Origin of the sequence: Bacillus sp. FSL K6-1560 (assembly GCF_038592935.1) — a bacterium.
Lineage (GTDB): Bacteria > Bacillota > Bacilli > Bacillales > Bacillaceae > Bacillus > Bacillus subtilis.
This window is the reverse complement of record NZ_CP151946.1, coordinates 2,102,524-2,160,194: the sequence shown is the minus strand read 5'-3', so window position 1 is coordinate 2,160,194 and position 57,671 is coordinate 2,102,524. Positions and strand designations below refer to the sequence as shown.

58 protein-coding genes, 1 other RNA gene and 8 pseudogenes (2 of these 67 only partly in view) are annotated in these 57,671 nt (G+C 39.8%); 29 read left to right on the top strand and 38 right to left on the bottom strand.

Going from position 1 to position 57,671, the window contains the following annotated elements; genetic code table 11:
* The 3 genes and pseudogenes from NYE22_RS12090 to NYE22_RS12080 form a co-directional block, all read left to right on the top strand.
* A protein-coding gene (locus NYE22_RS12090) for a DUF2975 domain-containing protein (protein ID WP_160244965.1) crosses the window boundary here: on the top strand, window positions 1-382 show its 3' portion. 101 nt of this gene lie to the left of the window's left edge; 382 of the gene's 483 nt are visible here — the last part of the coding sequence; the start codon falls outside the window, past its left edge; the stop codon is at window positions 380-382.
* A gap of 9 nt (window positions 383-391) precedes the next feature.
* Window positions 392-645: pseudogene (locus NYE22_RS12085) on the top strand (helix-turn-helix transcriptional regulator).
* 105 nt (window positions 646-750) lie between these two features.
* Complete coding sequence (locus NYE22_RS12080) at window positions 751-1,545, top strand: DUF817 domain-containing protein (RefSeq protein WP_077671333.1); 795 nt, start codon at window positions 751-753, stop codon at window positions 1,543-1,545.
* A gap of 117 nt (window positions 1,546-1,662) precedes the next feature.
* Here the strand turns inward: NYE22_RS12080 and NYE22_RS12075 are convergent, their stop codons facing one another.
* Window positions 1,663-2,535, bottom strand: coding sequence for a LysR family transcriptional regulator (locus NYE22_RS12075; protein ID WP_021481419.1), 873 nt, complete (start codon window positions 2,533-2,535; stop codon window positions 1,663-1,665).
* A 101-nt stretch (window positions 2,536-2,636) separates the two neighbouring features.
* Here NYE22_RS12075 and NYE22_RS12070 point away from each other — a divergent pair, with 101 nt between their 5' ends.
* Window positions 2,637-3,515 (top strand): DMT family transporter, encoded by an 879-nt coding sequence (locus tag NYE22_RS12070; protein WP_342412758.1) that lies wholly within the window; start codon window positions 2,637-2,639, stop codon window positions 3,513-3,515.
* Window positions 3,516-3,688: 173 nt separating this feature from the next.
* Here NYE22_RS12070 and NYE22_RS12065 read toward each other — a convergent pair whose 3' ends face one another.
* Together NYE22_RS12065 and NYE22_RS12060 are read right to left on the bottom strand one after the other, a co-directional pair.
* Window positions 3,689-4,120, bottom strand: a complete 432-nt coding sequence (locus NYE22_RS12065; RefSeq protein ID WP_041849918.1) for a hypothetical protein — start codon at window positions 4,118-4,120, stop codon at window positions 3,689-3,691.
* A gap of 263 nt (window positions 4,121-4,383) precedes the next feature.
* A complete protein-coding gene (locus NYE22_RS12060; RefSeq protein WP_038829972.1) occupies window positions 4,384-5,016 on the bottom strand; it encodes a type 1 glutamine amidotransferase family protein in 633 nt (210 codons plus the stop codon).
* A 223-nt stretch (window positions 5,017-5,239) separates the two neighbouring features.
* On the opposite strand from NYE22_RS12060, the gene bla reads away from it, so the two are divergent.
* Window positions 5,240-6,160, top strand: coding sequence for a class A beta-lactamase (bla, locus tag NYE22_RS12055; RefSeq protein WP_032725891.1), 921 nt, complete (start codon window positions 5,240-5,242; stop codon window positions 6,158-6,160).
* Between the two features lie 487 nt (window positions 6,161-6,647).
* Here the strand turns inward: bla and NYE22_RS12050 are convergent, their stop codons facing one another.
* On the bottom strand, window positions 6,648-7,001 hold the full coding sequence (locus NYE22_RS12050) for a DUF3221 domain-containing protein (RefSeq protein WP_072174148.1): 354 nt from the start codon (window positions 6,999-7,001) through the stop codon (window positions 6,648-6,650).
* 163 nt (window positions 7,002-7,164) lie between these two features.
* On the opposite strand from NYE22_RS12050, the gene NYE22_RS12045 reads away from it, so the two are divergent.
* Together NYE22_RS12045 and NYE22_RS12040 are read left to right on the top strand one after the other, a co-directional pair.
* Window positions 7,165-7,398, top strand: coding sequence for a hypothetical protein (locus NYE22_RS12045; RefSeq protein WP_250620944.1), 234 nt, complete (start codon window positions 7,165-7,167; stop codon window positions 7,396-7,398).
* Between the two features lie 394 nt (window positions 7,399-7,792).
* A complete protein-coding gene (locus NYE22_RS12040; RefSeq protein ID WP_072174146.1) occupies window positions 7,793-8,056 on the top strand; it encodes a hypothetical protein in 264 nt (87 codons plus the stop codon).
* Between the two features lie 298 nt (window positions 8,057-8,354).
* Here NYE22_RS12040 and ppsA read toward each other — a convergent pair whose 3' ends face one another.
* The 3 genes from ppsA to NYE22_RS12025 form a co-directional block, all read right to left on the bottom strand.
* The gene (gene ppsA / locus NYE22_RS12035; protein ID WP_161986057.1) at window positions 8,355-10,955 is read right to left on the bottom strand and encodes a phosphoenolpyruvate synthase; all 2,601 of its coding nucleotides are present in this window, start codon (window positions 10,953-10,955) and stop codon (window positions 8,355-8,357) included.
* Between the two features lie 670 nt (window positions 10,956-11,625).
* Window positions 11,626-12,267 (bottom strand): endo-1,4-beta-xylanase XynA, encoded by a 642-nt coding sequence (gene xynA, locus NYE22_RS12030; protein ID WP_015251938.1) that lies wholly within the window; start codon window positions 12,265-12,267, stop codon window positions 11,626-11,628.
* A gap of 626 nt (window positions 12,268-12,893) precedes the next feature.
* Window positions 12,894-13,133, bottom strand: coding sequence for a TM2 domain-containing protein (locus NYE22_RS12025; protein ID WP_014477028.1), 240 nt, complete (start codon window positions 13,131-13,133; stop codon window positions 12,894-12,896).
* Between the two features lie 170 nt (window positions 13,134-13,303).
* Between NYE22_RS12025 and NYE22_RS12020 the strand changes: the two genes are divergently transcribed.
* On the top strand, window positions 13,304-13,642 hold the full coding sequence (locus NYE22_RS12020; RefSeq protein ID WP_015251936.1) for a helix-turn-helix transcriptional regulator: 339 nt from the start codon (window positions 13,304-13,306) through the stop codon (window positions 13,640-13,642).
* Between the two features lie 34 nt (window positions 13,643-13,676).
* Here NYE22_RS12020 and NYE22_RS12015 read toward each other — a convergent pair whose 3' ends face one another.
* The 4 genes and pseudogenes from NYE22_RS12015 to NYE22_RS12000 all read right to left on the bottom strand — a co-directional run bounded on the left by NYE22_RS12015 (window position 13,677) and on the right by NYE22_RS12000 (window position 16,558).
* On the bottom strand, window positions 13,677-14,309 hold the full coding sequence (locus NYE22_RS12015; protein ID WP_161986058.1) for a hypothetical protein: 633 nt from the start codon (window positions 14,307-14,309) through the stop codon (window positions 13,677-13,679).
* 49 nt (window positions 14,310-14,358) lie between these two features.
* Entirely contained in the window at window positions 14,359-14,523 is a 165-nt protein-coding gene (locus NYE22_RS12010; RefSeq protein ID WP_021481433.1) for a hypothetical protein, read from the bottom strand.
* 906 nt (window positions 14,524-15,429) lie between these two features.
* Window positions 15,430-15,656 (bottom strand): annotated as a pseudogene (locus NYE22_RS12005) (helix-turn-helix transcriptional regulator).
* Window positions 15,657-15,856: 200 nt separating this feature from the next.
* On the bottom strand, window positions 15,857-16,558 hold the full coding sequence (locus NYE22_RS12000) for a hypothetical protein (protein WP_038829963.1): 702 nt from the start codon (window positions 16,556-16,558) through the stop codon (window positions 15,857-15,859).
* A gap of 645 nt (window positions 16,559-17,203) precedes the next feature.
* Between NYE22_RS12000 and NYE22_RS11995 the strand changes: the two genes are divergently transcribed.
* From NYE22_RS11995 to NYE22_RS11970, 6 genes and pseudogenes are all read left to right on the top strand, one after another.
* Window positions 17,204-17,569: a hypothetical protein gene (locus NYE22_RS11995; protein ID WP_161986059.1), complete on the top strand. Its 366-nt coding sequence runs from the start codon at window positions 17,204-17,206 to the stop codon at window positions 17,567-17,569.
* Between the two features lie 180 nt (window positions 17,570-17,749).
* Window positions 17,750-18,025, top strand: a pseudogene (locus NYE22_RS11990) (SOS response-associated peptidase family protein); the annotation flags it as partial.
* A gap of 274 nt (window positions 18,026-18,299) precedes the next feature.
* Window positions 18,300-18,473 (top strand): hypothetical protein, encoded by a 174-nt coding sequence (locus tag NYE22_RS11985; RefSeq protein ID WP_154213112.1) that lies wholly within the window; start codon window positions 18,300-18,302, stop codon window positions 18,471-18,473.
* A 782-nt stretch (window positions 18,474-19,255) separates the two neighbouring features.
* Window positions 19,256-19,402: pseudogene (locus NYE22_RS11980) on the top strand (phage holin); the annotation flags it as partial.
* Window positions 19,403-19,534: 132 nt separating this feature from the next.
* A complete protein-coding gene (locus tag NYE22_RS11975; protein ID WP_021481447.1) occupies window positions 19,535-20,665 on the top strand; it encodes a tetratricopeptide repeat protein in 1,131 nt (376 codons plus the stop codon).
* Entirely contained in the window at window positions 20,655-20,798 is a 144-nt protein-coding gene (locus NYE22_RS11970) for a hypothetical protein (protein WP_153801665.1), read from the top strand. The genes NYE22_RS11975 and NYE22_RS11970 overlap by 11 nt, the downstream gene beginning before the upstream one ends.
* A 153-nt stretch (window positions 20,799-20,951) precedes the next feature.
* Here the strand turns inward: NYE22_RS11970 and NYE22_RS11965 are convergent, their stop codons facing one another.
* The 4 genes and pseudogenes from NYE22_RS11965 to NYE22_RS11950 all read right to left on the bottom strand — a co-directional run bounded on the left by NYE22_RS11965 (window position 20,952) and on the right by NYE22_RS11950 (window position 22,559).
* Complete coding sequence (locus NYE22_RS11965) at window positions 20,952-21,152, bottom strand: hypothetical protein (protein ID WP_021481449.1); 201 nt, start codon at window positions 21,150-21,152, stop codon at window positions 20,952-20,954.
* A 221-nt stretch (window positions 21,153-21,373) separates the two neighbouring features.
* Window positions 21,374-21,748: pseudogene (locus NYE22_RS11960) on the bottom strand (UV damage repair protein UvrX); the annotation flags it as partial.
* Window positions 21,746-21,901, bottom strand: a pseudogene (locus NYE22_RS11955) (T7SS effector LXG polymorphic toxin); the annotation flags it as partial. The pseudogenes NYE22_RS11955 and NYE22_RS11960, both read right to left, overlap by 3 nt.
* A gap of 100 nt (window positions 21,902-22,001) precedes the next feature.
* Window positions 22,002-22,559, bottom strand: coding sequence for an SMI1/KNR4 family protein (locus tag NYE22_RS11950; protein WP_161986060.1), 558 nt, complete (start codon window positions 22,557-22,559; stop codon window positions 22,002-22,004).
* A 127-nt stretch (window positions 22,560-22,686) separates the two neighbouring features.
* On the opposite strand from NYE22_RS11950, the gene NYE22_RS11945 reads away from it, so the two are divergent.
* Window positions 22,687-24,123, top strand: coding sequence for a flavin monoamine oxidase family protein (locus tag NYE22_RS11945; RefSeq protein ID WP_161986061.1), 1,437 nt, complete (start codon window positions 22,687-22,689; stop codon window positions 24,121-24,123).
* A gap of 248 nt (window positions 24,124-24,371) precedes the next feature.
* Here NYE22_RS11945 and csaA read toward each other — a convergent pair whose 3' ends face one another.
* The 7 genes and pseudogenes from csaA to NYE22_RS11910 all read right to left on the bottom strand — a co-directional run bounded on the left by csaA (window position 24,372) and on the right by NYE22_RS11910 (window position 29,161).
* Complete coding sequence (gene csaA / locus NYE22_RS11940) at window positions 24,372-24,704, bottom strand: chaperone CsaA (RefSeq protein ID WP_286316310.1); 333 nt, start codon at window positions 24,702-24,704, stop codon at window positions 24,372-24,374.
* A gap of 64 nt (window positions 24,705-24,768) precedes the next feature.
* Window positions 24,769-25,494 carry a helix-turn-helix domain-containing protein gene (locus NYE22_RS11935; RefSeq protein ID WP_080474439.1) on the bottom strand — a complete coding sequence of 242 codons (726 nt, stop codon included), beginning with the start codon at window positions 25,492-25,494 and terminating at the stop codon, window positions 24,769-24,771.
* 14 nt (window positions 25,495-25,508) lie between these two features.
* The gene (locus NYE22_RS11930; protein ID WP_319620038.1) at window positions 25,509-26,252 is read right to left on the bottom strand and encodes a GNAT family N-acetyltransferase; all 744 of its coding nucleotides are present in this window, start codon (window positions 26,250-26,252) and stop codon (window positions 25,509-25,511) included.
* Window positions 26,253-26,329: 77 nt separating this feature from the next.
* Window positions 26,330-26,905 (bottom strand): TetR/AcrR family transcriptional regulator, encoded by a 576-nt coding sequence (locus NYE22_RS11925; RefSeq protein WP_029318048.1) that lies wholly within the window; start codon window positions 26,903-26,905, stop codon window positions 26,330-26,332.
* A gap of 5 nt (window positions 26,906-26,910) precedes the next feature.
* Window positions 26,911-27,611 (bottom strand): annotated as a pseudogene (locus tag NYE22_RS11920) (MBL fold metallo-hydrolase).
* Window positions 27,612-27,686: 75 nt separating this feature from the next.
* Window positions 27,687-28,169 (bottom strand): GyrI-like domain-containing protein, encoded by a 483-nt coding sequence (locus tag NYE22_RS11915; protein WP_014480008.1) that lies wholly within the window; start codon window positions 28,167-28,169, stop codon window positions 27,687-27,689.
* A gap of 53 nt (window positions 28,170-28,222) precedes the next feature.
* A complete protein-coding gene (locus NYE22_RS11910; RefSeq protein WP_085187620.1) occupies window positions 28,223-29,161 on the bottom strand; it encodes a YafY family protein in 939 nt (312 codons plus the stop codon).
* A gap of 205 nt (window positions 29,162-29,366) precedes the next feature.
* Between NYE22_RS11910 and csk22 the strand changes: the two genes are divergently transcribed.
* Entirely contained in the window at window positions 29,367-29,912 is a 546-nt protein-coding gene (gene csk22, locus NYE22_RS11905; RefSeq protein WP_095843767.1) for a mother cell-specific sporulation protein Csk22, read from the top strand.
* Window positions 29,913-29,938: 26 nt separating this feature from the next.
* Here the strand turns inward: csk22 and czrA are convergent, their stop codons facing one another.
* Complete coding sequence (gene czrA, locus NYE22_RS11900) at window positions 29,939-30,262, bottom strand: Zn(II)-responsive metalloregulatory transcriptional repressor CzrA (protein WP_076458013.1); 324 nt, start codon at window positions 30,260-30,262, stop codon at window positions 29,939-29,941.
* 194 nt (window positions 30,263-30,456) lie between these two features.
* Between czrA and NYE22_RS11895 the strand changes: the two genes are divergently transcribed.
* A complete protein-coding gene (locus tag NYE22_RS11895; protein ID WP_014480011.1) occupies window positions 30,457-31,134 on the top strand; it encodes a lysozyme family protein in 678 nt (225 codons plus the stop codon).
* Window positions 31,135-31,223: 89 nt separating this feature from the next.
* On the opposite strand, the gene NYE22_RS11890 is transcribed toward NYE22_RS11895, so the two are convergent.
* Window positions 31,224-31,760: a DUF420 domain-containing protein gene (locus tag NYE22_RS11890; protein WP_003231280.1), complete on the bottom strand. Its 537-nt coding sequence runs from the start codon at window positions 31,758-31,760 to the stop codon at window positions 31,224-31,226.
* Window positions 31,761-31,896: 136 nt separating this feature from the next.
* A pseudogene (locus NYE22_RS11885) lies at window positions 31,897-32,681 on the bottom strand (VLRF1 family aeRF1-type release factor).
* 170 nt (window positions 32,682-32,851) lie between these two features.
* On the opposite strand from NYE22_RS11885, the gene NYE22_RS11880 reads away from it, so the two are divergent.
* The 5 genes from NYE22_RS11880 (at window position 32,852) to desR (ending at window position 37,461) form a co-directional block, all read left to right on the top strand.
* Entirely contained in the window at window positions 32,852-33,349 is a 498-nt protein-coding gene (locus NYE22_RS11880; RefSeq protein WP_014477061.1) for an N-acetyltransferase, read from the top strand.
* 63 nt (window positions 33,350-33,412) lie between these two features.
* A complete protein-coding gene (locus tag NYE22_RS11875; protein ID WP_014477062.1) occupies window positions 33,413-34,390 on the top strand; it encodes an LD-carboxypeptidase in 978 nt (325 codons plus the stop codon).
* 162 nt (window positions 34,391-34,552) lie between these two features.
* Entirely contained in the window at window positions 34,553-35,611 is a 1,059-nt protein-coding gene (gene desE, locus NYE22_RS11870) for a fatty acid desaturase DesE (RefSeq protein ID WP_004399588.1), read from the top strand.
* Between the two features lie 119 nt (window positions 35,612-35,730).
* Window positions 35,731-36,843, top strand: a complete 1,113-nt coding sequence (gene desK / locus NYE22_RS11865) for a two-component sensor histidine kinase DesK (protein WP_014480016.1) — start codon at window positions 35,731-35,733, stop codon at window positions 36,841-36,843.
* 18 nt (window positions 36,844-36,861) lie between these two features.
* The gene (gene desR, locus NYE22_RS11860) at window positions 36,862-37,461 is read left to right on the top strand and encodes a two-component system response regulator DesR (RefSeq protein ID WP_004399356.1); all 600 of its coding nucleotides are present in this window, start codon (window positions 36,862-36,864) and stop codon (window positions 37,459-37,461) included.
* A 607-nt stretch (window positions 37,462-38,068) separates the two neighbouring features.
* On the opposite strand, the gene NYE22_RS11855 is transcribed toward desR, so the two are convergent.
* The 6 genes from NYE22_RS11855 to NYE22_RS11830 all read right to left on the bottom strand — a co-directional run bounded on the left by NYE22_RS11855 (window position 38,069) and on the right by NYE22_RS11830 (window position 43,196).
* On the bottom strand, window positions 38,069-38,932 hold the full coding sequence (locus NYE22_RS11855; RefSeq protein ID WP_014480017.1) for a 3D domain-containing protein: 864 nt from the start codon (window positions 38,930-38,932) through the stop codon (window positions 38,069-38,071).
* A gap of 247 nt (window positions 38,933-39,179) precedes the next feature.
* On the bottom strand, window positions 39,180-40,955 hold the full coding sequence (gene recQ / locus NYE22_RS11850) for a DNA helicase RecQ (protein WP_015714092.1): 1,776 nt from the start codon (window positions 40,953-40,955) through the stop codon (window positions 39,180-39,182).
* 141 nt (window positions 40,956-41,096) lie between these two features.
* Window positions 41,097-41,283: non-coding RNA, 6S RNA (gene ssrS / locus NYE22_RS11845), on the bottom strand.
* A 236-nt stretch (window positions 41,284-41,519) separates the two neighbouring features.
* Window positions 41,520-42,146, bottom strand: a complete 627-nt coding sequence (gene azoJ / locus NYE22_RS11840) for an FMN-dependent NADH-azoreductase AzoJ (RefSeq protein ID WP_003231260.1) — start codon at window positions 42,144-42,146, stop codon at window positions 41,520-41,522.
* 151 nt (window positions 42,147-42,297) lie between these two features.
* Entirely contained in the window at window positions 42,298-42,789 is a 492-nt protein-coding gene (locus NYE22_RS11835) for a TraR/DksA family transcriptional regulator (protein ID WP_014477068.1), read from the bottom strand.
* A gap of 74 nt (window positions 42,790-42,863) precedes the next feature.
* Window positions 42,864-43,196 carry a hypothetical protein gene (locus tag NYE22_RS11830; RefSeq protein ID WP_014480020.1) on the bottom strand — a complete coding sequence of 111 codons (333 nt, stop codon included), beginning with the start codon at window positions 43,194-43,196 and terminating at the stop codon, window positions 42,864-42,866.
* A gap of 77 nt (window positions 43,197-43,273) precedes the next feature.
* Here NYE22_RS11830 and NYE22_RS11825 point away from each other — a divergent pair, with 77 nt between their 5' ends.
* Window positions 43,274-43,501, top strand: coding sequence for a hypothetical protein (locus NYE22_RS11825; protein ID WP_014480021.1), 228 nt, complete (start codon window positions 43,274-43,276; stop codon window positions 43,499-43,501).
* On the opposite strand, the gene yocM is transcribed toward NYE22_RS11825, so the two are convergent.
* Entirely contained in the window at window positions 43,488-43,964 is a 477-nt protein-coding gene (gene yocM / locus NYE22_RS11820; protein ID WP_342412724.1) for a salt stress-responsive protein YocM, read from the bottom strand. The genes NYE22_RS11825 and yocM overlap by 14 nt on opposite strands.
* Window positions 43,965-44,030: 66 nt before the next feature.
* Between yocM and NYE22_RS11815 the strand changes: the two genes are divergently transcribed.
* Window positions 44,031-44,294 carry a hypothetical protein gene (locus NYE22_RS11815; protein ID WP_004399338.1) on the top strand — a complete coding sequence of 88 codons (264 nt, stop codon included), beginning with the start codon at window positions 44,031-44,033 and terminating at the stop codon, window positions 44,292-44,294.
* A 4-nt stretch (window positions 44,295-44,298) separates the two neighbouring features.
* Entirely contained in the window at window positions 44,299-44,532 is a 234-nt protein-coding gene (locus NYE22_RS11810) for a hypothetical protein (RefSeq protein WP_003231251.1), read from the top strand.
* 93 nt (window positions 44,533-44,625) lie between these two features.
* Here NYE22_RS11810 and NYE22_RS11805 read toward each other — a convergent pair whose 3' ends face one another.
* Together NYE22_RS11805 and NYE22_RS11800 are read right to left on the bottom strand one after the other, a co-directional pair.
* Window positions 44,626-44,970, bottom strand: coding sequence for a PH domain-containing protein (locus NYE22_RS11805; RefSeq protein WP_003220141.1), 345 nt, complete (start codon window positions 44,968-44,970; stop codon window positions 44,626-44,628).
* A 355-nt stretch (window positions 44,971-45,325) separates the two neighbouring features.
* Window positions 45,326-45,529, bottom strand: coding sequence for a DUF6501 family protein (locus NYE22_RS11800; protein WP_003231245.1), 204 nt, complete (start codon window positions 45,527-45,529; stop codon window positions 45,326-45,328).
* Window positions 45,530-45,758: 229 nt separating this feature from the next.
* On the opposite strand from NYE22_RS11800, the gene dhaS reads away from it, so the two are divergent.
* The 3 genes from dhaS (at window position 45,759) to NYE22_RS11785 (ending at window position 50,080) form a co-directional block, all read left to right on the top strand.
* Window positions 45,759-47,246 (top strand): aldehyde dehydrogenase DhaS, encoded by a 1,488-nt coding sequence (gene dhaS / locus NYE22_RS11795; RefSeq protein ID WP_342412722.1) that lies wholly within the window; start codon window positions 45,759-45,761, stop codon window positions 47,244-47,246.
* Window positions 47,247-47,346: 100 nt separating this feature from the next.
* The gene (sqhC, locus tag NYE22_RS11790) at window positions 47,347-49,245 is read left to right on the top strand and encodes a sporulenol synthase (protein WP_342412720.1); all 1,899 of its coding nucleotides are present in this window, start codon (window positions 47,347-47,349) and stop codon (window positions 49,243-49,245) included.
* Complete coding sequence (locus NYE22_RS11785; RefSeq protein ID WP_049141171.1) at window positions 49,235-50,080, top strand: superoxide dismutase; 846 nt, start codon at window positions 49,235-49,237, stop codon at window positions 50,078-50,080. The genes sqhC and NYE22_RS11785 overlap by 11 nt, the downstream gene beginning before the upstream one ends.
* Before the next feature lie 32 nt (window positions 50,081-50,112).
* On the opposite strand, the gene NYE22_RS11780 is transcribed toward NYE22_RS11785, so the two are convergent.
* Entirely contained in the window at window positions 50,113-51,450 is a 1,338-nt protein-coding gene (locus NYE22_RS11780; RefSeq protein ID WP_014477075.1) for a sodium-dependent transporter, read from the bottom strand.
* Between the two features lie 218 nt (window positions 51,451-51,668).
* On the opposite strand from NYE22_RS11780, the gene NYE22_RS11775 reads away from it, so the two are divergent.
* Window positions 51,669-52,634 carry a bile acid:sodium symporter family protein gene (locus NYE22_RS11775; protein WP_004399225.1) on the top strand — a complete coding sequence of 322 codons (966 nt, stop codon included), beginning with the start codon at window positions 51,669-51,671 and terminating at the stop codon, window positions 52,632-52,634.
* A 49-nt stretch (window positions 52,635-52,683) separates the two neighbouring features.
* Here NYE22_RS11775 and odhB read toward each other — a convergent pair whose 3' ends face one another.
* The 3 genes from odhB to NYE22_RS11760 form a co-directional block, all read right to left on the bottom strand.
* Entirely contained in the window at window positions 52,684-53,937 is a 1,254-nt protein-coding gene (gene odhB, locus NYE22_RS11770) for a 2-oxoglutarate dehydrogenase complex dihydrolipoyllysine-residue succinyltransferase (protein WP_029318039.1), read from the bottom strand.
* Window positions 53,938-53,952: 15 nt separating this feature from the next.
* Window positions 53,953-56,787 (bottom strand): 2-oxoglutarate dehydrogenase E1 component, encoded by a 2,835-nt coding sequence (sucA, locus tag NYE22_RS11765; RefSeq protein ID WP_173614144.1) that lies wholly within the window; start codon window positions 56,785-56,787, stop codon window positions 53,953-53,955.
* 228 nt (window positions 56,788-57,015) lie between these two features.
* Window positions 57,016-57,671, bottom strand: partial view of a nitric oxide reductase activation protein NorD gene (locus tag NYE22_RS11760; protein ID WP_128473988.1) — the 3' portion only. Its footprint extends 1,261 nt past the window's final position; the window shows 656 of its 1,917 coding nt (coding positions 1,262-1,917); the start codon falls outside the window, past its right edge; the stop codon is at window positions 57,016-57,018.

Here is a 57,671-nt window from a genome sequence, read left to right as displayed (position 1 = left end):
TTCAGCGGATTTATTTCCAAATATCGCTTATATAAAATATCTCGTTTTCATCTATTTGTATGTAACGGCGATACCTTTTTACTTTGCTCTTTATCAAGCGTTCAAACTTTTAAGCTATATTGACAAAAACAAAGCTTTCTCGGGTTTGTCTGTAAGAGCTTTGAAGAATATAAAATACTGCGCAGTCACTATCAGTATCTTTTACGCAGCAGGCATGCCTGTCTTTTATCTGATGGCCGAGATAGACGACGCCCCGGGTATCATTGTGATCGGATTGATTATTATTTTTGCTTCAATGGTGATTGCGGTCTTTGCTGCTGTTCTTCAAAAACTGTTAAAAGAAGCGATAGATATAAAATCAGAAAATGACTTAACGGTCTGAGGTGATGACATGGCGATTATTATCAACATTGATGTGATGCTTGCTAAGAGGAAAATGAGCGTAACAGAGCTTTCAGAGAGAGTTGGCATCACCATGGCTAATCTTTCGATATTGAAAAACGGAAAAGCAAAGGCTATTCGATTATCAACTTTAGAAGCGATTTGCAAGGCTTTAGAATGTCAGCCCGGGGATATATTGGAATACCGAAGTGATGAAGCCACACAGGATTCGCAAAAAAATATGTAAGATCAACAGAAAAATAAAGTGATTGGCGGTGAGCTTATGGACATAAACTTATATCCATCTAGCTGCTATACTAAGCGTCCCTTCCATACACGAAGAACACAACTATGGAGGAGGCATATATCATGAGAGCAATAAAACAAATCGTTCATTTTGGCTGGGAACAAGCCCTTTCATGTTTGTTTCCTGCCGTTATTTTTGCCTCTTTGGCTATTACGCAAATCATCCCACTGCCCTTCTTGCCGCGATATGACTGGCTGCTCATTATCTGCGTTCTCATGCAATTGTGGATGGTGCGTTCCGGTCTTGAAACACGGGATGAATTAAAAGTGATCACATTATTCCATCTTATTGGGCTTGCTCTGGAACTTTTTAAAGTCCATATGGGCTCCTGGTCTTATCCAGAAGAAGGATACTCCAAAATATTTGGAGTACCTTTGTATAGCGGCTTTATGTACGCAAGTGTAGCCAGTTATTTGTGCCAGGCATGGAGAAGGCTTAAGGTTGAACTGGTTAAGTGGCCGTCTTTTTTTGCAGTTGTTCCGCTTGCCGCAGCGATTTATTTGAATTTTTTCACCCACCATTTTTCTATAGACATTCGATGGTGGTTATCAGGGCTTGTCATCATTGTCTTTTGGCAAACATGGGTTACATACGAGGTGAATGGAGCTCGTTACCGTATGCCGCTCGCACTTTCTTTTGTACTCATCGGATTTTTTATATGGATAGCGGAAAATATCGCTACGTTTTTTGGAGCTTGGAAATATCCAAACCAAATCGATACATGGAGTCTCGTACACCTTGGAAAGGTAAGTTCATGGCTCTTGCTAGTGATTGTTAGCTTTCTTATAGTAGCATCATTAAAACAAGTTAAGGAGCAGAGTCCCACAAAGGCAGAGATGGATGAATCTTTTTCTTAGCATACAAGGTCACAAATAGAGTGAAAAGCAACGTTCAAATGGTTGCTTTTTTCTTTTATGTAACTCTGCCGGTGAGTATTCATCTTCTTCAAATTTCATCGCAACACGATAACTGATTCAGATTACAACTGCTTTCAACACTTTGACAAACTCATGCGCCGCCGGCGTTATCTCTTCAAATGAATGTACGATGACGCCAATATCGCGTGTGACCCTAGGAAAGATGTCCTTTTTAATCAATTGATGCGGGACGGATGAAAGTGTAAAGTTTGAAATGATGCCGATACCCAAGTTATTTTTGACCATATTAATCAAGGTTTCGGCATTTTGCACAGTTAAGTTTTCCTTTAATTCGATGTTGTATTGCGAAAATGCGTTTGACATCGCGATTTCATGACCGCCTTTACAAAAAATGAGGTCATCTTGATATGTTTCAAGGTCGACATGCTTTTCAAGTTTTAATTCGTCACGCTGCGGCGGGATGACGGCCACCATATAGTCGTTACACAATAGCTGATTTTCAAACGGTTCAAATGGAGATGCTGCGATCCCGATATCAACCGTCCGATCTTCAACCCATCCTTTTATTTGGTCAGAGGTTCCTTCGATCAATTCTATGCGGATCAGCGGGTAGTTTGATCTGAATGCCGCAATCGCCTGTGGCATGATATTTGTTGAAACTGCAGGAAATGAACCAATTTTCACCTTCCCGTTTAACAGCTTGTTTTCCCGGTTGGCTACTTGATATATTTTGCTTTCAATTCCCTTCATTTGCCTCGCCAGCAGCAATATTTCTTTTCCGATGTCAGTCAGCATTAAACCATGATGTTTATCCCTGATCAATAATTTGAGCTGCAGTGAGCTCTCCAGGTTTTTTATCGCTTTACTTACCGCCGGCTGAGAGATGAACAATTCTTTTGCCGCTTCTGTAATATTTAATTTCTCCCCGACTTTTACAAATATGTGAAGATGGTTCATGTTCATAACCATTTGGTTATACCCCCAATAATAAAAATGTATTTCAGTTATACATAAATGTAACATATGATAGAAGGGCAGCACGATATTTAAACAAGAAAGGCGGCTTCATTATGGTAAAAGTTATGCTGGGAATCATATCTGTCACACTTATTTGGGGTTATACTTGGGTTGCGATGAAAGTAGGAATTCATGACATCCCCCCGCTTTTATTTTCGGGTTTGCGCCTGTTCATCGGAGCAGTTCCTTTATTTCTCATTCTCTTCATCCAAAGAAAAAAGCTTTCAATTAAAAAAGAACATCTCAAAAGCTATATCATCATGAGCCTGTTGATGGGGCTGGGCTATATGGGGATCTTGACATATGGAATGCAGTTTGTCGATTCAGGGAAAACCTCTGTTTTGGTATATACGATGCCTATATTTGTTACGGTGATCAGCCATTTTTCATTAAACGAGAAAATGAATGTGAATAAAACGATGGGACTGGTCTGCGGCCTCTTCGGACTGTTATTTATATTTGGAAAGGAAATGCTCAATATCGATCAAAGTGCTTTATTTGGGGAGCTGTGCGTACTTGCGGCAGCGCTTAGCTGGGGAATCGCGAATGTGTTCAGCAAGCTACAATTCAAGCATATCGATATTATTCACATGAATGCCTGGCACCTTATGATGGGAGCCGTCATGTTATTGGTGTTTTCCTTTATATTTGAGCCGGTCCCTTCAGCCGAGTGGACATATCAGGCGGTGTGGTCATTGCTGTTTAATGGCTTGCTTTCCACCGGCTTTACCTTTGTCGTATGGTTTTGGGTGCTCAATCAAATCCAAGCGTCAAAAGCATCCATGGCATTAATGTTTGTTCCCGTATTGGCCCTATTCTTTGGATGGCTGCAATTGCACGAACAGATCACTATCAACATTATCCTCGGCGCACTGCTGATATGCTGCGGGATTTTTATGAATACATTTACATTTTCACGACGGAAAGTGTGAATGATATACATTTCCCCTGTCATTTGGGCTTCATGTGACAGGTGACGACTATTACGAGAAAGTCTTCTAGAATCCTGACGACAGCCTATAAAACAATGGAAAAAGCTAATGTCTGCATGTGAGACATTAGCTTGGCTGGCGTTTAGGCTGGTGAGAATCCAGATTCTTTTTTATTACCATTCTGGCTGATCAAACTGAAAACCGTATAGACCTTTTACTTTAACATCTCCGCAATCTGGATCTTTTGTCAAAATCAAATAATGAGTCTTATAAGGCATCGTCTCAACTCGATCAGTTGCACTAAAATCAAAATGATCCCCCGAGAAGTTTTTTTCACTAACGGTTATTTCATATCCTGACAAAGTCATTCGCATGATTCTTGCGTTAATTGTACATCCTTCAGTATCGAAAATGGTGAATCTGTACCCAAAGTGAGATGTCCAATGGTTTGAATTTAGGTTATCAGACTTCATAAACCATTTTTCATTCTCTGTCATTGTAAAACTCACTTTCTCCTCATCTTTCACGATAACGGCCGAAGCTTCCCCTACATGGATAGTCAAAGCCAAAAGAAATGTAAAAGCTAACATCAACATCTTTTTCAAAAGAGTTCCTCCCGATATCTTTTACTTCAATATATTGGAAGGGTCTTTTCTGATCAAGACAGTCTTCTCCAAATGAATCTTTAGCACCATGAAATGAGCCTTAATAAGAACAGTTTTAACCCAAATCAAACTCTATTCGAAATAAGGCTTACCAATCTATATTCTTTTTAAAAGTTTCTGCATTTCTTTATTTAGCTCCTAGACACATATAAAAAATGCTCCTATAAGTTCAGGAGCACTACAAAAAACTGCTAAAGTGTTTTCTATCGATTTATTGTATTCATTAGCTCAAAGAAATATTCAGGCTTTTGAGTCTTATTTAGCTTATACCATGAACGCAATGTATCTGGTGCAAATACATCTAATTTTTTCAATACTTCTACCGCAAATTCCAGAGGAGCAATTCCTGATGCAGTAACCAAATTTTTATCAGATACTGCTGGTTCCTTTTCATATAGTGTTTCTCCTTTGTAATTAGGGCAGACCATTTTCATATACTCTAGGTCATTGCTTGTGTGCTTTCTCGAATCTAAGTATCCTTCATTCGCGAGGCCCAAGGTTGCCCCACAAATTGCAGCAATAGTCGTGCCGAGCTTTAAAGCGTCGCCAACTTTTTTCAAGATCGGCTGATGAATATCTTCTCCCCAAGTGTTTCCTCCGGGTAAAATGATAAGATCTTGACTCCCAAGAGTACATTCGTCAAGAGAAATATCTGGTTTTATGCTTAATCCTCCCAACGTAGTTATCATTTCTTTATTAACCCCTACTGTAACTACTTTTAAAGATGCTGCATCTTGTTTAAAGTATCTCCCTGAGTTTAGTTCCGCAATTAAATATCCATATTCCCAGTCTGACATTGTGTGAAATACGTAGAGATAAACTTTTCTCGTTTGCATCCAATAACACTCCAATCACAATTGATAAAGCTTTCTAATAGATGACTTTGCTGACAGCCATTGTCAGCTTTTGTTGATTCTATTCTTATGCCCTTGTTCTCCCAACTTATAAAAATATAAGATAAATTGATTCTATGTTTACTAGCGCAAAGGGGTTTGTTACACTAACTGTCATGGGAAACATTTCAAAGGTAATACAAAATCATTTGAATGAGGAGGCCTGATGAAGTTGAAAAATAAAGCGTCAATAAAATTCGGAATATGTGTTGGGCTTTTATGTTTAAGCATTACTGGTTTCACACCTTTTTTCAACTCAACACATGCCGAAGCAAAATCCATAGAAGACACAAACATGGCAAGCTGTATAACGAATAAAAAATTTGTTCAACTTGAGAAAAAATTTGATGCCAGGCTTGGTGTTTATGCAATTGATACAGGTTCAAACAAGACAATCGCCTATCGGCCGAATGAACGATTTGCTTACGCATCAACCTATAAAGTTCTAGCCGCAGCTGCTGTCCTGAAGAAAAACTCAATTGAAAAACTTAATGAAGTCATCCACTACAGCAAGGACGATCTTGTTACATATTCTCCAATCACAGAGAAACACCTAGATACAGGCATGAGCCTAAAAGAAATCTCGGAAGCGGCTATCCGTTACAGCGATAATACCGCTGGGAACATCTTGTTGCAACAGCTTGGCGGCCCTAAAGGTTTTGAAAAGTCACTGAAACAGATTGGGGATCATGTAACGAAAGCTAAACGATTCGAGACGGATCTAAACTCTGCGATTCCTGGTGATATTCGTGACACCAGCACCGCAAAAGCACTGGCAACCGATCTTAAAGCCTTCACTTTAGATAACACTCTCACGACTGACAAACGCACGATCTTAACCGATTGGATGCGAGGCAATGCTACTGGTGACGAACTGATTCGGGCAGGCGCTCCAATAGGATGGGAAGTCGGCGATAAATCCGGAGCCGGAAGTTACGGGACACGAAACGACATTGCTATCGTTTGGCCGCCAAACAGAGCTCCTATTGTTGTGGCAATTCTGTCAAACCGCTTTACGAAAGATGCTAATTATGATAATGCTCTTATCGCTGAGGCTGCAAAAGTCGTCCTTAACGATCTCAAATAAATGTTTAGCCTTTTACCACAAAAGAAAAGACATTACTTTTTTAACTCCTACCGTTCATTTTTTGATGAACGGTTCTTTCATAAGACCTCTAGAATCATATATTTAAACACCACAAAATTAAACGTTATTATAATTAACGGCAAGTTTTCATTTTATGGAACAAGTAAAGTTTGACCTGACAAGAATTAAGATTAAGCACCCTAAAATCCATATTCTTTCCTTCCAAGAATATACTCCTTAGTGCAAGCCGTTATATAGAAGTGAACATACAATGCAGACAACTCCCTTAAGTCTCTTATTCTGTGACCAATTTGTAATACTCATGGATATCCGGACTCACTTCCAATATTTCGTCTCGAAGACACTAACATATCAAACCACTTGAATTAACATAACTGAACTTGATATTGGTCACTGGCAGTTTCAATGCAATAGAACAACATTTGTTGTCTCAGAGGTTATCTATATGAGAATTCAACAATTTTTTTTATAATAATTCATATTTTTGTATCGTTGCACTTGGTGGATTTGATTCTTTTAGTGTATGGAACCACACTTTTATTTTTTCACCTCTTTTGAGATCATCTGTGTTATCAATCTCACTTAATCCTACAATTACTATGTTATTTTTAAACTTGTTCATAAGTTGCCCTTCAGAAAGATCGTAATCTTCTTTTACTGGAGCTATTGTATCGGTAATGAGAATTGCCCTTTCATTGTCTTTAAGCACGACATAGCCTACTAGGCTCTGCATCTTTGTTTCGTCACCGTTTTGTTCATTTTTATTGCAGCCTGCAAGAAAAATAATGAGCACTATCAAGCTTACTCCAATTTTCGGCAACCTTTCTCCCTCCCGTCATGTTTAACAATCTCACTCCATAACTACATATCAATAAACTGTAGTGTAAACCTATCCAGAAACTTCTTCATTTTCTCATATTGAATCTTTTACAAGCTGTTAATACACAGACTAAATCGGGTAAAAATTCGTAGAGGTGATTTCATTGAATGATGATCATAAAGTAACTCATTACTCTTCATTTATTTTTTCAACAATCATGGTATTGGTGGTCGCCCTCTTTCCACAATACACTTCTTGGTTTGTAACAGTTTTCTTCTTGGGTTTTGCACTTATCTATACATTCCAAAAACATAAAACAAGTTCTTCAAAAGCAATATCTTATATTTCGTATTTTTTATTCATTGTTTCATTGATTTACACTTTAGTTAATATGTAATAGTAATCCTCCCTTTTTGGGAGGATTTTTTGTTTAAGCTTATTTCTAGGCTGCTTTTGGGCTACCTCTATCTATAATGATAAAACTATCTGAACCAATTTTTTCTTCCGATCTTTGTCTTCGTAAATAGCAACATTGTGGCGTGTCATTAATGTAATACCTCCCATTTTAAACTCTTTTTGATCTTTAAAATAAACAACAGGGACATTCACCAAACGGATCTACTTCTTTTTGTTCTTTCTCAAATGTTCGTATGTGGTTGCCTTCGAACCATACCCTTACTCTTATTCCGCTAAAATCGAGATTTTTACTTTTTATGATCTATTATTCACTTTCAAAATAACTTCCAATTACAACATAATATATGTATAAATTGTAAATGGAGTTGATGTAATTGAAGATTAGGAAAATCTTATTGAGTTCTGCTTTATCCTTTGGCATGCTCATATCCGCGGTTCCCGCATTGGCTGCTGGCACTTCGTCTGAGGTTGCAGTAAAAAGTGATGAATATGATTATGACACTATATACCGCATTAGTCCTCTGCCAATGGACTTCCAGCCAACAATAGAATACAACGGTTATACTTATACGCTTACACGTCATTATTTTGATTACTCAATCGGGTTTTACACGGCTATTTATACAAAAGTTGTTTAAATTTATAAAGGAGCATTTTAGCTCCTTTTTCTCTTGTTTTAAGCACAAATACAAGTTTAAATGCTGGTAATAAACAATTCACTTTAAAGAAGCGCCGCCCGCAAAATGCGGCTTTTGCACACTACGCCAATTTTATATAGAAAAGCCAGACCTCCTCCAAGAGGTTCCAGCTTTTCTTAATGTGCTATCGATCTTCGTTAGTTCAACGGGAACTTTATCATTCGGTACAATTGCAGCCTCCCAACTTCTAGTTAGGGCTGGTGGGGAATATCTGATGGCTCTCTACACACATCAGACATTATAAGATTTCAATGTAGCCTTCTGTACCATGAACGCGAATTCGTTGCCCATCTTTTATCAGCTTGGCAGCATTTTCAACGCCAACAACTGCAGGTAAGCCATATTCACGGGCTATAACAGCTCCATGGGTCATCAGCCCCCCAACTTCGGTGACTAGGCCTTTTATGGATACAAACAATGGTGTCCAGCTTGGATCGGTAAAGGAGGTAACTAATATATCTCCATCTTCTAAATCAGCATCTTCCATGTTTAAAATGACACGCGCTCGCCCCTCTATCACTCCGGAGGAAACAGGTAGACCTACAATCGCTCCGGCTGGGAGATTTTCTCGTTTATACTCACCTGTAACGATTTCACCATCAGACGTGATAACACGTGGTGGAGATAGTTTTTCATATAATTTGTACTCGTCTTTTCGTGTACTGATGATTTGATAATCCAGTTTATGTGTGTGTACGACTTCGTGAAGTTCTTCAAAAGTGAGATAGTATATATCTTCTTTTTCTTGAATAACGCCCGCTTCTACGAGTCGTTCGGCTTCTTCCAGTAAAGCCTGCTTATAAACGAAGTATCGATTAATCATGCCGTATTTTGGATATTCCCTAAACCCGCTGAAATTTCGGATGATATCTATCATTCGTTTTGTTTCTTTGGCTTTTTGTTCACCATCCGGTAATTGCTTTAATCGATCTAATAACTCTTGCTCTTTCTTCAAAGCTTCCTGTCGCCCTTGCTCAAATTTCCGATGGCTGGCATTTGGCTCACTGTTATTGATATTATTAAGAATCATTGGGATAAGTGTAGTTGGTTTTTCACTCCATCGAGTTCTTGTAATATCAATTTCTCCGGTACATCGCATTCCGTATTTGCTGAGATAATCATAGATCGCGTCTCGGGTTTTGCTTCCGCCATCAAACTTAGCCAGTTCATCCAAAAAGTTATCATCTTTTACATGTTGTAAGTAATCAATTACCTCTGGATAAGGACGAATCACATCTGCGACGTCTAATAGCGCAAGACCCATTTCGGAAGTAATATTATGGGGTACAGATTGAGAAAGCGTATCTGCTGCGTTTTTTTCACCTAACCACTCGTTCATTTTTTCGTTAATCCATAATGAAGCATTCATAGCAGTTCGAATCACAACCGAACTTTCTGGGTTAAATAAAATCTTCTTTAATTCCTGGATATCTTCCAGAATAAAACGAAATAAATCTGATCCTGATTTCATTTGGATGTTTTGTTTTAACTCTTCTATCGATGTTTGACTGCTCTCAATCAAATCAGACACGATTGTCGGATCGTTTTCAACTTGAGCCGGCATATCTGCATTGCCTCTGCTGGGATTTGGTGCTGTTTTATCATTTGGTATCGACTTTATGAAATCTCGTCGCTTTATTATGGTCATAAGTGCGTCTTTTAAGAGCTGATCGTGCTGCCCCATGCCTTTTAAGAAAACTTCTCTGCTGTCAGGGGATGCCAGATGATGTGTGACATCAACAAATAGCCTTCCACCGGCTTTACGCATGGGTGCAGCAGTCGTCAACAGAAAAAAAGACAATCCCAGTGGTTTTATGGGATCCGTCATCATTTGTTGATGACCAACAGAAATATAGACGTGATTTTCTTGGTCACTCGCTTCAGGGATGGGGAATAAAGTAGTGATTGGACGACTCTGTACAATATAAAAAGTATCGCGGGCCAAACACCATTCGATATCTTGCGGCTGGCCGAAATGAGCTTCGATCTCTCTTCCAATGCGTGCCAGCTGTAAAATTTGTTCATCAGTCAGTGTTTGAGCCTTTTGCTGATCAGAATCGATCTGCTGTGTTTCTGTTCCGCCTTCTTTTCGTCCGTAGATAGCCAATTTTTTAGTTGCTATTCTCTTATCGATGAATTGCCCATCCTGTACTTTATAACAATCGGCAGATACCAAGCCGGAAACCAGTGCTTCACCAAGTCCAAAACCGGCATCGATGGATAACACCTTTCGGCTTGAGGTAATCGGATCAGCGGTAAATAAAATCCCCGAAGCCTGAGGGAAAACCATCCTTTGAACGATAACGGATAAATAGACTTGGCTGTGGTCAAATCCATTTTGCATACGGTAAATAACCGCGCGATCCGTAAATAGGGACGCCCAGCATTTACTGATATGCTGCAAGATTGCATCGACGCCGATAATATTTAAATAGGTGTCTTGTTGACCGGCAAAAGAAGCATGAGGTAAATCTTCAGCAGTCGCACTAGAACGCACGGCATAGGCATGTTCCTCGCCAAACTGGGAGAGATATTGAGCCACTGCTTTCACAACATCGGAAGGGATGTCTACTTCCATAATGATTTGCCGAATCTTTCTGCTGATGTTACCAACTTGATCTCGGTCCTCAACTTTTAGCATCGCCAATTGATCCAACAACACTTGTAACGTTTCGTTTTGTTCGATGGCTTTTTGATATCCTACTGTTGTGACACAAAATCCTTCTGGTACTTGTATACCTTGAATTTTTGATAATTCCCCTAAATGTAACCCTTTTCCTCCAACGAGCGAAAGCTGTGTTTTTTCAATTTCATGTAAACCGAGAACCAAAGAACTCATTCTACATCTCCCCTTCAAAAAAAATATTGACAAGAGCTTCCTAGCAGGATATAATAAAATTATAAGATGGATATCTATAACCTTTTAACTAGAAAGCGCACGTAGTGTGATTATATCATCGTGTCTGTTTTTGTGCAATATAAAAAGAACCTGGTGAAATTGCCCAGGTTCTTTTCTTAATTTCCATAGCTAGTCGCATTAAAAAACTTGGTTTGAGCTGATTCAATCCTCTAATAAGGAAATCCTAAAGTTGGGTTCTTTTTGAACTTACTTGCTTTGTTCGTAGAGTCCCCATTCATAAATTAGACTTTTTGTTCTTAACAGTCCCACCTTTAACTAGTGTAAAGTTATGAAGATTTGGTTAACTACTAGATATTTTTATTTTGAATAAGGCTTATGTTTGATAAAGAAGAGTTATGTAAAGGTGTCTGTTGTGAGCAAGCGCTGACTACAAAAAATTGTAGCATTCTCATTTAAATACCATTCTATTAACCTATAGGAAAAGTTATAAAACCAGATGGAGAATACCCTACCTCCAGCAATTGCAAGGCCGTTCACCTAGTAGAAAACAACCTTTAACCATTACTAACGATTTTAATAATCATTGATTATAAAACTTCTCAAGGAACGATCAGCAGCCCGTTAGCTACCCCTAATTAAAGATGATCTGTTACCACACTGTTACGTTAGAACTTCCACTACTTTGATATCCTTCTGTCGCCATGACTTGGTAAGCCCAATTACTGCCCAGATTCATTCCATGGCTCTTCCATGCGTTCACATGATTGCTGAAAGTGATTGTAGCGTTGCTTCCAGTTGGTCTCTTCGTCTGACGAACACTCCAGTACTGCGTAAAAGTAGTGCGATCGCCATCAATGGAAGGTGCGTTATAACGTGTAGTTGTATATATGTCATATGTACCCCCATCACTTTTTACAGTACCTTTATACGTTCCAGTAGGTCTATAAGTACCCCATGAATCCACTACATAATATTCTATGAGAGGTGATCTCGTCCAACCATATAAAGTTAAATATCCATTGCCATTCGGTGCCCAAACTCCGGCATTATAGTTTATCGTCCTAAATGGCGAACCTGTAGTCCAACCTTTACCAACAACAAAATTTCCGGTATTAGACCAATTAACACTGTAGTTCCCGCCAGACCCATTGACAGCGTTTACTATACCGCCCCCATCAGTCCAATTTTGCCAGTAGTCTGTGCTAGCTGCAGAGGCGGTTGCCGAAAACAAGCTAATACTCATTAAAGCTGCCGATAATCCAACTAAGAAATTCTTTTTAAACTTAAACATATGTTACCTCCTATAATATTTTTTCCGACTTTGAGGCAGCACTCGTATACATTTAAAACATTTTTAATTACTAACGCCAAAGCTTTTGATCGTCCCCTTCAGTATAATATAATACCACGAATTCATGAGCAAATATTAAAAGTATTTGTAATTTAATTACAAATACCTAGAAACACATTATAAGTGGTCTTCTTCCACCATATCCTGATCCTTTTTTCGCAGGATCACAATTCTTGTTTCTAATTCAGATGGAGTAATATCTGTAATGAATTCCCATGCGAACCATTTCGTATAAAGGTGATATACATTAGAGATTGTGAAATTATTGTAGCTGCAGCTTGTCTAATGAAGGGAAGCAAATTTATGAAGAACTGAAGAAGAAAACAATTAAGGTTATACTAAGAAAGAACTGCTCAATTAGAATTATTGACCAAAAATTTGAGGATGATAGCTTAGATTAGTTTTACAAAGAAGTTGCAGGATTGTTATTTGAAAGGACTCTGAAAAAGAAAAATAAGAATTGACAATCGGGGTAACTGTGGAATGTAACCGAGCCTCCAAATCAAAATAAATTTCTTTAACTTTCTTTTTTTATTTAAAGAGGGACTGTATATCCCTCTTTAAAATTAAGCTTTAGATTGCTGCTGGAAGTAATAAAAATTGTACTTTTGATCAAACGCTTCTTCGCTTCCACAAAGAAAAATAATGAATTCAATAAATGCGATAATAGACGGGATACCAGTCCAGCAAAACAAAATATATAGAATACCTTGTCCTACTCTTCCCAAATAAAACTTATGTATTCCCAGACCCCCGAAGAAAAATGCTAATAATGCCGCTACAATTTTGTTCTTCTTGCTTACCATGACTTCCTCCTAGTTCATTGCTACCATTTTTAAAGTAATGCTTTCACATTATAATGCATTTTCCACCAGAAATCGTGAAAATTTTGAAATTTTTTTGAGATTTTTTATTTTATTGAGAAATGAAAGCTCATATAATTGAACTAGATGGTATTGGGAGGCGTTTATTCAAAATGTATGGCCAAAGATTACGTCAATTACGAAAGGCACACAAATTAACAATGGAACAGTTAGCTGAGAAAATTGGAATTGCAAAATCAAGTTACGGCGGGTATGAAGCTGAAAGCAAAAAACCACCATTGGACAAGTTGGTTATTTTAGCTAGACTATATGATGTTTCAGTTGATTACATACTTGGATTAACAGATGATCCTGATCCTAAAGTGGAAAGAAAAAATCTAAAAGAGTTTTTAGAAAAACCAGATATTCACTGGGATGGATATAAACTTACCCCTGAGATATTAGATCCTATACGGAAAATTTTGAAGTTGGTTACTGCAAACAACAATTAAAAAGAGCCCGCATAAGGGCTTTTGCATAAAACAATTATTTTATTTCTTTCTTGTAGTATTGCTCATATTTTGTAAACTTATCTTTTAAATCTTCAGACATATTAATACCTTCTTCAGTTAATCTTTTAACGATATCATTTGAGTTAACTGGGTTTGGAGGCATTTCAGTCTTCCATCCATCCCACTCCGGTTTAAGTTCATCAAGTCCAAAGCTATGCTTCTGTTTTAGTAAAGCGTTAAATTCCTCAAATAAATTTATTGCATTTAATCTGCTGATCTTTTTTGCAACATATGCAAGACTGCCATCATCAATCTCTAATTCATCTTTTATTTTTAAGATCTGTTGCTTATACTCATCTTTACGTTCGGGACTTAATCCTAACATTGTATTGCTATAAAAAAGAGTTTGTAAGGACACTTCTAATAATGGTTTAGCTACTTGCTTTAAGTTATTCAACGTTGCATAAGCCTCACTAACGACATTTTCAACTTTCCTAAGCTCTGCTTCAAAACCCGCACCTTTGAAAGAAGAAAACTTTTCAAGGTTAATGAAAGCACTTGCAACAGCACCTGTTAAAGCTGCTATGCCCATTTCAGTTGGTTTTCCCATAAACCCAAAAATAAGTGTGGGAACCATAATTAAAATGAGTGAAAAACAAGTTTTCATAAAATGCTCTACCTCCTAACTGCCCATTTAAATAAAAGGATTCTTTTATTTAAAAAGCCTTAAATACTGAGTTAAAGAAAAACAACAAAATAATGATGGCTAGTACAATAACAATCTCAAAAGTGTGTGAACTACCATCTTGTTTTTCTCGTTCCGTTCTCTCCCTTATTTGCTCCCTATATTTTCTTTGTATTTCATTCTTTTTCTTGTCCATCTTACTCGACCCCTTTCAAAGTAAAGCCAAGCAATTCTGAATTATTTTTATTCCTTTCTTTTGACTCTTAATTTAATCCATTCTTCATCATCAGAATATGGTTTTTTGGTTGTTCTATACCATCCGTTCTCCGTCCCCTGGCTTATCAAACTGTATAAGAGCTATGTAGTATCTCCTGAGTCTGTACCAAAGAGTTATAGAGCCACCAAAGTGATCCCGATAGTGATATTCGGCAATTTCTTCAGCGCCAAATTCTTGACCTATTTGACCTCATTCTTTAAGCACATTCTAAACCCCACTCATAATAAAATGATTATTTTATTACTATTATACTACAATTTTCCATGGTCACACTAAACAAAAAGCAGTCTATTCAGATCTACTCCTTAGTGTTTTCATCTTTTAACTTTTTGTTTAGTTTGAAACCAATTAAGACATTGAAAATAGCTGATGGAAGATATAAAACTCCTGCACCTATTATTCCTAATGCAGTACTTGAACTCACTATAAATGTCTGCATTTCTGTGTTTCTTGACTTCAAGCTAAGTAATACTAGAAGGCCAGCTAAAACTCCCATAAGCCGTGCAATACCTGGAATAAAAAAATCTGTTAGGACTCCAAATAATTGCCCTATAATTGATAATGTAATCCCCAAAAAGCTGGACAATAAGACTAAATTTTTAACGGCGTTTCACCCCTTTTCAAAGCCGCTTCCATTGACTTCTTATATACCGTGTGAACCTTAACCTTGTTTCAGGTGAAATGATCTCGTATTTTAGGATTTCTTTCTCTTTTTTAGTTAGGCCCAAAAACATTTCCTTTCCCCTAACTGTATAAAGTACGATTTTATGTAGATCTAGAAAACTTGTAATTATTTCCTAACCTTACAACTTTAGTATACCATTTTCATCCTGAGTGATCGATATGGTTATGATTTTTTGGAAAATCAATAACTTATGCAGCTCGATGTTTAGATATGTACAGACTTTATCTAACAGCTCTCTTGGATACCGCTCCATTTCATCTCTGTATAACTTTCTGACAGTCGGATACTCATGATCAATATCTCTGGATAGCTGCCTAATACTGATCTTCCTTTCGTCTAATATGTGCTTTAAATTTGATTTAATCAGTGTTCTCGCCTCAATTTTGATCACTTAAAATGATCATTAAATTTGTATTAATGGCCAAGGCTTTCAATCAGCCTTAACCCTAAAGAAGCTTAAAATAGATATCATCGGGCTCGTCATGGTCAATCCCATATTTGCCTTTAATTTTTACGTCCCCACAACCGGGATTCTTTTCGACTCATAACGAGCTTCACTAGCTGCGCTCAATGTTTTTCGTAATAATAGGATTTGAACCAATGATAATTTCTACCCTTATTTTCACACCATTCAATAAATCCCTTTGATTGTTTTTCTGTAAACAACACCCAATCATTCAACAGATCTTGATAATAGTTAAGTGCTTCATTATTGTTATTTCTTGTTTGTTGACATTCTACCTTGTTGTTTAGCTGCAGCGACTTAATAATAAGTGCTGTATCTTCTTTAATATCGCCAAGATACAAATCTTCGGATATATGATGAAATGAATACCAAAGGGCGTTCAAATTAATATCGATTAGCGTTAATAAGGATAATTGTTCATTGCTGCCACCAAGTCTAAGCGCATTGTGTAAGTAATCGACACGTTTTTCGGTATTTAAAAACACGCCATACCACCTATATGGCCTTGGATCTTCCGGATTATTCTTCATCCATCCCTCAAGTAAAGGCTTTAAAAGTTCCTCTTCCAAAGGATGAACGAGTACATGGTGAATATCATCTGATGTTTCAAATAAAGCAAATAGCCAACAAGCAAACTTCTGTTGGGCATTATTATCCCACGTTTTTGCTTCATCAATAAAGGAAGATAATGCTTTAAAGGATTCCTTACGTAACCCTTTTTCTTTGAGGGAGCAGAACTTTTGAAGTAATGGATATTCATCCAATCTGTCACTTTTCAAGATATTAGTTAAGATATTTACCATTGCTCACATCTCTCTTCGTTAAGAATAAAGTCCATGTTTTATTTAGGTTTTGTACCTTGCTATATCACTAAGAATAACTTGATTTCCATTTTCCTTTTTCTACACCTGAATGTTTTTCAAAATGCTATAGTTGCATTATTTAATTTACTTCACTGAAAGTAATATGAACAATAAACTGAGTTGTTATCTTCAACTATAAAGTATGTATCCTGGATTAAGAAATTTGTAAAGCCAGCTGTTTTAAGTATCGCTTTACTCATCTTGAGCATATCCATCTGGATATCATAATCAGTTTGAAGATCCAAATTAGTAGTAAACGCTGCATGTAATTCAAAGAAAGAATTATCAAATTTAAAGTTTAGGATTTTCATAACGATCCCCACCTTACCGTTTCCTTTATTATACAGTGAGAGCTTAACTAATTAAAACTGCTGTTTTATTCAAAACTTAATGTCCTTTGTTCCTTTCCCTCTTCCGACCATTGCGGATGCTAGCCACTTCATAGTTTCTTTAATATAGTTTTAATATAATAAAAGCTTCATGAGAAAAGGTCATTTTTTGCCCGCTTGCACACCCCCCAACATTTTTAGTTATAATTATTATAAAAATCAATAGGAACTATAAATATATTAAAGAGGGATTGCTATGACTAAATTATATACATGTTTAATTTGCGGATATAAAGGATTAAGTGAAAACCCATTAAACAATGATGGTGAGTATCAAAAAACATTTGAAATCTGCCCTTGTTGCGATTTTGAATACGGCTACAGTGAAGATCATGACGTAAGCTTAGGTTTTATTGTAACTCCAGATTATTTAATTGACGCTGCAATTCAGTTATACCGAAAACAGTGGATTGAGAATGGAATGAAAATTGCAAATCCTGAAGATATTCCAGAAGAATTAAGAAACGGTGACTGCTTAAAATTTGAGGTGTTGTTAAAGCAATTGAATAGCCTAAATCTTGATACAGAAAACTTTGAAATCAAGGAATTTAATGGTTATTAGGCAGCTTCAAGCCCCCTGTATGGGGGCTTTCTTATTATTGTAAAGACTATCAGAAGACTATTTTAGTATTAATATCATTGATTATTCTTTCTCCATATTCCCCTGACCAACACTTCAACTTCTTTAACCTCAACTGTTTGCTGCATCACATCCCTCCTTTTTGTTTTTCGTGTATCAAGCTTGTACAATGACATCATAAAGCAATTCAACATAGATCAATTCTTACCTGAAGGTGAATATCACCCAAACTATAATGTCGCTCCTTCACAAAACATCCTGACAATCATTAACGATGGATCCAATAACCGTCTGGGCAAGCTTAGATGGGGCCTTATCCCTCCTTGGACTAAAGATGAAAAGATCGGATACAAGATGATTAATGCTCGTGCCGAAACACTGGCCGAGAAACCAAGCTTTCGAAAGCCACTTGTCAGCAAACGTTGTATCATACCCGCTGGCAGGTATACAGAATACCGTTCTGCATTATCTTCCCGAGCTTCCACCCACTCATAGTCACCCACCGTCCAGAAACGCGGTGAAGCTTGACCGTCGCTGTCTTGATATTTCAACTCTTGCTGAAGTTCTTTTAAAAACTGAATATCTTGATTCATTCATTTCCTCCTATCTGTTTAAAATCTCGATTTTAAGTTAACTTTAAAGTACATGGTCTTGAGAAATTCCCCTTTAATTGGTAAGCCGGCACCTAGGATCATACAAAGCAGGTGATATCTTGAATAAAAAAATCGGAATAAGCGGTGATTACTTTGATAGGCTTGACTTAAATATTAGACTTATCATCTTACCTGAAATCGCTTTGATCATTGTTTTGGTATCTATTGCAGTAAATTTAATGAAACTTATTGCGAATTGGTTAAGGAAAACACCTCATGGTAAAGAGTCTTAACTCATTGCCTTGTGGTCTCTTATGTATGAAATCAAATGCTTTCTCTAATTCCTTCTCTCCTGTTACCGCTGAGTAATAACAATTACTTGGCCATATCTTATATTGCATATAGGGGTTAATCAGTCGAGATCATTGAGGGATTAAAATATGGCCAAATAAATGCTCCATTTCCATTAAAAAGACAAGGTTGAATATGTAGTACTTCACTCAGAACATTTTCTTATTAAGGATATAATAAGTGTTCGTATTAATTTTTCCTGTTACGATAACGATCAAAAACAGAGTTATCTATCCCATTTCAAGCCAGATATTCTGCTTTTTTTAAAAATGTTCTTGATTTTCACTTTTATATATATCAATAAAGCATTCGGACATAACCATTATATGTAACTGAAATGCAGGTATAAGACTTATTATATAAAGATTTAACTACCAATATGTGGGGTCTATTAACATCCAAATACTCAAAAGCAAGAACGAATGTACTCATAGCACTTCCATTTCCACACCCTATCCAAATTTTCATTTTCCTAATTTCACTTTAAATCGCCCTATTTCACATCGTAATCGCTATCGTAAAAGCCTATATTATCAACGTTTTTCCTTCTGAAAATTTTCCCTTTTTATTAATATCTCCTTAAAACAACCACTTTTCCCTACTCCCACTTACATTTTATCGTTTACCCCCTATTCACTAATTAAAGTATCAAAAATCCTTATGTTTACTGTCTTTTTTAACTCATTATAAATTTTTACGATAAGCATGTTATTCGTGTACGTTATACGACTTGACTGTATTTGGTGACGATTTAACAGAGAAATTTAATGCACTTCTAACTTTTTAAACTGCAATGGGTATCATTGTTGACTCAACAACTCAAGGTATTTCTGATAGTAAACAAGCAATGGATTATGATTCACCGAGATAAAACCCCTGCCCTTCTCTTAATTGAAGAGGGTATTTTTTCGCTTTTTAAGAAAATGTTAATCTTCCTTAAACACTTAAATATGATAAAATATTACATATTTAGTCTATTGGATACATAGAGGGAGGGATTTCAATGGAGCAATTAATTCCGTCATCCACGGTTGGAGTTAAAATCAATGAGTGGTATAAATACATACGGATGTTCGCCGTTCCAGATGCTGAGATATTAAAAGCAGAGGTTGAAGAAGAAATAAAACATATGAAGGAAGATCAAGACTTATTGTTGTATTATTCTCTAATGTGTTTTCGTCATCAGCTAATGCTGGATTACCTTGAACCTAAGTCATTGAATGAAGAACGCCCTAAAATTTCAGACTTATTAGAAAAGATCGAAAGCAGTCAAACAAAGCTTAAAGGTGTCCTGGAATATTACTGCAATTTCTTTAGAGGAATGTACGAATTTGATAAGAAGGATTATATAAAAGCAATAAGGTCATATAAAATTGCTGAGAAAAAGCTCGCTTTAGTAACAGACGAAATTGAACGAGCTGAGTTTTATTTCAAAATGGCTGAAGTGTATTATCACATGAAACAAACCCATGTATCAATGCACTATGCTGAAGCAGCACTTAACATTTATAAAGACCAAAAAACTTATACTGTTCGCCGAATACAATGTGCATTTGTTGTAGCAGGCAACTTTGATGATCTGGAAAGTCATGAAAAAGCAGTTCCGCATCTTCAAAGAGCCCTAAAAGATTCTAAAGCTATAAACAAGCACAAACTAATTGGGGCATCATTATATAATTTGGGAAATTGTTATTATAAGATGAAAGAGTATGACAAAGCTGCTGAATATATTGAACAAGCAGTTTCACTGTACGAAAACGATAAAAGTGATCTTCTCCCTCACACGTTATTTACACTGACACAAATTTACTTTAAAATGAAGAATATTGAAAAAGCCTTTATACTTTATAAAAAAGGAATCGAGAAAGCACAAGCCATTAACGATGATGTCTTAGTTGCTGAGTTTAATTACTTAAAGGCTTTATATATCGACTCTATAGATAAACGCACAGTTTTCCGAACTTTTTCTGTACTTAAAGATAATGTAATGTATCCAGATTTAGAGGAATTAGCACTCGACACGGCTAATTATTGTAAGGAGATAGGGCAATTTGAGAACTCAACCACCTTTTTTGACGTCATGGTGGATGCCCGAATCCAAATACAAAGAGGAGAGTGTTTATATGAAATTTAAACTTGCATTAGCCACCTTGTCAGTTGTCGTTGGATTAGCAATTTTTAGTGGCTTTTCATCCTCGAATGACAAAGAGTTCCATGAAGCTAAAAGGAATATTACTTCTATTCAACCGACCAAGTTTTTTGTTTAATATTTAACCCATTAGAAACATTATCGAGCAATGGGTGCTACTAATTTGTCAACTCTTTATTAATCATTAGCTAATTAAACTAAAAAGACCGCACTACGAAATACAGTCAGTGTGGTCTTTTGTCTTCAAAATAAAATTTTAATGGAAAGTTTGTTACCACATATGCAAAGCAAGAAACGAAAGCCCCCATGCTAATATGCCGAACATTACGAAGAACCTAAGAAAAGTTTCATATTTTGTAAGTCTTCGTTCTCTTTTTATTTTACTCAATCTCCAATAAAAGGCGTAGCCGGAGAACAATAAAATTATTTGTCCCAGTTGTGACACAGATTCTAAAAATTCTATCCCATTCATTGATTTTCACCTCGTTTATTTATGAGAAAAGTAGGTTTTATTACTCAGATGAAAAAACCATTTCCAACTGTTTAAGTAAAAATAAGTAAGCCATACTGTGTCTAATGGTATAAGAAAAGATGTCCTCTGTGTCTAGTAAAACCATAGTGTATGGTGGCAGAATACGTTATGTTTCTCTATTAAAATAAGCAAATTAACATTGTAGTTTTATCATCTTAACTTTATGATTTATGTCCACCAGTTAGCCCTGCTCTGTAAAGCGCAGTACCAGCAGATGTATAAGAAACTGCTCTAAGAATCGCTTTCGATCTGTATTTACTTCTAAACCCAAGTTTCCTTCTCTTTTCATTATCCACTTTAAATAAACTCAACTGTTGATTAACATCATCCTCAATATTTGATAACGTAACTGAGATACTTCTCACTGTTTTACCCGAGTAAAACTTATCAAGCAACATCTATATATGTCCCATCGTGATAATTGTGGGAAGATCTATAATTGTGGGAAGATCTATTGTTTTGGCTCGGTGAAATCCACCACCAAGATCATCTTTACTGTATCCAATACCCAGGCTGATTGTTCGACCAGCTTTGTTGTCTGCACCCTTACCGGAAAACTCGGTGTCATCTAGGTCAGCTACAGACTTAAACGCTTTTTTAAGCTTCACCATTTGCGACCTTAGTTCCTTATACTCTTTGGTTCTTTTATCGGCCTCAAAGAGTAATGAATCAGCCTCAAATACCTTCATATCATTCTCCTTCCTAGACTACTCTATGTAAATTTTACCACAGTAATCTATTTGAATAACAGAAAAAGACAGCCCAAATGACTGTCTTATACATCACACACTATCTTGTTCTATAATAATTTTCCGCGGTATAGTAGCGCCAATCCCAAAAAGGTTCTCCATTGGCCAATATATACCGGTCTAAAAATATTTCAAAGTTTACATTTAATGGATTATATTCTAAACCACTTTCAAATATATAGAGATAGTTGGGATCACCTTGGTTCACTTTATCTTTATCAATCATTAAATGGCATTCTTCCAATAAGTAGCCAATTGGAATACCATTGATATCTTCAAACAAATCCTCATATTTTAACTCCTCTTCAATCACTTCAAGGCTAAATAGCTGAAGTCCACCACCTATATTCTCCCCATCAGAAAGAATCTCAAAAATTTTCGCGCCGTTATGCAGTGTCATGAACTTCTGATAATCCTCTGGAAGGGTAATCTGATGTTTAGCTTCAAAGCTTTGAATGTCGTTAAGGGTTGCTTTGTCCTGTGAAAATGTAACAAGGAACTCCATGATATCTCCTTCAGAACAAAACAATTGAATGGCTCCTTTTTCGTCTAAAAGACTTTTCAAGCCATTTACAGTCTTATGAACAAAGTTAGTCACATACATCACCCCTTTATTTCCTTTTAACAATAACCTTTCAAATTCCAAAAGATGTGAACAGATCGTGATAGGTGCTCTTTTCAGTGAATATAATGCAATAAATTCTAAAAAGAGGTGCCTCCAAAAATTGAATTCTCTAATGAATGATGACATGGTAAAGATCATTAGAAATGGCCTTAGCGCATCGCAGCATCCAAAGCACATTCTTGTTATAGGAGCTGGATTGTCCGGGCTTGTATCAGCATCATTGCTGAAAAATGCCGGTCACAGAGTAACGATTCTCGAAGCGAGCGGCAGAGCGGGCGGCCGTGTCTGCACTTTGAGAGCTCCCTTTAGTGATGATTTGTATTTTAACGCTGGCCCGATGCGCATACCGAATAACCATTCGTTAACCTTAGAATATATAAAAAAATTCAAATTGCCAACAAATGTATTTCTCAACAGAACCCCGATGGACATCATTTATGCAAATGGAATCAAAACACGTCTCCAAGTTTTTGAACGAGCTCCTGGAATATTGAGATACCCAGTTGCACCAAATGAACAAGGGAAAACGTCTGAAGAGCTGATGCTTTCTTTACTGCAGCCTATTCTAAATTTTATCAATCAAAATCCAGCGAGAAATTGGCGGATTGTCGAAGAACAATACAAAAATCATTCGTTAAGCTCTTTTTTAAACACGTATTTTTCATATGGCGCGATCGATATGATTGGTGTACTTTTGGATATGGAAGCGTATATGGGGATGTCCCTTGTTGAAGTATTGCGGGAATCTATCTTTTTTTCATCGCCCGCTCACTTCTATGAGATAACTGGCGGCATGGATCTGCTGCCTCACGCGTTTCTTCCTCAATTAAAAACAAACATTCTATACCATCAAAAAATGATGAAAATTTCTCAGGGGGAAAATAGTGTTACGATCCATTGTCAGCATCAACAAACGGCAGAATTTGCATCGTTCACAGCAGATCTCGCTATTGTAACCATTCCTTTTTCAACATTGCGATTTGTAAAAGTCGAACCATACCATTCATTCTCTTACTATAAACGGAGGGCCATCCGTGAGCTAAACTATATCAGTGCAACAAAAATCGGCATAGAGTTTAAAAGCCGATTTTGGGAAAAAGCCGGGCAGCGCGGCGGCAAATCTATTACTGATCTACCGATTCGTTTTTCGTATTATCCAAGCAGAAATATTGGAGCAAATGGACATGCCGTCATTCTGGCAAGTTATACTTGGGCTGATGAGGCACTGATATGGGACAGTCTTTCAGAAGGAGAGCGAATCCAGTATACTTTACTGAATTTATCTGAAATCTATGGTGATATTGTGTGGTCTGAATTTGTGTCTGGCACTTCTTTTAGCTGGAACCAGTACCCGTATTCTGCGGGAGGTTTTACAGCTTTCGAACCAGGACAAGAATTAGAGCTGTATCCCTATATTCCTGTCCCTGAGGGCAGAATTCATTTCGCCGGAGAACACGCCTCACTCACTCATGCGTGGATGCAAGGCTCGATTGAATCTGGAATACGTGTTGCTTATGAGGTCAATCGCTTACCTTAGATCATGCTCACCTTCTGTACTAAAAGATTATTACATTTCATATAATAAGATCTTGATTAGACGGACAAATTCAATCACAAAAACAAAGTAATCCTTGCATTCCTTCGCCCTCCATGCTATATTCATATAGCGATGAGCTGAATTGTGTAAGCCGATGTACATGCCTTACGGCACACACGAATGTGGCGTGTGGTGCATCGCCTCAATACGCAAAAGACGTTTGCCTTAGGCAAACGTCTTTTTTTGCGTTATCCGATTTTTGTGCCGTTTGGGACAGGCTGATCCGGCTGCAAAAGGACGACGTCGGCCTGGCCGGGTATGCCCCCGAGGACCAAGACTTCCGATTTAAATCCGGCGATCCGGCGGGTCGGAAAGTTCACGACTGCTATGACTTGCTTGTTGATGAGATCTTCTGGCTTGTAACGCTTCGTGATTTGTGCGCTCGATTGTTTTATGCCGATTTCAGTCCCAAAATCTATCACAAGCTTGATTGCCGGTACTCTTGCTTCAGGAAATTCTTCCGCTTTTACAATTGTTCCCGTTCTGATATCCAATTTCTCAAAGTCTTCAATGACTGCCATATCAATAACTCCTTTTTCTCCTATTGTAAAGGAGATATTCAAGATTTGTTTAACCAAATAGCCATTATTTTTTATCTGAATATAAGGTGTTTCGATACAGGCGGGGCGGCATTCCTGTGCTTTTCGTGAACCATCTTGTAAAAGAAGAAAGGTTTTGAAAGCCCAGCGCCTCGCTCACGACGGTAAGGGTTACATTTCTCTCCATCAGCATTCGTTTTGCTTCCTCAAGGCGAAGGTCGGCAATATAGTTCTGCGGGGACTTCCCTGTCTGTTTTTTGAACCAGCTTGAATAGTAAGCTGGGTGATAATGCTCGATTTCTGCCAGCTTCTTAATCGTCAGCCGCTCAAATAAATGGCTGTGAATGTATGCAATTGAGGCATAGCTATGGGATTGAAGCTTTTCTTTTATGTATTGTACTAGCATATGAAGCGAGTTGGCTGTTCCGGCCTTTGCTTCCTCTGTCAGCAAGTACCTGATCGAAGACCAGAAAGGATCGAGTGCAGCTTCAATTCCCGATCCTGCACGATACTCATCAATTTTCATTGCATGAAGCGGAACATCCAGTACAAGACATTCATTTCTTCCGATAGAACGGAAACGATGCTCACACTCCGGCGGAATATATAAAAAATGATCTGGCTTTAATTTCACCTGGCGCTCTTCAGTCTCAAGATCAATACTCCCTTCAAGCGGAAAAAGAAATTGGCTGTACGCGTGCTTATGTGAATGATAAAGGCGTGTGTATGTCCGTTTTTCGCAAATCATCTCTTGAAGCGAATCCATCAGCAACCCCCTTCCTTTGGTCAGCTTTTAATCCGGTAATGGTGTTCCGATATAGGCGAAAATCCGATTTTTTCATATAAAGAAACTGCCGCCAGATTTTCTTTCATCACTTGTAAAAACATGCGTTCCGCTCCGTTGTTTTTTGCCCATTCAGTCAACACCCTGATCACTTGGGTTCCTGCCCCTTTTCCTCTGTGCTCCTCAGCTACAACGATATTACTAAGTCCGCCATAACCATCAATGACAGAAACCGTGCCAAGCGCTGTCAGGCTTTCTTTGTCATACATCTTGAAAAAAGTTTTACACGGCGGCATGCGTTCGAAAATGTGTTTGTAACCTTTGTGACGCTCGGGTGAAAACCCTTCTAATTGAATAAATTCATCTATCCAAACAGATGATGGCTCTTGTTCCCACTTGTATGTAAATCGGCTGTTGTCATTTGTTCGGCTCATAATTGACCGGCACAACGCTGTCATCTGGAAGCACTCGTCTACCTTTTCATAACGGCTGTCTGCCAATGCGTCATCAAGCCCTTTCGGTGATGCGTTGCTAATATGAAAACAAACAGGTAAGCCTAAACTTTGATAAAAAAGTTCAGCCTCTAGCTGAAAATCCCCTTCTGGCATATCCGCAGACGTCCATACGCTATTTGCCCTTTTGGTTACGCCAAAATTCGCTCTGAGAAGCCATTGCCCTATGCTTTTTTGAAAATAAGCCGGCCATGAAGCTGCCGCTAACCGTTCAATCTTGTGAATGTCATCCATTGCATAATGCCTCTCCCCTATGTATACTCCCTTGATATTATACAATATTCAGAAATATAAGACATCCATTTATTTGTTTACATAATATTTTTATTGTTTATTAATAATCCCGACAAAAATGTCCGAATTGAAAATGACAGGCTTTCTAAAATGTCCTCTTCACGTTCAAATGCTTCTTTTGCGATTAAAGCAGTAAAGCCATGCAGCAGGCTTCTAAGCCCCCTTGTCGCATGAATGGCAGTCTTTTCACTTGCATAGCCGTTTTCAATGAGCAGCTTCGTCACAAGACAGACAATTTGGTCAGAGACGATTTCCGTCCGTTTGTCCTGAACCTTAAGCAGAGCCGCTTCATAATATCCGGGATTTTCAATTGCAAAATCAACATATGCATGTGCTAAAGAAAGCATAGCGGAATCTCCCTTTCGTTCGGTTACGGAGTCCGCCATTTGATCAAAAAGCTTTGTCAGTCCTCTGACAGCAAGTTCTGTTCTGATCGCTTGCAGCCCGTTGATATGGTTATACAATGACGGGGGGCGCACATTCATTTTTTTAGAAAGTGCCGCAAGTGAGACACCATTTACCCCTTCCTGATCGGCAATCTCCGCTGCAGCGTCTACAATCATTTTTTGGGTCAAACCTATTCTCGGTGACATGCTCATCATCCTTTCTTTGCTTTTTGGATCGCCTGTCTCATCCGCTCTGCGGGTGATCTCAGGAAATTTCCATGTCCGACAGCGAGACAGGAAGGCGCCTTATCGGCGAGCAATTGTGCACTTTTGATGGCCTCTCCTTATTCCATGTGGCGAAAGCGGGAAAAGGAAACGTCCATTTTATCTGACCTGATACAGCGATTCCTCCGCGCAACTGAAACGCATCTCCTGCTATTAAAGTGCCGTTTCTTGTATCAAGAAATGACATGCTGCCCGGTGTATGGCCCGGTGTTGGAATGGCAAGCAGAGAACCAATTGTTTCACCGCCCGTCAGCAGTTGGTGAGGCTTTGTTTGTATGTGTTTCGGAATACCTCCTTTTATAGGCGTCTGCGGCTCATCTTGCCGCAAGGATGTGTCACCTTGAAGCAAGAATGAATCCCGTTCCGAGATCATGACCTTTGCATGCGGAAATGTTTGTGCCAATGTATCCAGTGATCCGACATGGTCCCCATGTGCATGAGTCAGTAAAATATGCTGAAGCGGTTTTCCAAGCTGATTCACAGCTTGAATAATCCCTTTATAGCTGCCTGGCAGTGCGGCATCAATAAGGGTGACTTCGTTTTCTTCCTCTACTAAATAGCAATTAACCGGAAACAATGCTGGAAAAAAAGTCAGCTGCCAAACCGTTTGGTACTGAGTAATTCTCATCTTTTTACCCTCCTAACAAAAACTAATGGCGTTAGTTTTATTATTAACTAACACCATTAGTTTTTCAAGAGTTTATTATTTTTTTATCGCTACATAAATGTTAACTTGTGCTCGCTGTGGCACTGCGGCACTTTGATCATACATCTCAAAATCACCTGTAAACGTGCGCAGATGCCGCTTATCCCAAGTCCAAATTTCCTTCCACGTTTCAAGCACAATCTCTTCAATAGGACCGATTCTGGAAGTGAAAACGGCGTAAGCGGAAGCCGGCAAATCAATGTTTTCATATGGTCCCGGAAGAATGTCGTCGTATTCCTGAAACGTTCCGACTGAAAACGTATAAAACCCATTCGTCTCTTGTTCATAATTCGAATATAAGGCAATAATGCTCTTGTCTTTTTCAGCCTGTGATAAAAGAGCGCTCATATCCTGCTTCCAGAATTGGTCCCACAGTGCCGGAATCCTCCTTTCTTCCGTCATTTCCAGTGCGTTGCTTGTCCGTTGTGACAGTCCGGCAAATCGTTTCCGGTCTAAGTGTGTTATATGTGAAAAGCCCATACGATCTCCTCCTTTTTTTAAGATTATAGACAAAGAAACCTGACAGCAGTGTGTCAGGTTTCATATATTTTTTGCATGTGATGAATGGTTTCTTTTACTCTATCCCGTATATGAAGAGGCTGCAGAACCTCAATATCCTTTCCGAACTGGAGCAAAAAACCGATCAGCCATTGATCTTCTGGAAGTGAAATCACTGCCCGGCAGATTTCATCTTCCTCACAGTGAAGGACATCATATCCGAACCATTCACCTATACGCTGACGTGCTGCCGGCTGAACAAGAATAACCAATTCAGTTAAACGGCCCTTCTGGTACCAATTCTTATCCCATGGCAAAGTGTCCAGCTGAATGTCTTTTCTGATAAAGGTCTGATGTAAGATAGCCAGATCTTTCATCCGGTTTAGTTTAAAAAAACGAAAATCATTTCTTACCAGGCAGTAGGCATATAAATACCAGTGCCCCGCCTTGCAAACCAATGTATAAGGTTCAGTTTCACGAAGAAGTGTTTCCCCGCTTGCGCTTGTATATGTAAAAGATATCGTTGACAACCGATCGATGGCGGCGCTGATTTTCTCACGAAGCGCCTTTTGATCCTCGGTATGGCCCCATGCCGTCATGTCAATAAACCATTTTTCTGTTTGGTGCTTAAATGCTTGAGCAGATTGCTCAGGTATAAGGTGTTTGATTTTTTGATAGGCTGTGCTGTGAGAAATTGGTTCATACATAGATGAAACGCTTTGCAAAGCGGAAGCAATTGCAAACAATTCCTCCTCCTTCAGCCACTCTCTTTCAAGCCGATATGTTTCCATGATGCCAATTCCGCCCCCGGAACCCTGTGAGGTCACAATCGGAATACCAGCCCTATTGATCGTCTCAATATCACGGTAAATTGTTCTGACAGATACTTCAAACAGCTCAGCAAGCTCTGCAGCCTGCACTTGTTTTTTGCTGATCAATAACACAACCATCGCTAACAAACGTTCCAGTTTCATTCTGCGCACCTTTTCTTCTTGTATTTTCCAACAAAACAATCATAACATTTTGATAAAGCTTGGGCATATCTATTATGCGGCGGAATACACCTTGCATATGCTATGAAAACAGGGGTTTCCCCTTCTTTTTTGTGTTCAGTATTTATTTCAGCTACTATTTCTGACCGGATAAGCATACACTTCTCAACGGAGGGGATTTCACATCATGCATCTTACACTTCAGAGCGTTTATCCTGCCATGATCATCATCTTTTTTCTGTATAAAAAAATTAAAAGGTCCATCGGATACCAGCCGCTGAAGCCCCGCTGGCTGTTCACCCGTATCATTCTTTTCTCGCTGTTTGCTTTTGGCCTTTCAATCTTCAGCGCCATTCACCCTTTTTTATATGGATATCTCATTTTGGGCATTCTTGGCGGATGGCTCCTTGTCTTTTTCGCTAAGAAAAACATCTCTTTTGAAAAACGCAGAGGAAAGATCTATTTTCGGACTCATATTTGGGTAGAAATGATTCTCCTAACCTTATTCCTGTCAAGATTTCTATATCGAGTGACAGAGCTTTATCTTACCTCGCCTGATCTAAACAGCCTTGGATCTTACAGTCAGTCAATCGGAACGGACCCTCTGACAATAGGCGTCTTTTTTCTGATAGCCGTTTATTATATCGGTTTTTCTTCTTTTGTCATCAAGCTCAGCAGAAACGAACTCGAACAGCACGGACACAATAAAGAAAAAGACATCCTTGCCCGCTAGCAGCGAGTTAAGCAAGGATGTCTTTTTCAATCATGCTGTGTATGATCGATCATTTGCTGAAGAACATCTAAAACATGTTCATCCTCCGGAGAGTAATAAATCGATGTTCCTTCTCTGCGCGATTTGACAAGTCGAAGATTTTTTAAAAATCTAAGTTGGTGGGACACGGTGGATTGCAGTAAATTCAGCTTTTCTGCAATTCCGTTTACTGCATGCTCACCCTGGGACAATAAATGGAGAATTCTGATTCGGGTAGGATCAGAAAGCGCTTTGAATGTTTGCGCGACTAGAAACAGCGTCTCCTCGTCCAGATCAGCAGCCGATTGTTCCGTTTCTCTAAATTCAGTCATATGGTATCACCTTTCTTTATTCATAGTTTTATCTTATAACAAATGCGCTTGAGTGCAAACCAGCCTGCTTGTATTCCATTTCAATCTCATAGTTTAAATTTATGTTTCAAATCAGGTTTTTACTTGGTCTGATATACCGTCTTATGTCATAATAAAAAAGGTCATACTGCTCCAAACATTGAGGGTGAAACACAGTGAAGAAAAAGAGAAAAGGCTGTTTCGCTGCTGCGGGTTTTATGATGATTTTTGTCTTTGTCATCGCCTCTTTTTTATTGGTCCTGCTTTTTTTCAACCGGGATTTAGTCAAAAAACTTCCGATCGATACGAAAACGATTGTTTTGGAACGTTTAACCGATTACAAACCCTTGGTGGAAGAAGAGCTTGAAAGCCAAGGACTCTCTAATTATACATCACTCATATTAGGCATGATGTATCAGGAGTCAAAAGGAAAAGGCAATGATCCCATGCAGTCCTCTGAATCTCTGGGGTTAAAACGCAATGAGATAACAGACCCTCAACTCAGTGTTAAACAAGGCATCAAGCAATTTACCCTCATGTACAAGACCGGTAAGGAAAAAGGCGTGGATTTGGATACCATTATTCAAAGCTACAACATGGGGGCAGGTTACATTGATTTTGTAGCTGAACATGGAGGAACGCATACTGAGGAATTGGCAAAACAATACTCCGAGCAGCAAGTCAAAAAAAATCCTGATCTGTATACTTGCGGGGGAAATGCGAAAAATTTCCGCTATCCGTATTGCTACGGTGATTATACGTATGCAGAAAAAGTAAAAGAAAAAACAAAAACTGTTGAAGAATCTTTGCAGGTTGCAACACTTGAAACCATGGAATCCAAGGCTCATGAATAAGAGTCTATCAATTTACTGACAAAAGCCCAAAAATGAATTTGGGCTTTTGCCATGTTTACACGTAAAAAAAGCCATACTGAGTATGGCTTTTAATAATACGGTGAAATCATCAAATATACAATAACGCCTGTAAGGCTTACATACAGCCATAGAGGCATTGTCCATCTCGCAATTTTTTTGTGGCGCTCTACCTGCATGCTGAAGCCTCTGATCAGCGTAAACAGCGCAAGCGGCACAATGATTGCAGAAAGGCAGATATGTGTAATTAAAATAAAGAAATAAATCGGGCGCATAATACCTTCTCCGCCATAGAGCGTGTTTTCCGCAATCGAGTGGTACGTCACATAGCAAATCAAAAATAGTAATGTTGTTGTGAATGCGGCCAAAATAAAGCGTTTGTGAGCTTTGATATTTTTCTGTTTAATCATAATCAGCGCGGCCAATAAGAAGATAAACGTAAAGCTGTTGAATATCGCATTCAGCATTGGCAAAATGTGAATATTCGCATGGCTGAACTGATCTAATTTAGGCATAAAAAACAGCACTGCGATTAAACCGTTAATCAGAACTGTCAGCGTAAGGACAATCCCCGTGTAATTTTTCGGTTTATTTTCTGTTTGGTTCATTTGGTGACCTCTCCTAATTTGTACTGGCTATCCAAATCGTATGCAAATTCAAAGAAGATGTCAACGGTTTCGATTGCTTCGTCAGAAATTAGACACACTTCAAAGGCCGGAGGCTATTAGCCCCGGCCTGTTAGGTTTACGCCTCTTTTATCAAATGTTCAATGACCTTATGTTCATTTTCATTCAGCAGGTTCTTTTGAATTTTCGAATGAATGGGTTTATTCATATGCTGATCCAAGATATCGGCCGTTTCTTTATCCCCGGCAATAACCATTCGTTCCCATCTTTTCGCGGCAGCTTTTTGATCAAGGCTGGCAGCCAGCCGCTTATACAGTCTCGATTGGTTCTCTGTTACATGTTCCCTCATCCGGTTCTCTTCAAATGGTGGCGCTTTGTCTACAGCGGAATGGCTATTCTTCCAAGACTCATTGATCATATCATACTCATAACGCTCCACCGCCTCAATTTTCCCTAAAACGGTTTCAATAATTTTCACTTCATGCTGCTGAGTTAAAATAAACGCCGTACTTGGGTATGCCTGGCGCAAATCCTTCAGCTGATCCAGGACAGCTGTTTCTTCCCAGTAAAATCTTGTATCTACAGGGACTTGAAGCTTAATAGGTTCCCATATGCCGCTGTCGGAAACAAAAAACACGAGACTGCGGGGCATGTCTTTTCCCATTGCATTCAAGTATTGATTCATTTTAGCCCTGATTCCATCCAGACACTTTTCCTCCTCTGGATCACTAGCTGCCAAATACTCTTTTAATCGGCTGAATCCTGACTTTAGGGCAATCTTCCATTCTCCCCCCTGCTGCTCTGGATCTCTCATGTCTGTATTGAGATACAGAGAGAGAAAATTTTATCCGGCGGTTCCAATTGGACATACTGTAATTTGTTAATCAATGAATCAATCGCCATTCCGATTCCTCCTTTTTCACAGGTTAGTTTTCTTTTTCCTCTCTTAAAAACGATCAAACCTGACTTTCCGCTAATTTCTAGTAATAATGGAATTGTTGTTTACAATACGCCTCTCTTCTAATACAATTGGTAACTGTGTTTCTAAGCTGTTTTTTGAAAGGAGTTTGATCTTGTTTACTATTAAAGAAAAAAATCGTCAAGAGCTTGAAGAAGAACTAAATGATTTAGAATTTCAAATTTATCGCATGCAGGAGAATATGAAGGATTTATCTAAAGATGCCAAAGTGCTTGGTATTGATCAATCGAAACATGATGAGTGGATGATTGTTTCCTCGATTGATGATGGCCAAACATGCAAAATTATGCTAACTGATTGTAAAACGGCATACCGAGGAAAAGGCTGTTTTTCACTTGTAGCGTCTTACAAGGACGATGCCATTCATATAGGGGACATCAAAGGCCCTCCGAATCACGGGTTTGGCTCCATTTGCATGAAATATTTAAAAGATATTGCAAGAGACCATAATATACCGAAAGTCACCGGAGACATCGCCAAACGGGATTGGAATCATGTAGACCGGCTGATTCACTTTTATGAAAAACATCAATTCAAAGTATGTATCGATCATGATACCCAATCCGGCAGCATTAAGTGGGTTGATTTGTAAAAAAGTCTGGAAGAAAGAGCCAAGATATGCTGTAATGGTATAAAACCATTGATGGAGGGTTCTATGTACGCCTCAAAACTGAAAAAGGGAGACGAAATCCGGATCGTGTCTCCCGCGACCAGCATGTCTATATTATCAAATGAAGCAAAAATCCAAGCAAAAACGGCGTTAGAACGCTTAGGTTATCGGGTAACCATCGCTGAACACGCAAATGAATGTAACGAATTTGATTCATCCTCTATCGAGTCAAGAGTCCATGATCTGCACGCTGCCTTTTTTGATCCAGGCGTCAAAGCGATTTTAACGACACTCGGAGGGTTTAATTCAAATCAGCTGCTGCGTTATCTTGATTACGAGAAAATCAAACGACATCCAAAAATTCTGTGCGGCTATTCCGATATAACCGCTCTTTGCAACGCTATTTATCAAAAAACGGGTCTTGTTACGTATTCAGGTCCCCACTTCTCAACATTTGCAATGAAAAAAGGGCTTGATTATACACAAGAGTATTTTCTTTCTTGCTGCGCTTCAGACGATCCGTTTGAAATTCTTCCTTCAAGTGAGTGGAGCGATGATCGCTGGTTTTTGGATCAAGAAAACAGGCGTTTTTATCCTAATAACGGCCCTGTTGTAATCCAAGAAGGTTATGCGGAAGGCACTTTAATTGGCGGAAACTTATGCACGCTTAATTTGCTGCAGGGTACGGAGTATTTTCCTGAAACAGAACATACTATTTTATTGATTGAAGATGATTATATGTCAGACATCCATATGTTTGACCGCGATCTGCAATCACTCATCCACCTCCCCGCTTTTTCACATGTAAAGGCGATTTTGATCGGCAGATTTCAGAAAGCATCAAACGTATCAATGGATCTTGTAAAAGCCATGATCGAAACAAAAAAAGAATTATCCGGCATCCCGATCATCGCAAATATAAATGCCGGACATACCTCGCCAATTGCCACGTTCCCTATAGGAGGAACATGCAGGATTGAAGCTATTTCGGGTACATCACGCATATGGATTGATAAACATTAATCAGCTTGTAAATTTTTTTTACAAGCTTTTTTAGCGCAATCGGTTATGCATGCCGCACGAGACATGACAAATGTCATATAGGAGGCATGATGTGTGCTACTACAAAAGACTTCTCTCATTAGCGTATACTGAACCGAGACACACAATGAGAGGATACTTACTATGACTGAACAAACCATTGCACATAAACAAAAACAGCTGACAAAGCAAGTCGCTGCATTTGCTCAGCCTGAAACAAAAAACAGCCTGATTCAGCTTTTAAACACGTTTATCCCATTCTTCGGCCTATGGTTTCTTGCTTATCTCAGCCTCGATGTCTCCTATCTTCTTACGTTAGCATTAACGGTGATTGCCGCAGGTTTTCTGACAAGAATTTTTATCATCTTCCATGACTGCTGCCATCAATCTTTTTTCAAACAAAAACGCTATAACCACATTCTCGGTTTTCTGACAGGTGTCCTGACTTTATTCCCGTATCTTCAATGGCAGCACAGCCATTCGATTCATCATGCGACTAGCAGCAATCTGGATAAACGCGGAACAGGAGACATCTGGATGTTAACAGTAAACGAATATAAAGCTGCATCAAGACGAACAAAGCTTGCATACAGACTTTATAGAAACCCGTTTATCATGTTTATTCTCGGACCGATTTATGTTTTTCTGATCACGAACCGTTTTAACAAAAAAGGCGCAAGACGCAAGGAACGTGTAAACACATACCTTACGAATCTGGCAATTGTCGCGTTGGCTGCCGCTTGCTGTCTGATCTTTGGCTGGCAATCGTTTTTACTGGTGCAAGGCCCGATATTTCTGATTTCAGGTTCAATCGGTGTTTGGCTGTTTTATGTGCAGCATACCTTTGAAGATTCTTATTTTGAAGCGGATGAAAACTGGAGCTACGTTCAGGCTGCTGTTGAAGGCAGTTCATTTTATAAACTCCCGAAACTGCTTCAATGGCTAACAGGCAATATTGGTTACCACCACGTTCATCATTTGAGTCCAAAGGTGCCTAACTATAAGCTTGAAGTTGCTCATGAACATCACGAACCATTAAAAAACGTACCGACAATCACCTTAAAAACAAGCCTGCAATCACTCGCGTTCCGTCTTTGGGATGAAGATAACAAACAGTTTGTGTCATTTCGGGCTATAAAACATATACCTGTAAGCCTTCCGCCTGATTCACCAGAAAAACAGAAGCTGCGGAAGAATGCCTGATGATAAAGGAGGTCTTCTAATATACTAGAAGGCTTCCTTTTTATTGTTGGAGGGTGCATTCTGGCTTTCACAATGATAAAGTTACAAGTAAGATGAAAAGCTGAAAATGAGGTAAGATCATGATTAAAAATCATTTTACATTTCAAAAACTAAACGGGATTACGCCCTATATATGGACGATATTTTTCATCCTCCCCTTCTACTTTATATGGAAATCATCATCTACATTTGTTATTATTGTCGGCATCATTTTGACGCTTTTATTTTTTTCGGTATATCGATTTGCTTTTGTCTCAAAAGGCTGGACCATTTATTTGTGGGGATTTTTATTAATTGGCATTTCAACCGCCTCCATTACCCTGTTCAGTTATATTTATTTTGCTTTTTTTATCGCGTATTTTATTGGAAACATTAAGGAACGCGTCCCTTTTCATATTTTATATTATGTCCATTTAATAAGCGCAGCCGTCGCAGCCAATTTCAGTCTCGTATTAAAAAAGGAATTCTTTCTGACACAAATTCCTTTTGTCGTCATTACCCTCATCAGCGCAATTTTATTGCCCTTTAGTATAAGAAGCCGCAAGGAGCGCGAACGGCTTGAAGAAAAGCTCGAGGATGCAAATGAACGGATTGCAGAACTGGTAAAATTAGAAGAACGTCAGCGAATTGCCCGCGATCTCCATGATACGCTTGGGCAAAAGCTTTCTCTTATCGGTTTAAAAAGCGACTTAGCAAGAAAATTGATATACAAAGATCCCGAACAAGCAGCTCGTGAACTGAAAAGTGTTCAGCAAACAGCGCGAACTTCTTTAAATGAAGTAAGAAAAATCGTTTCCTCTATGAAGGGCATACGGCTCAAGGATGAATTGATCAACATCAAACAAATTCTCGAAGCAGCTGACATTATGTTTATCTATGAAGAAGAGAAATGGCCCGAAAATATCTCATTGCTGAATGAAAACATTTTGAGTATGTGCTTAAAGGAAGCTGTCACAAATGTCGTCAAACACAGCCAGGCTAAAACTTGCCGAGTTGACATTCAGCAGCTCTGGAAGGAAGTTGTGATAACAGTGTCTGACGATGGAACATTCAAAGGAGAAGAAAATTCCTTTTCAAAAGGACATGGCTTACTCGGGATGAGAGAACGGCTTGAGTTTGCAAATGGAAGCCTTCACATCAATACCGAAAACGGAACCAAGCTTACCATGGCAATTCCTAATAATTCAAAATAAACATAAAGGATGGCTTATATGATTAGTATATTTATTGCAGAAGATCAGCAAATGCTGCTGGGCGCTTTAGGATCACTTCTAAACCTCGAAGACGATATGGAAGTCGTAGGCAAAGGTACAACCGGCCAAGATGCTGTTGATTTTGTCAAAAAACGCCAGCCTGATGTATGTATTATGGACATTGAAATGCCCGGAAAAACAGGGCTTGAAGCTGCTGAGGAGCTAAAAGATACAGGCTGCAAAATTATCATCTTAACCACCTTCGCCAGACCCGGTTACTTTCAGAGAGCTATTAAAGCTGGTGTTAAAGGCTATTTGTTAAAAGACAGTCCGAGTGAAGAGCTGGCCAACGCCATCCGTAGCGTCATGAACGGAAAACGAATCTATGCACCTGAGCTGATGGAGGACTTATACAGCGAAGCTAACCCTCTTACAGATAGAGAAAAAGAAGTGCTTGAACTTGTGGCTGACGGTAAAAACACAAAAGAAATCGCTCAGGAACTCAGCATCAAAAGCGGGACGGTGCGGAATTATATCTCAATGATTCTAGAAAAGCTTGAAGTGAAAAATCGAATTGAAGCCATTACCCGGTCAAAGGAAAAAGGCTGGTTTAAATAAAAAAGGATCTTGGCATCTGCCAGGATCCTTTTTTTAACCTGAAATTCCCGTTTGAGAACCTCGCCGCAACCAGAAGAATTAAACTGATCCATATCCTCGCTCCTATGCCCGCTGAACGATTGCTTGGTTAACAGCCCAATAAAAGACTGGATTGAATGATATCCCTGTTAAAATGGTCGGCCATTGCACATCAGCAGAATTTCTGATATTGATTATATTGTATTTTCAGTATGACAAAGTTGTGCCACTTCGCTCCCGAAGCTGCCATGCCCAACTGCAAGAGCCTAATAACACAATAAAGAACCGTCTGAAATCAATCCGAATCCGTCAATGGCATCTGCTACATCCAACTGCTTATTATCTGCCAAAAAAGATACAACACCAGCTCGTTTCGCTGATCAAAGATAGTAACAACCAGCTATAAATGTCATGATGCCGAATGTCTCTGTAATGTGGAATCAATCTTTTAACCCGAGAGCCCCTGAATCGCACATAAAGAGAAAAACGGGACCACTTTCTTTTATCAGCATATGATATAAACAGCTCTAAGCAGAACGAAAAAAAGACACAAGCCAAAAGCTCATGTCTTTTACCACAATCTATATTATTAGTTTAAGATTTTAACATTTACAGTTTTGACGCCCCAATTAGATGCATCACTTTTACTTGGTACAAATACGTCGATTTTATTTCCTTTAATAGCGCCGCCAGTGTCTCCTGCTGTTGCTTCCCCGTAGCCTTCAACATAAACTTTAGAACCTAGCGGAATCACATTAGGATCAACCGCAATAACTTTCGCGTTCGGGTTCTTATTTAAGTCAATGCCTGTAGCTGTAACGCCGGAAATGCCGCCGTCGTTAGCAGTGTAAGCAGTAGCAGTAACTGTTAGTTCTTTTGAAGCTTCTTGATTATTTGTATTTGATTGAACAGCCTTCTCTTCTGTGTTAACAGAAGTTTCTGCCTCAGCTTTTGTTTCTTGTTTAGGTTGCTGTTGTACAGCTTCTTGTTTAGGTTGCTCTTTTTGCACAGCCTCTTGTTTTGGCGCAGCTTGAGGTGCGTTTGTTTGCGCATTCTCAGTAGCTGTGTTTGCTGCTGTTGCCTGACCTTTTACTGAAAGAGTTGATCCAGCATAGATCATGTCAGAGCTTAAGTTATTCCAAACTTTCAGGTTGTTGACTGTCGTGCCGAATTTTTGAGCAATCTTAGAAAGCGTATCTCCCGCTTTAATTGTATATTGCCCAGTCGTGGTTGTTTCTTCTGAAGAAATGGTCAGTTTTTCTCCTGCAATGATTTTATCAGAAGTTAACTTGTTCCATTCTTTTAAGTCCTTTAGGTTCACTCCATTTTTCTGAGAGATTCCCCAGAGCGTATCACCCTTTTGCACCGTAATTTCTTTTGCAGAAGCGTGAGCTCCGAATGCAGTTGTTGAAAGTGCAGCAACTGCCACAAAGGACATAATCGTCTTCTTCATAAGTAAATCCTCCCTTGTTAGCTTTTTATTGGCGGCTAACAGGTGATATCGTAACACACGTAAATGTCAAATCAATAACAAAAAGATATGATTTAGATTACAGTTCCTTTACATGAAGGATTTCTCTCTGATGGAAAGACTTGCTGAACCCTTGATATAATAGGCTTCGCAGGTCTTTTTATTTTGAGGCGAAACAGAGAAAATAAAATGTGTTTTTTATAGAAAAAAAGATTGTTTTTCTGTTTTTTTAGTCTGTCATCCTTGCATAAGCTTGTATTTCTTGTAAAAAAAGCCGGCCGTATTTTGCTCTTTTTTGTTCTCCGACTCCTTTTATAGACAAAAGTTCATCATCATTTACGGGCTGTTTTCCTGACATTTCTTTTAACGTTTGGTCAGAGAAAACAACAAATGGCGGAACACCCTGCTCAGCCGCAATTTCTTTCCGAACCATGCGCAATCGTTCAAATAGCTCGTCATTTTCAGTAATCGCTGCCGCTTTTAACGATTCTTTTCTCGCTACTGATAATTCTCCTTTCAGCACATTCCTTCCTTTACTGCTGACAAAAAGAGTCGGAAACGTTCCGTCTGACATCCTGATGAAGTCGTCAGAAATAAGAAATTCGATAAAATCGCTGATTTCGCCAACGGATTGGTGTTTTAATATCCCGTATGTTGAAAGGTCTGAAAAGCCGTTTTCAAGAACTTTTTTATTTTTGGAGCCGGCAAGTACCTGGGCAACCATCGTCTTGCCAAACCGTTCTTTCATGCGAATGATACAAGATAAGACCATTTGCGCCTCCCGCGTCACGTCATGGGCCGCTCTTGTATCGGTACAGTTTCCGCACTGTCCGCACGCATCAGGCTCCTTTTCTCCGAAATACATAAGGATAAAACGCTGCAGACAATCTTCGGTATGACAGTAGTCGACCATTTGTCTCAGCTTTTTTAAATCCTGCTTTTGTTTCTCTTCATGTTCTGATTGCTCAATTAAGAAGCGCTGCACCATAATATCCTGCGGTGAAAACAGGAGAACACATTCACTGGCAAGGCCGTCCCGTCCAGCTCGTCCTGCCTCTTGATAATAGCTTTCCATATCTTTCGGAATTTGTGCATGCAGAACAAATCTAATATTTGATTTATCAATACCCATTCCAAAAGCAGAGGTTGCCACCATCACTTGAAGCTCATCATTAAGAAACCTTTCCTGCTGCTCTTTTCTCTCATCATCAGCCAAACCTCCATGATACCGGCCTGCCCTGACCTGATTTCGTTTCAATCTCTCATATATCCGATCAGCTTCTTTTCTGGTCGCTGTATAGACAATTCCTGCTTCATGCCTGTTGTTTTGCACATATTCGTCTATAAACCGATCTTTATTTTCTCCTTTTACTACTTTAAAGGTTAAATTCTCTCGGGAAAATCCGGTATATACCGTGTTTTCTTTTTGAATATGCAGCTGTTTGCAAATATCATCATGAACCTCGGGTGTGGCTGTTGCTGTTAACGCCATGATGACAGGCTTGTCATGTAATTCACGGAACAAGATTTCAATATTCCTGTAGCTTGGCCTGAAATCATGGCCCCATTGAGAAATACAGTGCGCCTCGTCTATTGCGACCAAAGGAACATCTATGCCCTGCAAAATCCGGATAAACTCTGTGGACGTTAGTCGCTCTGGTGTAATGTAAAAAAGTTTATAAGCCCCTTCTTTGAGTCCGTTCAGCCTCTCATATATTTCCTGATTGGATTGTGTGCTGTTAATGTAGGCGGCGTTAATCCCCGCTTCTTCTAACGCATCAACTTGATCCTTCATCAAGGAAATCAACGGTGATATGACGATCGTCGTCCCTTCAAACATTAATGCCGGAATTTGATAGCAAATCGATTTGCCGCCTCCCGTCGGCATAATGCAGGCCGTATTTTGCCTCGCTTCCGTCACCAAGCGGATCGCTTCATCTTGGCCGCTCCGAAACTTCTCATAACCAAAATAATGAGCCAGAAGGGATTGGGCTCTATGTAACATAACGTGTAAACCTCGCTTTTCCTTGAATTTCTCCCATCATATCATAAAAAAGCGGCCTTCATTTCTTTCACACAAAAATGGAATATTCACTATACCAAACCTTTTTAGATAAAATAAAAAGCCATTTCCGAAAAGGAAATGGCTTTCGCTACGTCTTGCCGTATGCAAGTAAGAAAGTTTTAAACCACCACTCCTCAAAGTGGGTGTTTGCAGAAACGTTCCTGTCGTCCTCTGCAATGGAGGCATGACATTCCGGCTTCGATATAAAACTCCCTATTACAGCTTAAAGGTTAAAACTTAATTAACAATACGCACAAAGTAGCTTCTTTAATATAGTACACCATCAGGCGGTTTTAATCAAGAGGTCAGAACAATTGTTTAGAAAAACTTTTTCCAGTGAATAAAACTGTTTTTTCTCCAAAATACCTGACAATTCGACAAACAAAAAATATATTACAATAAAAAAAACAGCCTTTTTCGCTAAAAGCGAATGATTATTTTCTTCTATATTAATGTGTATATACAAAAAGACTCCTATTTGTAACGATAGGAGTCTTGGCTTTATTAGAATTTTGCAGCAAGATCTTTTGCTTCTTGTAAACCTTTTTCAACGATTTCTTGCGCTTGATCAGGTGCTGCGTTATGTCCTTCGATGACAACTGTGTGCAAGTCTTGAACACCCCAGAAACCAAGAACTGTTTTCATGAAGTTTAATGACATTTCAAGTGCAGCCATTGGTCCTTCTGAGTAGACACCGCCGCGAGCGTTAAGAAGCGCAACTTTTTTGCCGCCCATTAAACCGACTGGTCCTTCTTGTGTGTATTTGAATGTAACGCCTGCGCGAGACAGATAATCAACATAAGTATGAAGCACTGCTGGCACTGTGAAGTTCCAAAGCGGGAATGCGAAAACAACTTTGTCAGCTTTTACAAACTGGTTCAGATATTTGTCAGCAATTGCTGCTTGTTTTTTCTCATCTTCTGTCATTTCCATTCCTTGACCTGCTTTAAATGTTCCGTTAATCATATCTCTGCCAAGGTAAGGAAGGTTTTCCTTATGAAGATCTAATTCAACCACTTCATCATTAGGGTTGTTTTCTTTATAAGCAGCTAAGAAAGCTTCGTAAAGTTTAGTTGAAACGCCTTCTTCAGCTGTACGGTCGCTTGATTTTACAAATAAAACTGTAGACATCTGTATTCCTCCCGGTAAACTTTTTATATTTACTTACAAATAGTATGTTACTTTCTTTTTTACGCAAAGTCAATCACTTTATTTTGAATATGAGATTTTTTTTCAAAAAAAAAGCAAGTACATCTAATATCGGTGTACTTGCATGGCATTTTTACTTCGAATCTTGTTCACGATCCAAGATTTCATACGTCTGCGAGCTTTTTTGATCAATTGTTTCTTTGTTGGATAAGTCTTTTACCTGTTCATGAAACTCTCTTTCATAAGAAGGAGCATCTGTCTCCAGATCATCCTCCACATCAGCTTGGGCCTCAACTGTCATTCTTGCATAAGGAACAGCTTCAAGTCTTTCGTAAGGAATCTCTTGGCCGGTTTTTTCACACACGCCGTAAGTTCCGTCTTTCATCTTTTGTAATGCACGGTTGACCTCCTCTAACAGCTCCCGGTCAATCTCTCTCACTGTTTGGTCTGTCATCCGATCTGTGACGAGCGTCCCGTGGTCTGCCATATGGTTGTCAACCCCATTGGAAAGCTCCCCCACTTCTTCCGTCATTGATTCTGTTTCCTTTTTCTCGCCAGACAATTCTTTTTGCATATCGAGCAATTTATGATAGAGATGCTGTGTTTGTTCTTTTGTCAGTGCCATGTATATCCTCTCCTTTCTATCCTGTTTCCCGTTTTGCCTTCTGTCAAACATGGGAACATCAATGGAAAGATGAGCTACTGCCTTTTTGAACGGATCGTGACCGCTGGCGTCGATGGTGCTTCGGGTTTTCGTTGGCACTTTTTGTCCTTCTCTTCTGGCGGTATATAATAGGTTGCGCCTATATTTAATCTGCCGCTCAGTTCATCAATGGTCAGCTCGCCGAATTCAAGATGATAGTCAATTTTTTCGACATTCAGCGTTTCAATATGTATATAGGTTTCTTCAGACTCCTGTTTGCTGCTTTGTTTTTGTTTCTCAATCACTGAGAGTCTTTCTTCACATTCACGCAGTTTGTCAAGTTCTGGTTTCAAGCAATGCCTGATCAGCGACCGGAACATTTTTTTCATGACATCACGACCCTTTGCATACTCCTCTTTCGTCTACATATATAATGAGGTATATCCCATAGAAAGGAGAGGTTTTCATGCTTCCGACTAACATCAATATTTCTCATCTCAAGACTAACTCGATAGGCACCGGCTCATCCCTTACCTTTGGTTCTGCGGAGTTAAGGAACAGGCGCTCTGCTATCAAAAGAAATAACGGTTTTGGGGAACAAAATGCAGATGTTATTGTCATGGTCATTCCGATTGAATCAATTGATGACCGTGATGGGGCAGATGCACTCAGTATGAAAATCAATCATCAATAACAATGGTTTTCGCTTGACCTTCGTCTTTTTTAATAGTGATGTATAGGATTCCGTCTTTAAAAATGGCATTCATCTTTCCATGAAGATGATCGGAAAGCGGAATTTTCTTTTCAAAACTTCCGTATCTCCCTTCTTTTTGGCGAAAGTCCTGTTCATTAAAATAGGAAAAGCGCTGCCCCTTCACCACTAAATAATCTCCGTACGATAATATGTGAACGTCTTGTTTACGGTAGCCTGGAAGATAAATTAAAAATTGTACTTCCGTAACGGTATCTACAATATCCATGCTCGGAAATGAAGCATCTCCTTTCCCTCGCTGATCTTGCTGCGCAAACGGAAACGGAGATTGGCCATTTGTCATAAAAGGGGTTTTTTGGTCTTCATCAAATACCTGTTTCCAAAAGTCACCGCCGTACATCTGCTGTGCGAATTCCATCCACTGCTTCATCTTTTCGAAATCCATTTGAAGCCCCCTGTCTTAACATACTTTATAACCGCCAGCATACAACTATAGAAAGGAGGTTTGCCTGTGGTTCAACCAACTCCGTATATCAATATTAATATTTTCATGCTGAAAATTAATTCCTTTGAAAATGCTTCAGCGGTTAACGTAGGACAAAATTTATTGGCAGAATGGCAAAATTCTGATAAAAAAAATCAAGGCTACGGACAGAATTTTGGAGATGCGAGCGGATTTATGGGCACGAGAAGCCATGTGGATGACAGAGACCAAATTGATTCTCCGGCCTCTTTTGAAAGTGAAGCGGTTAACTCCTCAATCAAAAGGAAGTGATGAGATGTTCTTTTCTCCCTCCGTCGTGAATGTCGGCGGATTTAAAATCAATACAATGGACCGTGGTTCCTCTTTAACACTCGGTCCGTATCAGCAGGTCGATTACTTTTTATCAGCTAAAATAAATCAAGGGTTTGGAGAAGAAAATGGCGACTTTACTCCTCTTGTCGTACCGATTTCAAATGTATTAGATGCAGATCTTGTTGATTCGAACTCAGCGAAAAACAGTGTGGTGTAATAAGTAATAAGAACAGGGCGCACATGCCCTGTTCTTGTTTTTATATATAAAAAAAAGCCTAACCATTTTTTGAACGGCTGGCTCATCAAATATTCAGCTGCACAAATGCTTTGTCAGCACCGCCTGAACCTCGCTTAAATCGGTGTCTTTCGCAAATTCTAATTCGAACGTTTTGCTTCTTGTCATCAATAAAAGCCCAGTGTCCGGATCAAACATTCCCGCTTCTTGAATGGCAAAGCTTTCAATTGTTTTATATGGAAGAAATACACGAACCTTCTTTTTAGAAAACATTTTATTGTCAAAGAAAATGATCCGCTTATTTGTAAAGCAAATTTGGTCCACTCGGAGCTTATAAATCGATTCTATTCTTTCCCCTTCAACGAGCAAAGCCTCAAGCTTCTTTGCGTCCGTTGATCTGCTAACAGAAAAAATACCCAATGAAGAACCCCTCTTTCTGCATTTATCTATTTGTTTTATCATTCACTACATAAAAATAAGTCCTTTATCCCTATATAAGAATACGACATAGAAGACATTTAAACCATTACGAACAGATTACATTTTTCAAATTTTTGATTTGTTTTTTGGCTTTTAAGCTGTTGTCATCAAGTAATACGCACATATAGAGAAAAAAGTTTCAATATTCAGCAATGTTTTTATAAAAAAGTGGTTTTTAATGATTTTTTATTCTTGTTTTATATTTCCTGTTTTAACCACAAAAAAACCGCAGCTGAGCTGCGGTTTTGTGGATCGACCACTTTTAACAAAATATTCCTGATTATTCAAGGAAGCATTACATCTCTTCGAAGTATTCTTTATAATAGCCGCCGACTTTATTCGTATTGTCGACCACAAAGAGAAACTCCTCTGTTTCATTTTTTACTTCATATTCTTTTCCCGGCGTTAAAACGCGGTTTACGATATATTTTTTTGCGTTTGTCTGCACACACTTTACTTTTTTAATTGTTTCTTTTTCAAGCCAATTTTTATGAATCATGATGAAATCTCCTTTTCTTATCTATAAGCTTATTGTAGCTTTTTTCTTTTGTAAATTGCAATATCGGTTATTCATTGATTTTGCCTTGATTTCTATTATAGAATGTTTGTATACGCTTACGTTTGAAGCAACTATCACAGCTTATTTCTGCTATTCAATCCAGGAATCAATGTGCTATCACCAAGAATCTCAGAACAGACCATAAAAAATGACTGGAGGTTTGTTACGGATGAGTTCTTTAACGATGCAAGTGACGAAAAGGCTGGAGACATTTTTACAGGGAACAAAGAAGCTTTATATTGACGGAAAGTTTGTTCCGAGTGCCTCAGGGGCAACCTTTGACACTCCAAACCCGGCGACCGGCGAAACCTTGATGACGCTGTATGAAGCCCAGGCTGCGGATGTGGACAAAGCGGTTAAAGCTGCCCGGAAAGCCTTTGACCAAGGTGAATGGAGAACAATGTCTCCAGCTTCGAGAAGCAGACTGATGTATAAGCTGGCGGACTTAATGGAAGAGCATAAAACTGAGCTTGCTCAGCTTGAAACACTTGATAATGGGAAACCGATCAATGAAACGACTAATGGAGATATTCCGCTGGCTATTGAGCATATGCGCTATTACGCCGGCTGGTGTACAAAAATAACAGGACAGACGATTCCGGTTTCCGGCGCTTATTTTAATTATACGCGTCATGAGCCTGTCGGTGTCGTCGGCCAGATCATTCCATGGAATTTCCCGCTCCTGATGGCGATGTGGAAAATGGGCGCGGCACTTGCAACAGGCTGTACAATCGTCCTCAAACCGGCTGAACAAACACCGCTTTCAGCTCTTTATTTGGCAGAATTAATTGACCAAGCCGGTTTCCCTGCCGGTGTAATCAACATCATCCCGGGATTCGGTGAAGATGCGGGAGAAGCGCTGACGAACCACGAAGCGGTTGATAAAATTGCCTTTACCGGTTCCACTGAAATCGGAAAGAAAATCATGTCCACCGCAGCGAAAAGCATTAAGCGTGTTACATTGGAGCTGGGCGGAAAATCACCTAATATTCTTCTGCCGGATGCGAATTTGAAAAAAGCTATCCCGGGCGCTTTAAACGGTGTGATGTTTAACCAGGGCCAAGTCTGCTGTGCGGGCTCACGTGTCTTCATTCATAAAGACCAATATGATGAAGTTGTTGATGAAATGGTGTCCTATGCTGAGTCACTCCGCCAAGGAGCGGGACTTCATAAAGATACTCAAATCGGGCCTCTCGTAAGCAAGGAACAGCATGAGCGCGTTCTTTCCTATATTCAAAAAGGAAAAGATGAAGGAGCAAAAGCAGTGACCGGCGGAAGCTGTCCTTTTGAAGCAGGATATTTTGTCGCACCGACTGTGTTTGCGAATGTTGAAGACGAAATGACCATCGCAAAAGAAGAAATTTTCGGACCCGTGCTGACTGCAATTCCGTACGAAACTGTCGATGAAGTTATTGAACGGGCAAACCATTCAGAATATGGGCTTGCGGCCGGACTATGGACAGAGAACGTCAAGCAGGCTCACTATATCGCGGACCGACTTCAAGCCGGAACCGTTTGGGTGAACTGCTATAATGTGTTTGATGCGGCGTCTCCATTTGGCGGTTATAAACAGTCAGGACTCGGACGAGAAATGGGATCATATGCCTTGGATAATTACACAGAAGTCAAAAGTGTATGGATAAACCTTGAAGACTAACATGTATGTTTAAAAAACTGCTGCCTGCCAGCAGTTTTTTTCTTTCTGTAATGGCAGTAAAAGACGCTGAATATATATGCTTCTGAAGGAGTTGAGCGTGATGGGCACACTTCAGGAGAAAGTGAGGCGTTTTCAAAAGAAAACCATTACGGAGTTAAGAGATAGGCAAAATGCTGATGGATCATGGGCATTTTGCTTTGAAGGACCAATCATGACAAATTCCTTTTTTATTTTGCTCCTTACCTCACTAGATGAAGACGAAAATGAAAAAGAACTAATATCAGCCCTTGCAGCCGGCATTCATGCAAAACAGCAGCCCGACGGCACATTTATCAACTATCCTGATGAAACGCGCGGAAATCTAACGGCTACCGTCCAAGGATATGTCGGGATGCTGGCTTCAGGATGTTTTCACAGATCTGAGCCGCATATGAAGAAAGCTGAACAATTTATCATCTCACATGGCGGTTTGAGACATGTTCACTTCATGACAAAATGGATGCTTGCCGCGAACGGGCTTTATCCTTGGCCTGCTTTGTATTTACCATTATCACTCATGGCGCTCCCCCCAACATTGCCGATTCATTTCTATCAGTTCAGCTCATATGCCCGTATTCATTTTGCTCCTATGGCTGTAACACTCAATCAGCGATTTGTCCTTATTAACCGCAAAATTTCATCTCTTCACCATCTCGATCCGCACATGACAAAAAATCCTTTCACTTGGCTTCGGTCTGATGCTTTCGAAGAAAGAGATCTCACGTCTATTTTGTCACATTGGAAACGCGTTTTTCATGCACCATTTGCTTTTCAGCAGCTGGGCCTACAGACAGCTAAAACGTATATGCTGGACCGGATTGAAAAAGATGGAACATTATACAGCTATGCGAGCGCAACCATATTTATGGTTTACAGCCTTCTGTCACTTGGTGTGTCACGCTATTCCCCTGTTATCAGGAGGGCGATTACCGGCATTAAATCACTGGTGACTAAATGCAACGGGATTCCTTATCTGGAAAACTCTACATCAACTGTTTGGGATACAGCTCTAATCAGCTATGCCCTTCAAAAAAATGGTGTGACCGAAACGGATGGCTCTGTTACAAAAGCAGCCGACTTTTTGCTAGAACGCCAGCATACCAAAATAGCAGATTGGTCTGTCAAAAATCCAAATTCAGTTCCTGGCGGCTGGGGGTTTTCAAACATTAATACAAATAACCCTGACTGTGACGACACTGCAGCCGTTTTAAAAGCGATTCCCCGCAATCATTCTCCTGCAGCATGGGAGCGAGGGGTATCTTGGCTTTTATCGATGCAAAACAATGACGGCGGATTTTCTGCTTTCGAAAAAAACGTGAACCACCCACTGATCCGCCTTCTGCCGCTTGAATCCGCCGAGGACGCTGCAGTTGACCCTTCAACCGCCGACCTCACCGGACGTGTACTGCACTTTTTAGGCGAGAAAGTTGGCTTCACAGAAAAACATCAACATATTCAACGCGCAGTGAAGTGGCTTTTCGAACATCAGGAACAAAATGGGTCTTGGTACGGCAGATGGGGTGTTTGCTACATTTACGGCACTTGGGCTGCTCTTACTGGTATGCATGCATGCGGGGTTGACCGAAAGCATCCCGGTATACAAAAGGCTCTGCGTTGGCTCAAATCCATACAAAATGATGACGGAAGCTGGGGAGAATCCTGCAAAAGCGCCGAAATCAAAACATATGTACCGCTTCATAGAGGAACCATTGTACAAACGGCCTGGGCTTTAGACGCTTTGCTCACATATGAAAATTCCGAACATCCGTCAGTTGTGAAAGGCATGCAATACCTTACCGACAGCAGTTCGCATAGCGCCGATAGCCTCGCGTATCCAGCAGGGATCGGATTGCCGAAGCAATTTTATATTCGCTATCACAGTTATCCATATGTATTCTCTTTGCTGGCTGTCGGGAAATATTTAGATTCTATTGAAAAGGAGACAGCAAATGAAACGTGAATCTTATCAAACGGAGATGTTCAATTGGTGTGAAGCCCTGAAAGATCAGATTCAAAAGCGAGGACAGCTTGACCAGTTTGAAGATCAAATCGACAAGATGATTGAGGCTCTGGAAGATGACCAAACAACAGAAGAAGATTGGTATAAACAGGCCGCTGCCCTTTACCGGGATATTACAGAATCAGATGATACAAGTGAAAGACGCGCATATGTCCCTATAGGGAAACACGTGCTGCCAAAGCTTCCTTACAAATACTCCGCCTTAGAACCTTATATTTCACGCGATATTATGGTCCTTCATCATACAAAACATCATCAAAGCTATGTCGATGGCCTGAACAAAGCAGAATCAGAGCTTAAAAAAGTGAGAGCAACAAAGAATTATGACTTAATCACTCATTGGGAAAGAGAGCTTGCGTTCCATGGAGCAGGCCATTATTTGCACAGTATTTTTTGGTTTTCTATGCATCCAAACGGAAAACGGCGTCCTACAGGGGCATTGTTCCAAATGATAGACCTTTCATTTGGAAGCTATTCCGCTTTTAAAGAACATTTTACCCAGGCCGCTAAAAAAGTGGAAGGCGTCGGCTGGGCCATTCTGGTCTGGGCACCTCGATCAGGACGGCTGGAGATTTTAACGGCAGAAAAACACCAGCTCTTCAGCCAATGGGATGTGATCCCCCTTTTACCGCTTGACGTATGGGAGCATGCCTACTATTTGCAATACAAAAATGACCGGGCCAGCTATGTCGATCACTGGTGGAATGTCGTGGATTGGCGCGAGGCTGAAAAACGTTTTGAGCAGGCAAAAGAAGTCGTTTGGAAGCTCTATTAAAAAAAGCCCCCTTTCTCCGGGGGCTTCGTGTTTTAAAAAATCCCTACCACATGCAAAAACACGATGATGATGGCAACAGGAGATAGATATCGAATGAGCAGCAGCCAAACCGCAAACCACTTTCGTTTGAGATTGGAACCGCTTTTCAGCTCGTCAAACAAATCCTGTTTCGGTATTTTAAGCGGGACAAAAATCGAAATCAGTAACGCACCTAACGGCATTAAAATATTGCTCACAAGATAGTCGGCGGCATCAAAAATAGACAGATGAAATATAGTGACGTCACTTAAGACACCGTATGATAATGCAGACGGCACACCGACAATAAAAATAGCAATTCCGCCTAACCAAGCGAATCGTTTTCTCTTATTGACATCGCCTTTCGACAGTACTGCGACCAAAATTTCCAGCATTGAAAAAGCAGATGTCAATGCAGCAAATAAAAATAGAAGTAAAAATGCTAATAAAAAGATAATTCCGAACGGCATTTGATTAAACACAGTCGGCAGCACGTTAAATAACAGAACCGGGCCTTGGTCTGGTTTGAGGCCGAATGAAAAGACAGCTGGAAAAATCGCAATTCCAGCCATTACAGCAACAAGCATGTTCATAACAGTTACAGATACAGCGGACTGTACCAGATTTTCCTGTTTCTCTAAATAAGCGCTATACGTTACCATGACAGATACACCGACACTTAATAAGAAAAAGGATTGTCCCATTGCATATAAAATGGTATTGGCATCAATTGCAGTTAAATCAGGCATCAGGAAAAATTTGATTCCTTCCATCGCACCATCAAGTGTAACCGAACGCACCATTAAAATGATGAATAATAGAAAAAGCGCCGGCATTAATACTTGGCTTGCTTTTTCAATTCCGCTGCTTACCCCTTTCGCAACAACTAAAATTGTTACCACCATAAAGAGCAGCTGGCCTCCTACAGCCAAATAAGGATTTGAAATGGTACTTGCAAATATCGTATCAAAACCAGATGTCTGCGATAAACCGCCAGTGAAGCCTTTTATAATATAAATTAAAATCCATCCGCCTACGACACTGTAGAAAGATAGAAGAATAAAGCACGTCACCATGCCTAAATAACCGATCCAATGCCACTTCGTTCCTGGAGCAAGTGTTTTATAGGACTGAACGGCATCTTTCTGTGTTCTTCTGCCTATGATAAATTCACCTAACAATAAAGGCAGTCCGATTAAAACCGTAAATAAAATAAAAATAAGTAAAAATGCGCCTCCTCCGCTGGTTCCGGCAACATATGGGAATTTCCATATCGCACCAAGCCCGATAGCTGATCCTGCCGCGGCTAAAATAAAGCCGAGCTTCGAAGACCATTGATTTGCTTCCTTCACCGTATCACTCCTATTTGATCTAACCATTATAAAGGTTCATTGTAAGAATATCTTCCTATATAGTCAAGAACATTTTAATTAGTTTACATCATATATCTATAGACATCTGCCAAAAACTAATATTGAATTATTCAGAAAATTATTTATAATAAGAGAATGTTATGAAATTTGTAAGAATTTCTGCTGAAGTTCTTGATAAGTGTGTTAGGAGTGTTTTTATGGACATCATTAGAAAAATAAGTCATTTTGCAGGACAAACCTTTGGCATATGGGTCATTGTTTTTGCAGTGCTGGGATTTTCTTTCCCATCTTTATTTACGTGGATCAGTTCTTATATTACGATTTTTCTTGGCATTATCATGTTTGGGATGGGCCTTACACTGCAAGCCGATGATTTCAAAGAGCTGGTCAGAAAGCCTTGGCAAGTTATTATTGGAGTAATAGCTCAGTATACGATCATGCCGCTCGTTGCTTTCGGCCTCGCATTTGGGCTTCATCTTCCAGCTGAAATCGCAGTTGGTGTTATTCTTGTCGGCTGCTGTCCCGGGGGAACTGCATCTAATGTTATGACATTCTTAGCAAAAGGAAATACTGCCCTTTCTGTTGCGGTTACGACAATTTCTACCTTATTGGCACCTGTTGTAACACCGTTGTTGATTATGCTGTTTGCCAAAGAATGGCTTCCTGTCTCGCCGGGGTCTTTGTTTATTTCAATCTTACAGGCGGTTTTATTTCCGATCATTGCAGGTCTGATTGTCAAAATGTTTTTCAGAAAACAAGTGGCAAAAGCAGTACATGCCCTTCCGCTTGTTTCTGTCATTGGCATCGTTGCGATTGTCTCAGCTGTCGTCAGCGGCAATCGGGAAAATCTTCTTCAATCGGGGTTGCTCATTTTTTCAGTTGTTATCCTGCATAACGGTATCGGTTATTTACTTGGGTTTCTTTGTGCAAAGCTTTTAAAAATGGATTACCCGTCTCAAAAAGCGATTGCAATCGAAGTCGGCATGCAAAACTCCGGACTTGGGGCTGCACTTGCCACGGCTCATTTCTCACCGCTATCTGCCGTACCAAGCGCAATATTCAGTGTGTGGCATAACCTTTCAGGTTCTATGCTTGCAACATATTGGTCAAAAAAAGTGAAAAAGAAACAAGCTGGATCCAAAAGCAGCAATCTATCACTTTAAATATGCATCAAAAAAGGTACATCACGATAAAGTGATGTACCCTTTTTTATTATCCTTCTAATAAAAGCTGTTCAGGATCTTCCAGTAAATTTTTGATTGTCACGAGGAAACCAACCGCTTCTTTACCGTCTACAATTCGGTGATCATAAGATAAAGCGATATACATCATCGGACGGTTTTCGAAACGCTCTTCATCAATGGCTACAGGGCGCAGCTGAATCTTATGCATGCCCAGTATACCGACTTGCGGGCTGTTTAAAATTGGAGTTGACATCAATGAACCGAAAGTCCCTCCGTTTGTAATCGTGAAGGAGCCTCCCTGAAGCTCGCTAAGGGTTAATTTATTGTTTCTTGCTTTTTTCGCAAGCTCGCCGATCTCTTTTTCGATTCCTGCAAATGTCAGGCGATCCGCATCCCGCACAACCGGAACGACAAGGCCTTCATCAGCAGCAACAGCGATTCCGATATCGTAGAATTTTTTAACGACCAACTCATCGCCTTGAATTTCTGCATTCAACAGCGGATATTTTTTCAATGCAGCCACGACCGCTTTCGTGAAGAAAGACATAAAGCCGAGCTTCACTTCATTTTGCTCAAAGAATTGATCTTTGCGGCGTTTTCTGAGATTCATGACAGCCGTCATGTCCACTTCATTAAATGTGGTCAGCATCGCTGATGTTTGCTGTACCTCTACAAGGCGTTTTGCAATCGTTTGTCTGCGGCGTGACATTTTTTGCACTTCAACAGGTTTGTCAAAGCTTTGCTGTGCTTTTTGAGCCTGAGACTGCTGCTTTTGCTGAGGAGCCGGTTTTGATGCCGGTTTTTCGTACGCTTCGACATCCTGCTTGCGCACTCTTCCAAGCGGATCTCCAGTTGGAACTTGAGACAGGTCAATTCCTTTTTCTCTCGCAAGCTTACGGGCCGACGGAGAAGCGATCGTTCTTGATTTTGCTTCAGATTGTGCTTCCTCGCTCACCTCTTGTGCAGCTGGTTCAGCCTGTTTCTCTTCTTTTACGCTTTCCTTGCTTTCTGCTTTCTCTGTAGGAGCAGGGGCAGAACTTTCACCCGCGCCTTCTGAAATCGTACCGATAATTTCTCCGACCTGGACGGTATCACCCGAATCTTTCAATACCTCTTGAAGTACACCCGATTCTTCTGCTGTCAATTCAACATTCACTTTATCCGTTTCTAGTTCAAGCAGATATTCACCCTGTTCTACATAGTCACCAGGCTGCTTTAACCATTGGGCTATTGTTCCTTCTGAGATTGATTCTGCTAATTCAGGTACCTTAATTTCCGCCATTTTTTCATTTCCCCCTTAGTTTTTGCGAGTCAAGCTATCAGATACAATACGTTCCTGTTCTTTTTTATGAACTGTCGGATCTCCCTCTGCAGGGCTGGATCGTCTTCTTCGTCCAATATATTGAACGCTTACTCCCTCTGGTGCAATCTCTGTCAAATACGGGCTGATATAACCCCAAGCCCCCATGTTCTGCGGCTCTTCCTGCACCCAAACGATTTCTTTCAGGTTCGGAAGTTTTGCAAATAATTCTTTGACTCCTTTTGCCGGGAATGGATACAGCTGTTCGATTCTCGCAATGTGAAGCCACTCTTTACCGTCTTCTAACTTATTAAAATGATCACTGATGTCTATAGACACTTTACCGCTGGATAATACAAGTCTGGATACTTTTTCATAGTCATGAGAAAGTCCCGACTGTTCATAAACAGGCTGGAAGCGGCTTTCGCTGAGCTCCTGCACTTCCGACACCGTATTTGGGTTGCGAAGAAGGCTCTTCGGCGTCATAATGACGAGCGGTCTGATTTCTTCACGAAGCAGCATTTTAGCCTGTCTTCTTAAAATATGGAAATACTGTGCCGCACTTGTCAGGTTGGCAACCGTCCAGTTGTTTTCCGCTGCAAGCTGCAGGAATCGCTCGATTCTTCCGCTTGAGTGCTCAGGCCCCTGTCCCTCGTAACCGTGCGGGAGCAGCATGACTAATCCGGATTTTTGGCCCCATTTCGCGCGTCCAGCAGAAATAAATTGGTCAAAATACACTTGAGCAGCGTTGGCAAAATCTCCGTACTGTGCTTCCCACAAAACAAGCGTTTCCGGTGAATGCACGTTATAGCCGTATTCAAAACCGAGAACCGATCCTTCAGACAGCGGGCTGTTATGAACAGCAAATGATGTGCTGCAGTCAGATAAGTGATGAAGCGGCACAAATTCTTTGCCCGTCTCACTGTCATGAAGCACAAGGTTTCTTTGGGCGAACGTTCCGCGCTCGGAATCCTGTCCGGTTAAACGAATCGGTGTTCCGTCTTTCAAAATTGAAGCAAACGCGAGTGATTCTGCCAAAGACCATTCCACTTTTCTGTCATCATCGAACGCCTTGGCGCGTCTTTCTAAAATGCGTTTTAGCTTGCCGAAAACATTAAATGACTCCGGCCAGTTGATCAATTCGCCATTCAGCTTGCGGAGCACATCAAAATCAATCGAAGTGTCCACATCTGGGAAACCGTTTGATACAGGCTCTGGAAGTTCAATTTCACAGGCAGTGTGTTCCTTTTTAGACGGAACTTTCTGATATGCATCCTCAATGCGCTTCGTTACCGATTTTTCGATGTTTTGAACGACTTCCTCGGTAAGCACGCCTTCTTTTACCAGCTTTTCAGCGAAAATTTGTTTGACTGTCGGATGCTTTCTGACAGCATCATACAGCATTGGCTGAGTGGTTGACGGTTCATCCATTTCGTTGTGTCCATAGCGTCTATACCCGATCAAATCAATCAGAAAATCCTTGTTGAATGTTTTTCGGTATTCGACCGCAAACTTAACAGCTGAAAGACAAGCTTCAGGATCGTCCGCATTCACGTGAACAATCGGAATTTCATAACCCTTGGCCAGGTCGCTGGCATATTTTGTCGATCTGGATTCAGCGCTTTCTGTTGTGAATCCGATCATGTTATTGGCGATAATATGAATCGCACCGCCTACTTGATACCCTTTTAAAGAGCTTAAATTCAATGTTTCAGCTACAATTCCTTCCCCAGGGAATGCAGCATCTCCATGGATTAAAATGGCCAGCGATTTTGTTTCATCTTGTACCGGGTATCCGCTTTGTGTTCGCGTTTCCTGTGCTGCTCTTGTGCTGCCTTCAACAATCGGATTGATAAATTCCAAGTGGCTCGGGTTGTTCGCTAACGTAATGCGCGCTGATTTTGTTTCAGCGTCTTGAAGCTCCCGATTCGCCCCCAAATGGTATTTGACATCCCCTGTCCATCCGTAGCTGATCCCAATTGATCCCTCAGACGGGACAAGATCTTTATTCGGCGCATGCTGGAATTCAGAGAAGATGATTTCATACGGTTTGCCGAGCACATGTGCCAAGACATTCAGGCGTCCCCTGTGCGCCATCCCGATGTTGACACTTGTCGTGCCTGATTTGACAGATTGTGCAATAATGTCATCAAGCACTGGAACAAGAGCGTCCAGACCCTCAATGGAAAAGCGCTTCTGCCCGACGAATGTGCGGTGTAAAAACTGCTCAAATCCCTCTACTTCTGTCAGTCTTTCCAGCACAGCCGACAGCTTTTCAGCTGAGTTCTTCTGGAACAGCTCGCCAGATTCAATCTTTCTTGTCAGCCACTCGCGCTCTTTGAAGTCATGCACATGGTCAAATTCAAAAGAGATGGTTCTTTTATACGTATTTCGTAAATACTGAATGGCTTCTAAACCGTTCGTAATGTTTTTAGGAGCGTCTTTGCAGATGACAGACGCAGGTATTGCTTTTATTTCCTCTTCTGTTAGCCCGTAATCGGATAATGGAAAAAGTTCGCTCTTTTTCTCATCCTTTCTGAGCGGATTGACGGAAGCGTTCAAATGGCCATAGGTTCGGATATCTTCTGCAAGTCTGACTGCGGATGCGATCTTTTGAATCAGATCGGCTGTAACACGTCCCTTTTCTTTTGTTCCCGAGGCCTCTTTTATATCGCTTGGCGGAGCACCGAGCTCGTCGAACATTTCCTTCAAATCCGGGTCAATGCTGTTCGGATCCTGGGTATACTGATCGTAAAGCTCCAGCGCATAGCCGAGGTTCGGACCGTAAAAATCTTCCCAATTCATTCGTTGTTTCATACTATTTTGAAACATTTGAATATTACCCCCAACTTAAATAATCAAGTGATTGATTCACTATCTTGAAATAACTTTCGAACGCTGTGTCCAAAATTATGTAATAAAAACGCTTCCAACGATATTTTACCACTGTTTGCAATTTGATTCTACCTTGATTGTTCACAAAATAGTAAAAAACCTTTATAAAAAACAAAAAATTTAATCATTCGAAAAAACAAACGCCAAAAAGCATAGGATTAAGGGCTATCCTATGCTTTTATGAAGCAGTTTTTTCAGCAGCGGATACAAAACATCCGGTAGCTGATCAACATCCGGGACAAATATACTGAATTTTCCGTACATATCCTGGATCGTCTTCATTTGCGATTCTTCTATTTCTGAGTTGGAGAGAAAAACATTTATCACTTCTATTCCTCGTTTTCGGGCTTCGATAACCGCCTCACTTGTATCGACGATCCCATTTTGTTCGTAGCCAAATGCGGCCGGCTCTCCATCTGAGAAAACAATTAAGAACTTTTGCGCCTCGCTGCGATGCAGCATTTTTTTCGTCATCTGCCTAATTGCGTACCCGTCACGGTTATCTTCTTCTGGCTCAAGCTGCATAATGGCCGGTCCAGACTCTTGTCTTAATGATGATTGGAAGGGAATAACCGTATTGAAATAGTTTGGCTGGCTTGTTTCGGTCGCATCATTTGTGTCCTCCCAGAAACCGACAATCTGATGCGGAACCGCTACCGATTTCAACGCTTCGTGAAACAGCACGATTCCTCGTTTTGTTTCGTCCATTTTGTCGAACATGCTGGCTGAACAATCGACCAGCAATGTAAAAACTGCGTCGATTTCTGAAGATGGTTCTTGCTTTTTGTAGAACAGGCGCGGATTTCGCTCAGTGAAGTAAC

Bases quoted from the DNA above. Each gene is read 5' to 3' on its own strand.
- NYE22_RS12080 (WP_077671333.1), top strand. From the start codon at position 751: ATGAGAGCAATAAAACAAATCGTTCATTTTGGCTGGGAACAAGCCCTT.
- NYE22_RS12075 (WP_021481419.1), bottom strand. From the start codon at position 2,535: ATGGTTATGAACATGAACCATCTTCACATATTTGTAAAAGTCGGGGAG.
- NYE22_RS12070 (WP_342412758.1), top strand. From the start codon at position 2,637: ATGGTAAAAGTTATGCTGGGAATCATATCTGTCACACTTATTTGGGGT.
- NYE22_RS12060 (WP_038829972.1), bottom strand. From the start codon at position 5,016: ATGCAAACGAGAAAAGTTTATCTCTACGTATTTCACACAATGTCAGAC.
- bla (WP_032725891.1), top strand. From the start codon at position 5,240: ATGAAGTTGAAAAATAAAGCGTCAATAAAATTCGGAATATGTGTTGGG.
- ppsA (WP_161986057.1), bottom strand. From the start codon at position 10,955: ATGAGTTCTTTGGTTCTCGGTTTACATGAAATTGAAAAAACACAGCTT.
- xynA (WP_015251938.1), bottom strand. From the start codon at position 12,267: ATGTTTAAGTTTAAAAAGAATTTCTTAGTTGGATTATCGGCAGCTTTA.
- NYE22_RS12025 (WP_014477028.1), bottom strand. From the start codon at position 13,133: ATGGTAAGCAAGAAGAACAAAATTGTAGCGGCATTATTAGCATTTTTC.
- NYE22_RS12020 (WP_015251936.1), top strand. From the start codon at position 13,304: ATGTATGGCCAAAGATTACGTCAATTACGAAAGGCACACAAATTAACA.
- NYE22_RS12015 (WP_161986058.1), bottom strand. From the start codon at position 14,309: ATGAAAACTTGTTTTTCACTCATTTTAATTATGGTTCCCACACTTATT.
- NYE22_RS12010 (WP_021481433.1), bottom strand. From the start codon at position 14,523: ATGGACAAGAAAAAGAATGAAATACAAAGAAAATATAGGGAGCAAATA.
- NYE22_RS12000 (WP_038829963.1), bottom strand. From the start codon at position 16,558: ATGGTAAATATCTTAACTAATATCTTGAAAAGTGACAGATTGGATGAA.
- NYE22_RS11995 (WP_161986059.1), top strand. From the start codon at position 17,204: ATGACTAAATTATATACATGTTTAATTTGCGGATATAAAGGATTAAGT.
- NYE22_RS11975 (WP_021481447.1), top strand. From the start codon at position 19,535: ATGGAGCAATTAATTCCGTCATCCACGGTTGGAGTTAAAATCAATGAG.
- NYE22_RS11970 (WP_153801665.1), top strand. From the start codon at position 20,655: ATGAAATTTAAACTTGCATTAGCCACCTTGTCAGTTGTCGTTGGATTA.
- NYE22_RS11965 (WP_021481449.1), bottom strand. From the start codon at position 21,152: ATGAATGGGATAGAATTTTTAGAATCTGTGTCACAACTGGGACAAATA.
- csaA (WP_286316310.1), bottom strand. From the start codon at position 24,704: ATGGCAGTCATTGAAGACTTTGAGAAATTGGATATCAGAACGGGAACA.
- NYE22_RS11930 (WP_319620038.1), bottom strand. From the start codon at position 26,252: ATGGATGACATTCACAAGATTGAACGGTTAGCGGCAGCTTCATGGCCG.
- NYE22_RS11925 (WP_029318048.1), bottom strand. From the start codon at position 26,905: ATGTCACCGAGAATAGGTTTGACCCAAAAAATGATTGTAGACGCTGCA.
- NYE22_RS11915 (WP_014480008.1), bottom strand. From the start codon at position 28,169: ATGGGCTTTTCACATATAACACACTTAGACCGGAAACGATTTGCCGGA.
- NYE22_RS11910 (WP_085187620.1), bottom strand. From the start codon at position 29,161: ATGAAACTGGAACGTTTGTTAGCGATGGTTGTGTTATTGATCAGCAAA.
- csk22 (WP_095843767.1), top strand. From the start codon at position 29,367: ATGCATCTTACACTTCAGAGCGTTTATCCTGCCATGATCATCATCTTT.
- czrA (WP_076458013.1), bottom strand. From the start codon at position 30,262: ATGACTGAATTTAGAGAAACGGAACAATCGGCTGCTGATCTGGACGAG.
- NYE22_RS11890 (WP_003231280.1), bottom strand. From the start codon at position 31,760: ATGAACCAAACAGAAAATAAACCGAAAAATTACACGGGGATTGTCCTT.
- NYE22_RS11875 (WP_014477062.1), top strand. From the start codon at position 33,413: ATGTACGCCTCAAAACTGAAAAAGGGAGACGAAATCCGGATCGTGTCT.
- desE (WP_004399588.1), top strand. From the start codon at position 34,553: ATGACTGAACAAACCATTGCACATAAACAAAAACAGCTGACAAAGCAA.
- desK (WP_014480016.1), top strand. From the start codon at position 35,731: ATGATTAAAAATCATTTTACATTTCAAAAACTAAACGGGATTACGCCC.
- desR (WP_004399356.1), top strand. From the start codon at position 36,862: ATGATTAGTATATTTATTGCAGAAGATCAGCAAATGCTGCTGGGCGCT.
- NYE22_RS11855 (WP_014480017.1), bottom strand. From the start codon at position 38,932: ATGAAGAAGACGATTATGTCCTTTGTGGCAGTTGCTGCACTTTCAACA.
- recQ (WP_015714092.1), bottom strand. From the start codon at position 40,955: ATGTTACATAGAGCCCAATCCCTTCTGGCTCATTATTTTGGTTATGAG.
- azoJ (WP_003231260.1), bottom strand. From the start codon at position 42,146: ATGTCTACAGTTTTATTTGTAAAATCAAGCGACCGTACAGCTGAAGAA.
- NYE22_RS11835 (WP_014477068.1), bottom strand. From the start codon at position 42,789: ATGGCACTGACAAAAGAACAAACACAGCATCTCTATCATAAATTGCTC.
- NYE22_RS11830 (WP_014480020.1), bottom strand. From the start codon at position 43,196: ATGAAAAAAATGTTCCGGTCGCTGATCAGGCATTGCTTGAAACCAGAA.
- NYE22_RS11825 (WP_014480021.1), top strand. From the start codon at position 43,274: ATGCTTCCGACTAACATCAATATTTCTCATCTCAAGACTAACTCGATA.
- yocM (WP_342412724.1), bottom strand. From the start codon at position 43,964: ATGGATTTCGAAAAGATGAAGCAGTGGATGGAATTCGCACAGCAGATG.
- NYE22_RS11810 (WP_003231251.1), top strand. From the start codon at position 44,299: ATGTTCTTTTCTCCCTCCGTCGTGAATGTCGGCGGATTTAAAATCAAT.
- NYE22_RS11800 (WP_003231245.1), bottom strand. From the start codon at position 45,529: ATGATTCATAAAAATTGGCTTGAAAAAGAAACAATTAAAAAAGTAAAG.
- dhaS (WP_342412722.1), top strand. From the start codon at position 45,759: ATGAGTTCTTTAACGATGCAAGTGACGAAAAGGCTGGAGACATTTTTA.
- sqhC (WP_342412720.1), top strand. From the start codon at position 47,347: ATGGGCACACTTCAGGAGAAAGTGAGGCGTTTTCAAAAGAAAACCATT.
- NYE22_RS11785 (WP_049141171.1), top strand. From the start codon at position 49,235: ATGAAACGTGAATCTTATCAAACGGAGATGTTCAATTGGTGTGAAGCC.
- NYE22_RS11775 (WP_004399225.1), top strand. From the start codon at position 51,669: ATGGACATCATTAGAAAAATAAGTCATTTTGCAGGACAAACCTTTGGC.
- odhB (WP_029318039.1), bottom strand. From the start codon at position 53,937: ATGGCGGAAATTAAGGTACCTGAATTAGCAGAATCAATCTCAGAAGGA.
- sucA (WP_173614144.1), bottom strand. From the start codon at position 56,787: ATGTTTCAAAATAGTATGAAACAACGAATGAATTGGGAAGATTTTTAC.